Here is a 57,546-nt window from a genome sequence, read left to right as displayed (position 1 = left end):
GGGGCCGCGGGGGGGGGGGGGGGGGGGGTGTTTGGGGGGGTTGGGGGGGGGGGGGGGGGGGGGGCCGCGCCCCCCCCCAGGGCCGGGGTGACCTGTTCGATCTGCCACGGGCGGGCGCCGTAGCCCGCGAGGGCCTGTGCCACCGCGTCCGCTTCGAGCCGCTGGGGCGGCTCCCAGCACAGCCGGCGGACCGTGTCCGGGGTGATCAGGTTCTCCTGGGGCAGGTTCAGCCGCTCCGCGAGCGCCGAGACCGCGGTCCGCGCCGCCGCCAGCCGCGCCGCGGCCGCCGGGTCCTTGTCCGCCCAGGAACGCGGCGGCGGCGGACCCGCCGGAGTCGCCCCCGGCTGCGGCAGCTCGTTCTCGGGCAGGGCCTTCGCCCGGTCCACGGCGGCCATCCACTGGTCCAGCTGGCGCCGGCCCATCCGCTGCCCGAATCCCGGCAGGGCCGACAGCGCGTGCACGTTCGCCGGCAGCGCGAGCGCGGCCTCGACGATCGCGGCATCCCCCAGCACCTTGCCGGGCGACACGTCACGCCGCTGCGCGATCCGGTCCCGGGACTCCCACAACTCCCGTACGACGGCCATCTGCCGGCGCCGGCGCACCTTGTGCATGCCGGACGTGCGGCGCCACGGGTCCTTGCGCGGCGGCGCGGGCGGTGCGGCGGCGATGGCGTCGAACTCCTGCCGGGCCCATTCCAGCTTGCCCTGCCGGTCCAGTTCCTTCTCCAGCGCGTCCCGCAGGTCCACCAGCAGCTCCACGTCGAGCGCGGCGTAGCGCAGCCACGGCTCGGGGAGCGGGCGGGTGGACCAGTCGACCGCGGAGTGGCCCTTCTCCAGTGCGTAGCCGAGCACGCTCTCGACCATCGCGCCCAGTCCGACCCGGGGGAACCCGGCCAGGCGGCCGGCCAGCTCGGTGTCGAACAAGGAGGTGGGAACCATGCCTATTTCGCGCAGGCACGGCAGGTCCTGGGTGGCGGCGTGCAGGATCCACTCGGCGGAGGACAGGGCCTCGCCCAGCGCGGACAGGTCGGGGCAGCCGACCGGGTCGATCAGCGCGGATCCTGCGCCCTCGCGGCGCAGCTGCACCAGATAGGCGCGCTGGCCGTAGCGGTATCCGGAGGCGCGCTCGGCATCGACGGCCACGGGCCCGGTGCCCGCGGCGAAGGCCGCGACCACCCGGGCGAGTGCGTCCTCGTCGGCGACCACCGGAGGGATCCCCTCGCGGGGCTCGAGCAACGGAATCGGCGCCTTTTCGACGTCGTCCGGGGGGCCGCCCCCGGTGGTGGTGCGCAGGTCTGCTGCGGTCTCTTGGGCGTCGGTCACCGCTCAAGGGTATCCGCGGATACGGCGCGCCCGTCGCCGGAACGTTCCGTCGACGGGCGCGGGGCGCAGGCACGGGCGTTTCCCCGGCTTCCCCGGCAGTTCGCCCGGGAGTCGCCGGGCGGGTGTCAGTGGATGATCCCGGTCCGCAGTGCGACGGCGACCATCCCGGCCCGGTCGCCGGTGCCCAGCTTGCGTGCGATCCGGGCGAGGTGGGACTTGACGGTCAGGGCGGACAGGCCCATCGAGACGCCGATGGCCTTGTTGGACTGGCCCTCCGCGACGAGGCGCAGGACCTCGACCTCGCGGCCGGAGAGCTCGCGGTAGCCGCCCGGGTGGCTCGGGGCACCCGGGGGGCGGCGGTGCATACGGGCGGCGGCGGCACCGATGGGGGCGGCGCCGGGCCGGGTGGGAAGCCCGATGTTGGTCCGCGTGCCGGTGACGACGTAGCCCTTCACTCCGCCCGCGAGGGCGTTGCGTACGGCGCCGATGTCGTCGGCGGCGGACAGGGCCAGGCCGTTCGGCCAGCCCGCGGCCCGCGTCTCGGAGAGCAGGGTGAGACCCGAACCGTCGGGCAGGTGTACGTCGGCCACGCAGATGTCGCGCGGGCTGCCGACGCGGGGGCGGGCCTCCGCGATGGACGACGCCTCGATCACGTCACGTACTCCGAGGGCCCACAGATGGCGGGTCACGGTGGAACGCACGCGCGGGTCGGCCACGACGACCATGGCCGTCGGCTTGTTCGGGCGGTAGGCGACCAGGCTTGCGGGCTGCTCGAGAAGAACGGACACCTAGGCCTCCTGGGGGAGTGGCGGGACGGCCGGCTCGGGGAAGGAAGCCGGCGTGAACCGTGCGGATGGTCACTGACTCCTTCGGCACGTCACCCGCCCGGCTTTAGAGAATGATCACGATTTGGTGAGTAACAATTCGGGCAATTCGGACGCACGATCGATCATCGGGTGATCAGAAGCCCACAACGGGCGCCCGGTTCCGACACACCGCCGCCGGCCCTCGATCGGCCGTTCTACGGGGCCCGGTGCATTCGGAGGAGGGGGAGCGCCCGGGTGCCGCCGGACGGCGCCACGGCTACGGGTGGTGCGGACCGCGCCGCTGTGGCAGGGAGACGACACCGGTATCCGAGTCCGTCGGCCCGACCGGCGGCAGCCCCGCGATCTGGCACAGCAGCTCGCACCACGCCGACAGGTGCGCCGAGGTGTCCGGTACCCCGCCCACGCCCTCGCGCGGCGTCCACGAGGCCCTGATCTCGATCTGCGTGGCCGGCCGCCGTTCCGACAGCCCGCCGAAGTAGTGCGAGCTCGCCATCGTCACGGTCCCGCTCGCCTCCCCGTACGCCAGGCCGCGCGCCTCGAGCGCCCCGGTCAGCCAGGACCAGCACACCTCGGGGAGGAGGGGGTCGGCGGCCATCTCGGGCTCCAGCTCGGCGCGTACGAGCGTCACCAGCCGGAAGGTCCCGTGCCAGGCGTCGTGCCCGGACGGATCATGGAGCAGGATGAGCCGCCCGTCGGCCAGGTCGTCCTCACCGTCCACGACCGCGGCTTCGAGGGCGTAGGTGTGCGGGGCCAGGCGCTGGGGCGGTCTCGCCGGGTCGATCTCGATCCCCGGACGCAGGCGCGCCTTCTTCAAGCCGTCGACCGCCCGCCGGAACGGGAGCGGGACGGAGCTCTCCTTCGCGCTGTCCATGCCGTCAGCGCCATCTGAAAATCGTCCCTGAGCCGCAGCCATGCGGGGAAGACTAGGCGGAACGAGGGTCCGTGCGGCGCAGGGACACCCAGACCGGGCCGGGCACTTCTTCATACGTGCGAAGATTTGGCGCGTGAGCGCCAATGACCGCCCCCAGGGCCAGCCGAGTCAGACGTACGATTCCGCCTTCCTGAAGGCGTGCCGGCGGGAGCCGGTGCCGCACACCCCGGTGTGGTTCATGCGGCAGGCAGGGCGCTCGCTCCCCGAGTACCGCAAGGTGCGCGAGGGGACGCAGATGCTGGAGTCGTGCATGCGGCCCGACCTGGTCACGGAGATCACGCTCCAGCCGGTCCGCCGCCACAACGTGGACGCCGCGATCTTCTTCTCCGACATCGTGGTCCCGCTGAAGGCCATCGGCATCGACCTGGACATCAAGCCGGGCGTCGGCCCGGTCGTCGCCCAGCCGATCCGCCGCCGCGAGGACCTCGCACAGCTGCGCGACCTCACCCCGGAGGACGTCCCGTACGTCACCGAGGCGATCGGCATGCTCACGGGTGAACTGGGCGCCACGCCGTTGATCGGTTTCGCCGGTGCGCCTTTCACCCTCGCGAGCTACCTCGTCGAGGGCGGCCCGTCGAAGAACCACGAGCACACCAAGGCGCTCATGTACGGCGACCCGGAGCTCTGGGCCGACTTGCTGGACCGCCTCGCGGAGATCACCTCCGCCTTCCTGAAGGTCCAGATCGAGGCGGGCGCCTCCGCGGTGCAGCTCTTCGACTCCTGGGTCGGCGCGCTCGCCCCGGCGGACTATCGGCGCTCGGTGATGCCGGCATCGGCGAAGGTCTTGGAGTCCGTCGCCTCGTACGGAGTCCCGCGCATCCACTTCGGCGTGGGTACGGGCGAGCTCCTCGGCCTCATGAGTGAGGCCGGCGCGGACGTCATGGGCGTCGACTACCGGGTCCCGCTGGACGAAGCCGTGCGCCGGGTCGGCCCCGGCAAGGCGCTCCAGGGCAACCTGGACCCGGCGGTGCTCTTCTCCACCGAGGAGGCCGTGCGGGCGAAGACGGACGAGGTCCTCGCGGCGGCGTCCGGCCTGGAGGGCCACGTCTTCAACCTGGGCCACGGCGTCCTCCCGACGACGGACCCGGACGCCCTGACCCGCCTGGTGGACTACGTCCACACCAAGACGGCCCGCTGACGCCGGGGCCGGGCCCTAGGAGGACGCCGCCCGCACTGCCGAGACGGCCTTGCGGGCCGCCACCAGGACCGGGTCCCAGACCGGGGAGAACGGCGGGGCGTAGCCCAGGTCCAGGGAGACGATCTGCTCCACGGTCATGCCCGCCGTCAGGGCGACCGCCGCGATGTCCACCCGCTTCGCGGAGCCCGCACCGCCGACGATCTGGACACCGAGCAGGCGGCCCGTGCGGTGTTCCGCCAGCATCTTGACCGTCATGTCCGCGGCCGTGGGGTAGTAGCCCGCCGTCGTCGTCGAGCCGATCGTCGCCGTCACGAAGCGGAGGCCGGCGGCCAGGGCGTCGCGCTCGCGCAGGCCCGTACGGGCGATCTCCAGGTCGCAGACCTTGCTGACCGCCGTGCCCACCACGCCCGGGAACGTGGCGTAGCCGCCGCCCACGCCGGAGCCGATCACCTGGCCGTGCTTGTTGGCGTGCGTGCCCAGCGGGATGTGCCGCGTGCGGCCCGCCACCAGGTCCAGGACCTCCACGCAGTCGCCGCCCGACCAGATGTTCTCCTGCCCCCGGACGCGCATGGAGAGGTCCGTGAGGATGCCGCCGGACTCGCCGAGCGGCAGCCCCGCCGCGCGGGCCAGCGCCGTGCGGGGCTCCACGCCGATGCCGAGGACGACCACGTCCGCCGGGTACTCGTCCCCCGCGGCCGTGGCCACCGCGCACGCCCGGCCGTCCTCGTCCGTGCGGATCTTCGTGACCTCCGCCCCGGACACCGTACGGATCCCCATCCGGTTCATCGCGCCGTGCACCAGGGCGCCCATGTCCGGGTCCAGGGTCGCCATCGGCTGCTGCCCGCGGTGCAGGACCGTCACCTCGTACCCGCGCGCGACCAGCGCCTCCGCCATCTCCACGCCGATGTACCCCGCGCCGACGACGACCGCCCTGCGGCCTTCCGTACGCTGCAGGGTGTCCATCAGGCGCTGGCCGTCGTCCAGGGTCTGGACGCCGTGCACCCCGTGCGCGCCGATTCCGGGCAGCCGGGGCCGGACCGGCCGGGCACCCGTGGCCAGGACGAGCTTGTCGTAGCCCGTCCAGGCCTCGGATCCGGAATCCAGGTCGCGGGTACGGACCCGGCCACCGGCGAGGTCGAGCTCCACCACCTCCGTGCGCATGCGCAGGTCGATGTCCCGGGCCCGGTGCTCCTCGGGCGTCCGGGCGATCAGCGCGTCCCGCCCGCCGACCTGGCCGCCGATCCAGTACGGGATCCCGCACGCGGAGTACGAGGTGAAGTGCCCGCGCTCGAAGGCCGTGATCTCCAGTTCCGCCGGACCCTTGAGCCGCCGGGCCTGTGACGCGGCGGACATCCCCGCCGCGTCGCCGCCGACCACCACCAGTCGTTCCGTCGCCATCGCCCGCCCCGCCCTCCGCGCCGCCGTCTCTTACCGAACACGCTACGGCCGAATGCGTGTTCAGTCCGGGACGTCGGTCTTTTCCGTCGGGTCCGCGGACCGCGCCCCCGGAACCACCGGGACCTTCGGCGCAGTCCCCGCTTTCGGCCCCGCTTTCGGCCCCGCCTTCGGCCCCGCCTTCGGCTTCGCCGGGCGCAGCCGCCGGTACACGCGGAAGCACAGCAGCGCCAGCGCCGCCGTCACCGCGAACGGCAGCAGGACCGCGACCACCAGGGCCAGGTACCGCACGATCGCCGTGAAGACGTTCCAACCGCCGCTCAGGGCGCCCGTGAAGGACGGCTCCTCGTCCTTCTTCTCCGACACCGCCTTCGGGGCCGGCTCCGAGACCTCCATCGTGATCGTGCCCATCGAGGTCTGGTCCTTCAGCGCCGTCTGCTGCGCGAGCAGCGACTCCAGGTCCGACTGGCGTTTGCTCAGCTCGCTCTCCAGCATGACCACGTCACTCAGCGCCGAGGCCTTGTCCATCATCTCCCGCACCCTGGCCACGCTCGCCCGCTGCGATGCGACACGGCTGTCGACGTCGGCCGCCTTCTGCGTCACGTCCTGCGCCTCGACCTTGCGGCTGAGCAGCTTCCCGCTGCCCTCCATGGCGCCGAGCACGGCGTCGAAGCGGTCGCCCGGCACCCGCAGGGTCAGCGTCGAGGTCACCCGGCCGTCCTCGCCGCGCCGCGTGGACTCGCTGCCCACGTACCCGCCCGCGCCCTCCGCGGTCGTCCGGGCAGCCGACAGGGCCTTCTGCGCGTCCGCCGTCTCGATGCCGAGCGACGCCGTACGGATGACGTTCGGGCGTACGGCGGCCGGCTGCGAGGGGTTCTTCGCCGCGTCGGCCCCCGAGGCCGCCGGGGGAGCCGCCGCGGCCGCCCCCGGCTTGCCCTGGGCCGCGGCCTCCGGGGCGCCGGCCGCGGCCTTGTCGGCCGAGGCCCGGCCGCCGCTGTCCTGGGCCGCGCCGCAACCGGTGAGCGCGAGCGCTCCGGCCAGGGACAGGGCGGCCACGGCGGCCGCGCCGCGGTGCCTTGCCGCGGTGGCTCTCGTGCTGGTGTGCATCGGTGGTACCCCCCGGGGATCGGCTGATGTCGCCGTTGTGACGTACAGGGTCCCGTCGCGGGTTTCGCCCCGGCGGTCCCGGGCCGGTCCCGATGCGGTCACGGTCCGGCCTCGGTGATCGGCCGCCGAACGGTCTGAGACGATGTGTCCATGCACGAAGCGGACATGCGTACGGACGGTGCGGCGGGCGCGGGCGGTACGACCGGCGGGAACGGCCGGCCGGCTCCGGCCGGCCATGCGGTCGTGATCGGCGGCGGCATTGCGGGCCTCGCCGCCGCCCACCGGCTCCTCGCCGACGGCCTGCGCGTCACGCTCCTGGAGGCCGGGCCCCGCCTCGGCGGCAAGCTCCGCTCCGGCGAGCTCGCCGGAGCCCCCGTCGACCTCGGCGCCGAATCCGTGCTCGCCCGCCGCCCCGAAGCGCTGGAGCTGGCCCGGGCCGTGGGCCTGGCCGACGCCCTCCAGCCGCCCGCCACGGCCACCGCCCACCTCTGGACCCGCGGCGCGCTGCGGCCCATGCCACGCGGCCACGTCATGGGCGTCCCCGGCGACCTGGCGACGCTCGCCGCCTCCGGGGTGCTCTCCGCCGCGGGCCTGGCCCGGATCGAGGCCGAACGCGGGCTGCCGCCCACCGAGATCGGCGAGGACGTCGCAGTCGGCGAGTACGTCGCCGCCCGCCTCGGACCGGAGGTCGTCGACCGCCTGGTGGAGCCCCTCCTCGGCGGGGTCTACGCCGGCAACGCCTACCGCATCTCCATGCGCGCCGCCGTCCCGCAGCTCTTCGAGGCAGCCCGTACGCACCGCTCGCTGGGCGAAGGCGTACGCGAACTCCAGCAGCGGGCCGCGCAACAGCCCCGGCAGGCCGGGCCCGTCTTCTCCGGCATCGACGGCGGCATCGGACGGCTTCCGCAGGCCGTGGCCGAGGCGTGCCGGGCGGCCGGGGCACGGATCAGCACCGGTACCGCCGTGCGCGAGGTCCTGCGTACGCCGGGAGGCTGGAGGGTCGTCACCGCCGCGGAGACGATCGATGCCGACGCCGTGGTCCTGGCCGTCCCCGCCGGGCCCGCCGCCCGGCTGCTGGACGGTCTCGCGCCGGCCGCGGCCGCCGAGCTGCGGGCCGTCGAGTACGCCTCGATGGCCCTGGTCACGATGGCCTTCCGGCGCTCCGAGCTGCCCGCCGCGGTCACCGGGGGTGGCGCCAGCGGATTCCTCGTACCGCCCGTCGACGGCCGGACCATCAAGGCCTCCACCTTCTCCAGCAACAAGTGGGCCTGGGCCGGCGCCGACCCCGAGCTCTTCCTGCTGCGCACCTCGGTCGGCCGGTTCGGCGACGAGGGCGACCTGGTCCGCGAGGACTCCGAGCTGGTCGAGGTCTCGCTGCGCGACCTCGGCGAGGCCGTGGGCCTCGCAGCCCGGCCGGTCGCCTCCACCGTCACCCGCTGGGACGGCGGCCTGCCCCAGTACCCGGTCGGCCACCTCGCCCGTGTGGCCCGGATCCGCGGCGCCGTCGCGGCCCTGCCCGGCCTCGCGGTGTGCGGAGCGCTGTACGACGGCGTGGGCATCCCGGCGTGCATCGCGAGCGCGGGCAAGGCCGCGGACGTGGTGATGGCCACGTTGGGCACCCCTGGCACCGACCACTGATCAGCGCACGGGACAATGGACACATGACTGCACCAGAGAAGATTCCCAACGCGGGGAAGAAGGCGAAGGACCTCAACGAGGTCATCCGCTACACCCTGTGGTCCGTCTTCAAGCTGAAGGACGTTCTGCCCGAAGACCGCGCCGGTTATGCCGACGAGGTCCAGGAGCTGTTCGACCAGCTGGCCGCCAAGGACATCACCGTCCGCGGCACCTATGACGTCTCCGGCCTGCGCGCCGATGCGGACATCATGATCTGGTGGCACGCCGAGACCTCGGACGAGCTGCAGACCGCGTACAACCTGTTCCGCCGGACCAGGCTCGGCCGCGCGCTGGAGCCGGTGTGGTCGAACATGGCCCTGCACCGCCCGGCCGAGTTCAACAAGTCGCACATCCCGGCCTTCCTGGCCGACGAGGTCGCGCGCGACTACGTCAGCGTCTACCCCTTCGTGCGCTCGTACGACTGGTACCTGCTGCCCGACGAGGACCGCCGGCGCATGCTCGCGGACCACGGCAAGATGGCCCGCGGCTACCCCGACGTGCGTGCCAACACCGTCGCGTCGTTCTCGCTGGGCGACTACGAGTGGATGCTGGCCTTCGAGGCCGACGAGCTGTACCGCATCGTCGACCTCATGCGTCACCTGCGTGCCTCCGAGGCGCGTATGCACGTCCGTGAAGAGGTGCCCTTCTACACCGGGCGCCGCAAGTCCGTCGCCGACCTGGTGGCCGGGCTCGCCTGATACCTCCCCTGGGGGGAAGGAACCGGAGGACTGCTCTCTTGACTGGGGAGCGGCCTCCGGTGGATCGGGAGGCCCAGCCCCCGAAACGACGCAGCCGGAGATCCCGCCCGGAAGTTCAGACGACTGGCGGCAGCAGAGCCCCGGGTACCAACCCGCGGGCCTTCGCCGCCGGGTCGTCCAGCGACACCGGTGCGGGCTCCGGATGCGGCGCACAGGTGACACGCCACCCCGAGGTGTCACCCGTCAGCAGATACCGCTCCACGTGACGGTCCACGCAGTCATTGCGTCCGCCGGCCACCCCGTGGGTGCCGGCCCCCGTCTCCGTGACCAGCGCGGCCCCGGCGCCGAGCCGCCGCTGGAGCTCCAGCGCCCCCGGGTACGGGGTCGCCCCGTCCCGCTCCGCCGCGACGATCAGCGTCGGCGGGACCGGCGCCGGCTGCGCGCCCACCGCCACCGGCTGCTGCCGCTCGCGGACCGGCCAGTACGCGCAGGGCAGGTTCAGGAAGACGTTGGCCCACGTCTCGAAGGGCGCCCGGCGCGCCAGTTCGGTGTTGTCGCGGTCCCAGGTCTCCCACTCCGCGGGCCAGGCGGCGTCGTTGCACAGCACCGCCGTGTACACCGCGCGCGCGTTCTCGCGCGCGGCCGCCGACTCCGGGTCCGCGCGGGCCTGTTCGGTCAGCGGGCCCGGATCGCCGGCCAGGAAGGCGCTGAGCGCGGCCGCCCGCTCCGGCCACACATCGTCGTAGTACGCGGCCTGGAGGAAGGCGGCCTGGAGCTCGCCGGTCCCGACGGCCCCGCCCGCCGGAGTGCGCGCCACCGCGTCCCGGACGCGCTCGTAACTCGCCTGCACCGCCGCCGGGGTGGCGCCGAGCCGGTACGCGGCGTGGTGCCGGGCCGCCCAGGCGCGGAAGTCGTACCAGCGGCGCTCGAACCCCGGTGCCTGGCCGAGGTTGTCGGCGTACCAGATGCGGCGCGGGTCGGGATCGACCGCGGAGTCGAAGACCATCCGGCGGACGCGGCCGGGGTGGAGCGTGGCGTAGACGGCCCCCAGGTACGTGCCGTACGAGGCGCCCATGAAGGTCAGCTTCTGCTCGCCGAGCGCGGCGCGGAGCACGTGCAGGTCACGCACGTTGTCGAGGGTCGTGTAGTACGGCAGGGCCCCGCCGGCCCGCTCCGCGCAGCCGCGGGCATAGGCCCGGGCGGCGGCGACGCGCTGCCGTTTGTACGCGGCGGAGGGCTCCGCCGGGACCTGGATGGGCCCCTGGACGCGGGCGGGGTCCTCACAGGACAGCGGGGCGGAGCGGCCGACCCCGCGCGGGGCGTAGCCGACGAGGTCGTAGGCGGCGCCGATGCGCTGCCACTCCGGGAGGCCGGCGACGAGCGGGAAGAACATGCCCGAGGCGCCGGGGCCGCCGGGGTTGTAGACGAGCGCGCCCTGGCGGGCGGCGCCCCCGCGGCCGGTGGCGGTGACGCGGCTGACGGTGAGGGAGATCTGCGGGCCGTCGGGCCGGGCGTAGTCGAGCGGGACCCGGAGGGTCGCGCAGCGCACGGGCGGGGGCAGTTCCCCGGCGGCGGCACAGTCCCGGAAAACGAGCCCGCTGCCCCCGGCGGATCCGGGCGGAGCACCCCGCGCCCCGCCGGTGTCCCCGGCGGCGGCCCCGGCCGCGCGCCGGGCGACGAGCTCGGCCCCGGCGTCCGCGACGGCCGCCCCCGGGGCGGGGCCGGGGGCCGTTGTCCGGGTCTGTGGGGCCGCGGCGGAGCCCGCTACGGGGGGTGCGGTGGACAGGGTGAGGGACAGGAACGCCGCGGCGACTGCGCGGCGTGCGAGCGGAGTCCGCATCATGGGCCGCCTTCATCTCTTCGGTTGAGCCGATGAGATGCGCCGGGCGGCTCCCTTGTACAGGACCACCACCGGGTGTCGGCCGTAATCCCCCCGTTGCCCGGGCCAGTGCCGCCCGTAGGGCGGGATCCGTGAGCACGCGGACTCCGCGCAGCGCCACGGCCGTGAGGGAGTCCCCGTGCCCCTGCTCCCGGTCCAGCGCGACGAGCCGCAGCGGGAGCGCGAACCAGCACAGGCTCACCAGGGCGGCCGTCCCGTTCGCCGGAACGCACAGCGCGGCCGCGGCCGTCGCGGCCGCCGGCACCGCGGGGCCCGCCGCGCCGTTCGTGGCGGCGTCCGGCGCCCGCACCCCCGTCGGGTGCTGGCACGGGCACCGAGGCTGCGGCGGCGGCCCTCAGCAGGAGGGTGCACGACGCCGGCACCCCTGCCCAGGCCGTCAGGAGGAGCCGGACCCAGCACATGGCTGATTCCCACGAGGTGGAGAAGTGCCGGGTCAGGAACTGCTGCCGCAGCTCGAACCCGACGAACTGCCGCAGCTCGAACTGCTGGAACAGCTGGAACCGCTGGAACCGCTGGAACAACCGGAACCGCTGCTCGCGCAGCTGCCGGAGGACGAGCCGCAGCCGGAGCCGGAGGAACAGCTCGACCCCGAGGACCCGCAGCCGCCTCCGGAGCCTCCCCCGACGTCGCTGCCCGCGCACCATACGGCGGGCAGGATCGCGGCGGAAGACCCGCAGGAGTCACCCGAGGACGAGGACGAGGACGAGGACGAGGAGTGCGACGACGAGCTGCGCGGCGCGGAGCGCGACTGGGCGGCCGCCAGCCGGGTGCTTCGGGCCGCCGGCACCAACTGCTCGCGCAGGTACGGGTCCCGCAGCCCGCGCAGCGCGTACAGGGCGGTCTGCACGTGCGGGGTCCGGTCGTTGACGTATTGCGTGCGGATCTCGCGCAGCGCCGCCCGCCCCGCCGGGGTGAGCCGCTGCCCGGCCCGCACGGCGACGGCGCCGCCCACCACGATCCCGCCCAGCAGCACGGGGAACACCTTGATGATGAACGGCAGCTCCGACGCCTCGGGACGGAGCGCCAGAGCGACGAACGTCAACGGCAGGGAGAGCACGAGCAGCACCCCGCACACCACGGCCTGGGCCACCGCCCGGCGCCGCCGTCTGCGCCCGGACCCGGGCGGGACGAGCAGCCCGCGGGCGGCCAGCGCGTCGCCGGTCTCCTGGACGGCGGGGGCCAGCATGGCGGCGTACCGCACCTGGTAGAGCCAGCCGGACGGGGCCTGCCGATGGGCTTCGAGCACGGCCCGCTCGGCGATGTCGCCGGCCCGCGCCCCGGGGCTCACCCGGACGATTCCGGGACCGCCGACCACCAGCCGGCCGTCGCCGAGCATCGAGACGAGCGCGGCGTCCACGACCGTGCCGGGTCCGCCGGCCATGAACGCGGCCTCGGACAGGTCGTGCAGCCGCGGGGCCGGGCCGGCCCCGCGCGGCCGGGAGCGCCGTACACCGCGCAGCAGCAGGACGGTGGAGCCGAGGACGGCGATCCAGATCGCGATGGCGAGAGCGTTCATGCCGCACGCCCCACGAAGGTCCGGGCCCAGCGCACGATCCGCCGCGGCGGCCGCGCACCGACCCGGTCCTGCCACCACGAGGTGAGCCGGCGCCGGGCGGCGGGGTCGGCGGGCAGGTCCTGGATCAGCAGGTGCTCGGCGAAGTCGAGGGCGTCGCGCCGGTACCCGGCGGTCATGGGCCGGTTGCGGGCGTACGCGAGGAAGGCCTCGCGGAACGGATCCTCGCCGCCGAGGATCCCGGGCAGCTCGGGCGCGAGCTTCGCGACGACCCCGGCCCGCTTGGCGGCCAGCGCCCGGGCCTGCACCCGTACGCGCTGCCGGTCGAACCCCTCGGGCACGGGAGTGCCCGCGACCAGCGCGGACAACAGCACCGCCTGCTCCAGCCCGACCCGCACCCGCGCCCGCTCCGGCTCCTCCGGTCGCTCCTCCGGTCGCTCCTCCGGTCGCTCCGGGTGCGCCTGCGCCTGCGCCTCGGGAGCGGGCTCCGGAGCGCAGGCGGGGGCGGGGGCGGCGGCCGGTCCCGGGGCGCCGACCGCCTTCCGGATCGCGGCCAGCTCCCCGGCCAGCTCCGCCTCCGCGGGGAAGTCGTCGTCCCGCTCCAGCAGCACACCGGGCGGGTCGACCCGCCGGCGCAGCTCCGCCAGGATGTCCAGTACCACCGCCGGAACCGGATGCGCATGCGTGTCGTGCCACACCCCGCCGCGCTCGATGCCGCCCGCGACGTGCACGTACGCGAGCGCCTCCAGCGGGATCGCGTCCAGCACCGCGGCGGGGTCCTCTCCGCGGTTGATCCGGTTCGTGTGGAGGTTGGCCACGTCGATCAGCAGCCGGACCTCGGTCCGCTCCACCAGCTCCGTCAGGAACTGCGCCTCCGTCAGCTCCTCGCCGGGCCACGAGATCAGCGCGGCGATGTTCTCCAGCGCGAGCGGCACCGGCAGGGCGTCCTGCGCGATCCGGACGTTCTCGCACAGCACGTCCAGCGCGTCCCGGGTCCGCTGCACCGGCAGCAGGTGCCCCGCCTCCAGCGCCGGCGAGGCCGCCCGTACGAACGCGATGTGCTCGGTGACGAGCGGCGCCCCCAGCGCCACCGCCCGCTCCCCGAGTGCGGCCAGCTTCGCGGCGTCGGGCCGGTCGGCGCCGCCGAGGCCCAGCGAGACGCCGTGCGGGACGACGCGTACGCCTCGGTCGAGCAGCCGCCGCAGCGGGTCCGGCAAGTGGCCGGGGCAGATGTTCTCGGCCACCACCTCGACCCAGTCCAGGCCGGGCAGCCGCTCCACCGCGTCGGCGATCTCCGGCCGCCAACCTATGCCCACCCCCAGGTGTGCCATGGGCTTCATGTCCCCTTGCCCCCTCTCAGCGGTCCCGTGTGCCGGTCCGTGTGCCGGTGTCATGACCCCGCCGGAGCCGGGCCAACCACAGGAAGGGGACGTTCAGAGCAACATCTGAGGTTCCGGGAGCCCGAGCCGGGTGCGATCCCGCCGGCTCCCGGTGCAACACAGCGATTGCAGGGGGAGCGGCGGGCCCGGGCCCGGCCGTGTCGTCGGAAGCGTACCCAGTACGGACGGTGCTCGCCGGGGCGGGATCGCATGAGCGACTGTCCCTTCCAGGCTGTATGCCCGGAAGGGACAGTCCTCTCGGGATCAGCAACGGGGAGTGGCAGGACTCCGGCTTCCCCAGTCGTCGGGGTGGCAACAACGGCCGACGACGCAGCATTCGGTGGGGTTGATGGTGGTGGGGTCTTCAGCGGTGTGCGTGGTGCTGTCGCCGCCTCCGGTGACGGTGGCGGTGTTCGTGCCGTAGGAAGGGGCATCGCAGGAGACGTTGACCCGCAGGGTGATGGGCGGGTAGCTGTCCCCGTCGGCCAGGACGTCGCTGCGAGTGCACGTGAGGGTCGCCCAGGTGCAGTGCCACCCCGGACCGGTGATGCTGAGGGTGGTGAGTCCCGCCGGCAGGGTGTCTTGCACAGTGACCGTGCTGCCGTTGGTGGAGGCGGGCCCGCTGTTGCCGACCGTGATGGTGTAGACGCCCTGGTCCCCCTGAGTGAAGTCCCCGGTGTGGCTCTTGTCGATGGTCAAGGAGGGGGTGCCGTCCATGTAGCGGGCCAGCGCGAAGTCGCTGGTGCCGCTGGAGTCGCTGCTTCCGGCGGCGACGATCTTGCCGTCGGCCTGCAGCGCCACAGCGAAGGCCGCATCGAAGCCGCCGAAGTCGGTGGTCACCTTGCCGCCGGTGCCGAAGGTCGGATCCAGGCTGCCGTTGGTGTTGTAGCGGGCCAGCGCGAAATCGAAGGTGCCGCCCGAGTCGCTGTAGCCGGCGACGACGATCTGGCCGTTGGTCTGCACTGCCACACCGAAGGCAATGTCGAAGCCGCCGAAGTCGGTGGTCACCGTGCCGCCGGTGCCGAAGGTCGGATCCAGGCTGCCGTTGGTGTTGTAGCGGGCCAGCGCGAAATCGAAGCTGCCGCTGGAGTTGCTGAAGCCGGCGGCGACGATCTTGCCGTCGGACTGCACCTTCACCCCGAAAGCCCAGTTGTTGGTGCCGCCGAAGCTGGTGGTCACCGTGCCGCCGGTGCCGAAGGTCGGATCCAGGCTGCCGTTGGTGTTGTAGCGGGCCAGCGCGAAATCGAAGGTGCCGCTCGAGTTGCTCAAGCCGGCGGCGACGATCTGGCCGTTGGTCTGCAGCGCCACGGCGGAGGCGATGTCGCCGTCGCCGCCGAAGTCGGTGATGACCTTGCCGCCGGTGCCGAAGGCCGTATCCAGGCTGCCGTTGGTGTTGTAGCGGGCCAGCGCGAAGTCGTTGGCGGTGCCCAAGGCACTGGAGCCCACGGCGACGATCTTGCCGTTGGTCTGCAGCGCCACCCCGTTGGCCACGTCGTTGCGGCCGGTGCCGAAGTCGGTGGTCACCTTGCCGCCGGTGCCGAAGGTCGTATCCAGGCTGCCGTCGGTGTTGTAGCGGGCCAGCGCGAAGTCGCTGGCGGTGCCGCCCGCGTCGCTGTAGCCGGCGGTGACGATCTTGCCGTTGGGTTGTACCACCACTCCGAAGGCCGCGTCGGTGCCGCCGAAGTCGGTGGTCACCTTGCCGCCGGTGCCGAACGTCGTATCCAGGCTGCCGTTGGTGTTGTAGCGGGCCAGCGCGAAGTCGCTGCCGAGGCCCGTGTCGCTGCCTCCGACGGCGATGATCTTGCCGTCGGTCTGCACCACAACCGCGTTGGCGAACTCGTTGAGGCCGCCGCCGAAGTCGGTGGTCACCTTGCCGCCGGTGCCGAAGGTGGGATCCAGGTCCCCCGGCGCCGCCAGGGCGAGCCCGGGGCAGAACAGCACGAGCGCCGCGGTCAGGGCCGCTACTGCCCCGACCCGGTTGGTCCCCGGACGGCGCCGACCTGCGGCACGTCGAATGCTTCGCCTGAAAGCGAAGAGCAAATCAGGGAAGATGTGAACGTATCCCTTCAGGTCGTCTTTTGTGTTCATGTTGCCGCTCGCCGCTGCCGTCTGTTCAATCTCGCGACTGACCACCAGCACCTCCACCTCGAGAGAAAGGCGGCCGCCGCCCTGGATACAACTGACGGCAATGGGCCGCAGATCGCTACCTGACGGCACGCCAACTTATGCCCTGACGGGCTATGTGCGGAGAATGGACACGATTTTGTGCTTCGCGTTTTCAATGCCAGTAATTGCCGGTCCGGTACCCCGGCTTGCCGTTGAGGTGGAATCGGCGGCTGCATGAGGACCGCGAGGGCGTAACGGGCTCCATTCTGAACGTCAGCTATTCAGAACGGTGCGGGCCGGTTGGTGTGTTGGACATGGCGATCTCGGCGGCCCCCGCCAGAACTCTTGCACTGATTCCTGCAAGATCCCGGAGACAGCAGCGCATCACCCGGGTTCTTGTATCGACCGGGTCCGTGCATGGGACCGGGCCCCGGCGATGATCTGCCGGGGGCCGGCCAGAAGTGCGGTGGGGTGCTCGCCGACGTGCTCGGGGTCCCGCTCGCGCACCTCGTACGCGGGTAGCCCCGGCCGGAATACGACTCCGGCCGGGGCTACGCGCTCAAATCAGCCTTCAGGCCGGGACGCACTCCGAGCACTCGACGTTCCGGGGCGCACCCGTCTGCAGGTCGACCACGAAGGTCACCCCGGCTCCGTGAGGGCAGATCCTTCGGCGGGAGGGGTGCCGACCGGGGCGGTCCTTACACGGCAGGCTCGCGCAGCGCGGCCAGCCGCTCCTTGTACAACACCCCCGCGGCGTAGCCGGCGGCCTCGACCGACGGTGCGTATGACTCGATCAGGTGGTGCGAACGCGCCTTCAACTCTGCCGCCCACGCCAGCGCATGCTGCTGCGCCGACCGCCCACACTGCTGAGGCTCTCCGAGCATGCACAGCGGGAGCGGCTGGCCGAGCTTGTTCGCGGCGTGCCGGACCTGCCCGGCAATGGCCGCCCACTGCTCCTCGGTGCGCTCCTGCCCGGGAGGGGCTGGCCAGCTGAGGATGTGGTCACCGTGCGGGTCCATCACGTGTTCCTCCGGGGTGGGCCGGGTCGGTCAGGTGGTGGCGATCGTAGCGGCGCCGAGGGCCGCCTCCTCCGGGTCGCAGTGGCCCACCGAGGGCGTGCAGGGACCGCATGGGCCGCACATCGGGAGGAACTGCGGCCGGGTGCAGGCGGCCGCGCCCGGGCCGTGGACGGCCGCAATGTCGGCACGGGCCCGGGCGAGACGCTCGCCGGTCCAGATGTCGGCGAGGGGCTCGTCGCGCACGTTGCCGACATCGATGAACCGGCCGAGGACACACGGCCACACCGCGCCTTCCGGACCCACCGCGCACTTCTCGTGCGCGCAGTGCCCACACAGATCCTTGATCTGCGGGCGGGCACCCTGAGATGCCCGGCCGAACGCTCGGATGCGGTCACCTCCGACCTGCTGAACCCCGATGCCCTGGAGGTCGGCCGCAGCCTCCAGCGCGCGCTGTCCTTCCCGCAGGCTGACGACGCCGCCGCGGATGGGGATGCCGAGGTCGACGGCGCGCTGGATGTTGGCGCGGGTCTTGCGGTGCGCGCCCCGGAGCTGGGTGATCGAGTCGTGTTCGGTGGCATCGTCGCTGTAGTACGACGTGGCCAGCTTGGCGCCGTACACGGTGATGGCTTCCCAGACCTCGGGCCGGATGTGCGTCATGTTCGAGAAGATCTCGACGCCGAGACCGCGGCCGGCGGCGTGCGCGATCAGCTCGGGCAGGTGTGGGTAGAGGGTGGGCTCCCCGCCGATGAACTGCACGTCCAACCCGCCCATCGCGGCGAACTGGTTGATCACGTCCACCCAATCGGCCACGGTCATGGTGCCGTGGCCGCGGTCGGGCCCGGAGCCCGCGTAGCAGTGATCGCACTGCTCGTTGCAGAAGCCGGTGACTTCCAGCCACGCAAATTTGAGCGTGGAGGTGGTACTCATGGTGGTGCCTCCTCGATGTGTTGGGAGGTGCGACCCGCCCAGCCGTGCCATCCCTGGCAGGAACACGGCTGGGCGGGGGGCAGTGGGTACCGACGACGATTGCGGCCAGGACGCTGAGCACGACCGCGACGTACGCGACCTGCCGGCCGAGCTCGGTCACGAGGCGCTCGCGGTCGTGTGGGCATGCGCCATGTGCATCAAGCGCTTGATGATGCGGGCCAGGGCGCGGCAGTGGTTCCAGTTCGCATGCGGGCCCGACCCGAGAGGCCCCACCCGGGAGAAGTACTCCCATTCGTAAAGGGCGTCGCTGGCCCCGGCCGTCAGATCCTGCCTGGGGCGCGCGGCAACGATGTCGTGGATGTCCTGCCCGCGGGTCAGGAGCATGTCGACAAGCCGCGCCACGTCCTCCGGTGACGGGCGCTTCGCGTACTCAGCGAGGGCATGGGCGACCAGCTCGGTCGTACCGTCATCGTCGTCCTGCGGCTGGCTCATACCAGGGGGCTCCCTACCGTCGTCAGCGGGTGGTGAACTCCCGCTCGATCACTGCTCGGTATGAAGAGATAACCCCACCACCCCTGCCCGCGAGTACCGTTGAAGCGTCGGAGAAGTATGCAAGCCATGCACCAGTCGGGAGCTGCACATGGCGCACCACTCACGCACACCAAATGTCGGCCTGTCGGCCCTGCTTGAACAGGCCAGATGGTCTCGCAGCCAGCTCGCATCGATCATCAACCGCATTGGTGCCGAGGCTGGGATCGCACTCAAGTACAGCCAGCCCGCCGTATCCCAATGGATCGCAGGCCACCAGCCTCGCGCGCAGGTCAGAGCACTGATCATCGAAGCGTTCGAGCGGAAGCTCGCCCGCCCGGTCACCTACGCCGAAGCCGGTCTCACACCGCCGCCCGGCGGCGAGGCGCCGGACACTGTTCGGGACCTCGTAGATCTCGGAAGGGCCGACATGGATCCATCCCGACGCCGCGTCATCGCGGCGGGCGTCTTCTCCGCCGCGCTTGCCATCCCGCTGTTCCCCTCGCTCGCTCGGGCCGACAGCCCGGACCCGATCGGGCCGGGCAAGGGGACTACCCGCGTGGGTCAGGGTCAGGTGGCCGCCGTACAGACGATGACCGACCGGATCGCGGACATCCTCGACGAACTCGGCGCCGGCCACGCCCGTCCGATGGCCGCGGCTTTCCTCGTCAACACGGTGGGCCCCTGGTTGAAGGCCGAGGCCGCGGCGCCCGTACGCCGCAGCCTGCTGGCTGCTGCGTCTGACCTCGTCTACCTCACCGGGTGGATGGCGATGTACGAGCGGCAGCACAGGCTTGGCCAGGAGTACTACGTGAGCGCCCTGAAGCTGGCTGGGGAGGCCGAGGACCATGTCACGTACTGCCGGACGCTGCGCGGGATGAGCCTCCAGGCATCAAATTTGGGCTACGGACGTCGTGCCCTGGAGCTGGCGGACTCGGCCGCCGAGGCGGCTCCGGTGGCTGGTCCCCGGCTGGTTGCGTTCCTGCGGGGTCAGCAGGCACACGGGGCCGCGATGGTCGGCGACAAGCGCGGCGCGTTCGCCCGGCTGCGCGAGGCAGAGCAGGCACTCACGCAGGCAGACGACCGCCGTGAGTCAATCGGCGGCTACGACCGGACGGCGTACCTCTTCCACGTCGCGCACGTCCTCAACGAGACGAAGGACATGCCGGGGTCGGTCCGGACGCTGAAGGAGTCCATCCGCGTCCAGCCCGCCAACGAACATCAGGGGCGTCTGCACGCGTACGGGGTGCTAGCCCAACGGCAACTTGCCATCGGTCACGTTGAGGCTGCGTGCGAGTCGTGGGGCCGGTTCCTCGACGAGTACGAGGGCCTTTCCTCGGCGCGAGGCGATGAGCACTTCGAGGTGATGACGCTGCGTCTCCAGCCTTACGCCACCGTGCGGGCAGTCCGCGAACTGCGCGAGCGCGCACAGCTCGTTGGCTCGCTGAAGGGATGAGAGGGGCCGCCGACTGTCGGGAGTTGGCGGCCCACCGGAGAGGGGGCGCGGTCGTGTGAGGGCTGCGGTGCCGGCCGTGGCACTGGTTGCTCTTACCTCGCCACCAGGGTGTACAGGGCGACGGCCAGGGATCCGATGCCGGTGGCCGCTGCGAGGGAAGGCAGGGGCCACCGGTCGCGTTCCAGTGCGCCGGCCAGGGCGCGCCGTCCACATGTGAGGTTCTGCGTCAGCCCGGAACTCCGCCGGAGAGACGCGCCCGCAGTGCCGGGTGGTCCGCGACCACCGTCGCCGAGCCGGGGGCGATCTCCGTGAAACCGGCGTCCCGGACCACCGGCAGCCCGCTCCCGCTCAGTTCCGGCCACTGCTCGTGCGTTGCGGTCCGTACCTCCAGCCGGAAACCGGAGTCCTGCCAGGCGGTGCGCTCCCGGCCGGTCAGCTCCCACCAGGCGAGCTGCGCCGCGTGCCCGGCCTGGGCCATCGCCTTGCCTGCGGACATCTCCAGGTCCGGGTTGAGCCACAGCACCGGAATCCCGGGCGTGGCCGGAGCAACCGGCTCCGGGTCGTCCAGGTCGGTCCCCGAGACCTGGAGCTTGGCGAGCTCCTTGGGCCAGCCGTCCAACGGCACCGGCGGGAAGACCCGTACCTCCGCCATGTGACCGTGCACCGTGACACCGGGCAGGGCTGCGGCCTTGCGCCACTCCGCCCCGCGCGCCCGCCGCACCACCTTCCGGATCCGCGCGTCCTGCCAGTCCCGGACCGCCTCGGCCCACTCGCCTTCGCCGTGCGCCCGCTCGTCCGTCAGCAGGACCAGCACGGCCCGGGCCGCCGTCTCCAGCGCGTCCGTCCGGGCCGGCGGTTCCGCCTTCTCGATCCGCACCACCAAGGGCAGGACGAACTGCGGTGCCTCGTCGCGGGCGATGCGTTCCTGCCGGAAAGGGCTGTCCGCCCCGACCGCAGGTACGTCTGAAGTGTGGTTCCGGTGCCGGCTGCTCATCCCGCCAAGGATGCCAGGCTCCGACTTCGGGATGATGCCGCAGGGTCCCGCCCCGGGCGAGGATCATGTCCATGAAGAGCGATCTATTCGCGGCCGAGAACATGGCCCAGCCGTCTCCCACGCCCGGCATGACCCTGCAGAACCCCAAGTCGGTGAAATACACCGTCAACGGTGACATGCTGGCCCGCCAGGGCTCGATGGTCGCCTTCCGCGGAAACCTCCGGTTCGAACGCAAGGGCCAGGGCATAGGCGGCATGCTCAAGCGCGCCGTCACCGGCGAGGGCCTGGCGCTGATGTCCGTGACCGGCCAGGGCGAGGCCTGGTTCGCGCACCAGGCCGAGCACTGCTTCATCATCGACTTCGAGCCCGGCGACTCGCTGACCGTCAACGGGCGCAACGTGCTCTGCTTCGACTCCACGCTCTCGTACGAGATCAAGATGCTGAAGGGCGGCGGCATGACCGGCGGCGGCCTCTTCAACAGCCTCTTCACCGGCACCGGCAAGCTCGCCGTGGTCTGCGACGGCAACCCGATCATCATCCCGGTCACCGCCCAGAACCCCGTGTACGTGGACACCGACGCGGTGGTCGGCTGGAGCGCACAGCTGGAGACCGGCCTGCACCGCTCCCAGTCGGTCGGCTCGATGATCCGCGGCGGTTCCGGTGAGGCCATCCAGCTGATGCTGCGCGGGGACGGCTTCGTCATCGTCCGCCCCAGCGAGGTGACCGAGACGGCGGCGGCCCACTGAAGCTCACCGGCGTGGGCCGCCGTTACGGACTGCGGCGGCCCTGGGTGCTGCGCGGAGTCGAACTCGACCTGCCGGCCGGCGCCCTCGTCCGCATCGAAGGCCGCAACGGCGGCGGCAAGTCCACCCTGCTTCGGATCGTCGCCGGGATCGACACCCCCTCCGAGGGGCGGATCGCCGGTCGCCCGCGCCGCACGGCGTACGTCCCCGAGCGCTTCCCGGCGGCGCTGCCGCTCACGGCGACGGCCTACCTGACCCACATGGGCCGGGTGCACGGGCTCGCGCGCGCGGAGGCGGCGCACCGGGCGGCCGGCTGGCTGGAGCGCTTCGGCGCCGCCGCGTACGCGCACACCCCGCTGGCCGAACTCTCCAAGGGCTCCAGCCAGAAGGTGGCCGTCGCCCAGGCGCTGCTCGCCGAGCCCGGACTGCTCGTCCTCGACGAAGCCTGGACCGGCCTGGATGCGCCCGCCCGCGCCGAGCTGGACCGGGCCGTCGCCGAGCGGACCGCCGCCGGAGGCACCGTGGTCTTCGTGGACCACGACCCGGCGCGGCTCGCGGGCGCGGCCGACGCGCACCACCGGGTCGAGGGGGTCGCGCTGGTCCCCGTACGGGAGACCGCGGACGCGGGGCCGTACGTACGGATCGAGGCCGCCGGACCGCCCGGTTCCGAGCCGCCCCCGGGCCTGGCCGCGGAGCCCGCGCCCGGCGGGGGCCTGCTGCTGACGGTGCCCGCCGCCCGCTCGGACGCGGTGCTGCGCGAACTGCTCACCGCGCAGTCGCCCTGGCACATCCGAACCGTGGAGGAGCTGCCGTGACCGGCCTGCTGCGATACCAGAGCGTCCTGCTGCTGCGCTCCCACCGCTGGATCGGCCCGCTGCTCCTGTACGCGGCGTTCCTGGCCGCCGGGGTCCGCCCGGGCGACCCGCTGCTGGATTCACTCGGCTTCACGGCTGCCGGACTGGTACCGATCACGGCCTGGCTGGTCCGGATCTGCGTGACCAACGAGCCCGACGCCGCCCGCGACTGCGCGGCCGCCGCGGCCGGTCCCGTACGGGTCCACGCGGCCGCCCTGCTGACCGCGCTGGGCGGGGCGCTGCTTGCCGGGACCGTGGGCACGGCGGTGGTGCTGCTGATCGGCGACCCCCGCACGGTGGAACACGTGGAACCGGAGGAGGCCGCCCTGGCCGGGGTGCTGGCGCTCCTCGCGTGCACGCTCACCGGCGCGGCCGTGGGGGCGCTGTGCAGCCGGCCGCTGCTGCGCTCGACGGGGGTCGCGGTCCTGGCGGGCGGCCTGGGCTCCCTGCTGGCCTGGGGCATCGCCGGCTCCCCGGCGCGCAGTGCGGTGACCGCGCTGGTGGAGGGTTCCCGGGCGCACACCGTGACGCTGCCGGTGACGGCCTGCGCGGGGGCGCTGGTGCTGGCGTGCGCAGCGGGTGCGGTGGCCTGCCTCGTCAGCGCGCGCCGGGGCTGAGTACGCTCGTGGGCATGGACGAAGTGGACCGGCCGGCCGAGACCGAGTCGTACTGCCTCCCCCGGCCACCGCTGGGGGGACCCCCGGCCCCGGAGGCGCCGGCCGGGAGGGTGGCCGGACCGCCGTACGCCGACTGCCTGGAGTGCGGAAAGCCCACCGAGTACGGGGTCGCGACCCCGGGCGTGGTGCTGTGCCCGGTGTGCGAGTGGCAGGACGCCCAGCGCACGGCCTGCTCCGGCTGAGGCCCCTGGCCCCGGCCTACTTCCCGATGAGTTCGGACACCTTCACGAAGCGGTAGCCGCGCTTGCGCAGCTCCGGGACGATCGCCCGGAGGGCCTCCTCGGTGACCGGGGCGGCGCTGCGCGTGCAGTGCATGACCACCACCGAGCCGGGCTTCACCCCGGTGAGGACCTGCTCGGCCACCGCGTTCGGGTCCTTCGCGAAGGCGTCCCCGCTGACCACGTCCCACTGGACGGCCGTGACCTTGGCCGTGGAGATGGCGCGCAGCGCCTGGTCGTCGTAGCAGCCGCCGGGGAAGCGGAAGTACGGGACCGTGTTGACGGCGCCGGCCTTGCGGAAGGCCTCGAAGGCCCGGTCGACGTCGGCGCGGGCGGCGGCCTCGTCGAGTGCGGGGAGTCCGTAGCAGGGCGACTTGAAGGCGTAGTGGCTGTACGAGTGGTTCGCGATCTCGAAGTTCGGATCGGTGCCGATGGACTTGGCCTGGTCCGGGTACTCCTCGGCCCAGCGGCCCGTCATGAAGATCGTGGACGGCACCTTGAGCTGCCGCAGGGTCGCGATCAGCCGGGGGTTGTCGAAGTGCTCCCCGCCCGCCGCGCGCGGCCCCTGGTCGGAGGTCATGTCGGCGTCGAAGGTCAGCGCGACGGTCTTGTCGGTCTGCTGCCTGGCCCGCTCGAAGACCGGGGTCAGGCCGTTCGGCCCGGGCGCGAGGGTCGGGGCCTTGGCGGGCGACGGGGCGGCGGCGGGGGAGGAGCCGGCGGCCTGCGGCGCGGCGGAGGAGGACGGCGCCGCCGAGGCGCCGGGGGTGCCCGTACGGGCCTGGCTGCCGGAACCGGAATGGGAACCGGAGCCGGACGTGCCGCCGCCGCATCCGGCGAGGGCGGTGCAGAGGACGGCACCGAGCGCGGCCGCGACCGCTGCATTGCGCACAGAAAGGGTCACGGATGCAAAATATATGACGATCTGCCAATAGGACTGTAGCGGCGCCGGGGCGGGCCTTCGCGTCGCGCGCCTGCACCGTCGCAGGTCTGCTGCAGACGGGCGCGGCACGCCTCGACGTCGAAACCGGCTTCGGGATAGCGCGGACCGATCTCCTCCGGATGCTCCGGCAGCAGCGTGCCGGCCGCCCGGTTGCGGTACCACTTGCGGTCCGCGGGGACGACGTACCAGGGCGCGGCGTCGCTGGAGCAGCGCTCCGGGGCCGGCTCGTACGCGTGCTGGTATGCGGGCCACACGCTGCGGTCGTCGGTGCCGGCCGCGTACAGCCGTTCCCGGAGGGAGGCAGCGGCGCGGCGAGCCGTGCGGTGGCGGCCAGGCCGGCGGCCTTGCCGGAGGGGCCGCCGGGCGTCGCGGCGGGGTCGAAGGCGCCGAGGCCGACGCTTGCGCGGGCGCGGCCGGGGGGGGCTGCCCCCGCACCGGTGGGGACGCGGAGCAGCCGGCGCAGTGAGGCGTCCCCGCCGTACCGCCCGGGGTCAGCGCCAGGGGCCCGTCACGGCGAAGGTGGTCCCGGGCGTGTAGGCGTTGACGTACATCGTCCGCCCGTCCGGGGAGAAGGTGACCCCGGCGAACTCCCCCCACTCCGGGGCCCCGGGACGGCCGATGTCGTCGGCGTTGCGGGCCAACGGGTAGACCTCGCCGCCCGGGGTGACGCCGAAGACGTACTGTGCGCCGCCGCCGTCCTCGCACACCATCAGGCCGCCGTCGGGGGCCAGGCAGATGTTGTCGGGTGAGTCCCCGGGCAGCTGGATGTCGGCGGCCGGGCCGAAGAGCACGTCCAGGCGGATCGTGGAGCGGCGCGGGTCGTGGAACCACACCTGTCCGTGGTGGTCGGCGGCCGCGCCTTCCTTCCGGCGGGCGTAGCTGGAGACGAAGTGGACGCCGCTGTCGCCCCAGTAGCAGCCTTCCAGCTTCTGCGCGTGGGTGACGCCGCCCGGCCCGAAGTCCTGGAACCGGATCGCGGTGCCGGCCGCCGAAGGGTCCGGTACGGGGACCCATTCGACGGGGAACTCGGCGCCGGGCTCGTCGACCACCGACAGGTCCGCCAGCCCGGGTACGCGCAGGGCCTGGAGGGCGCCGCCGGCGCGCAGGGAGCCGGGGCCGCCGAGGGGCCGCGCGGGCAGGAACCGGTAGAAGAGCCCGAACGGCTCGATGAACGCGTCCTCGGTCTCGTAGACGGTCCCGCGGTACGGGTCCACGGCGACGGCCTCGTGCGCGAAGCGGCCCATCGCGGAGAGGGGGACGGCGCCGCTGCGGTGCGGGTCCGCGGGGTCGACCTCGAAGACGTAGCCGTGGTCCCTGGTGTACCCGGAGGTTCCGGCCCGGTCCTCGGTCTCCTCGCAGCTGAGCCAGGTGTTCCAGGGTGTGCGCCCGCCCGCGCAGTTGACGGCGGTGCCGGCGAGGGCGACGCGTTCGGCGGTGACGCGGCCGCCCGGGTCGAGTTCGAGGAGGGTGCACCCGCCGAGGGCATGGGGGTCGTAGGCGAGGCCTTCGACGGCGGGGACGCGGAGGGCGGCGGTGGTGCGGTTCTCGTGGTTGCGGACGAGGCGGACGCGGCCGGAGCCCGCGTCGAAGGCGGCCATGCCGTCGCAGTTGGCCGGTACCGTGCCCTCGCCGGAGCGGAGGGGGTCGCCGGCGCGGGAGAGCACCCGGTAGCCGAACCCGGCGGGCAGGTCGAGCAGCCCGCCGGGGTCGGGCAGCAGCGGCCCGTACCCCTGCCGGGGCGGGGCCGCGTGGGAACTCCCGGCGAAGAGGACGCCGAGGGCCCCGGTGAAGGCGATGCCGGTGCCGGCGGCGAGCAGGGTGCGGCGGGTGACGGACATCGGCGGCTCCCGGGCGAGGGCGAGGGGTGAGGGGGCCGTGTTACCACGCGGGCCCGCTGCCCGCGGCCTGACGCGTACGAGGCCCCGCCCCCCTCACCCCACCGGACCCGCCCCGGCCCGGCACCTCGCGGAGCGCCGGCCGGGGATCCAGGGTCCCCGGCCCTGGGCGGGCGTCAGATCAGCTCGGCGCTGAGGGTGATCGTCGTGCCCGTCAGCGCCTGGCTGACCGGGCAGTTCTTCTTCGCGTCCTCGGCGGCCGCGGCGAAGCCCTCCGCGTCCAGGCCGGGAACCTCGGCGCGCACCGTCAGGTGGATGCCGGTGATGCCCTCACCGGGCTGGAACGTCACGTCGGCCTTGGTCTCCACCCGGGTGGGCGGGGTGCCGGCGCCGTCCAGGCCGTGCGAGAGGGCCATCGAGTAGCAGCTGGAGTGCGCGGCGGCGATCAGCTCTTCCGGGCTGGTCTTGCCGTTCGCGGCCTCGGCGCGCGAAGGCCAGGAGACGTCGAACGAACCCCGGCCCGAGGAGTCGAGGGTGACGACACCGGCACCCTTGAGCAGGTTGCCTTCCCATTCGGTGTGCGCGGTACGCGTGGTGGCCATGGTGGATCCCTTCGCAGAAGTGGGGAACGGCCGGCCCGTACGGAACGGGTCGGCGCCCCAAACCTACTGGGACACCAGGGGTTTCGCGTCGCGTGCCAGTGCGGTGAGCCGTGAGATGGCGCGGAAGTATTTCTTCCGGTAGCCGCCGTTCAGCATGTCTTCACTGAACAGGCGGTCGAAGGGCACTCCGGACGCGAGGACCGGTATCTCGCGGTCGTACAGGCGGTCCGCCAGGACCACGAGCCGCAGCGCCGTCGACTGGTCCGGGACCGGGCCGACATCGGTCAGGCAGACCGCCGATATCCCGTCCGTGAGGGCGCCGTACCGGCTCGGGTGCACCCGGGCCAGGTGTTCCAGCAGGCCCGGGAAGTCGTCCAGGCTCGCGCCCTCGGTCGCGTACGCGGCCTTCGTGACCTGCTCGTCCGAGAACGGCGCGGGAGCCTCCGGCAGACCGCGGTGGCGGTAGTCCTGGCCGTCGATGCGCAGCGGGCGGAAGTGTGCCGAGAGCCCCTGGATCTCACGCAGGAAGTCCACCGCGGCGAACCGGCCCTCGCCGAGCTTGCCGGGCAGGGTGTTGGAGGTGGCGGCGAGCGCCACGCCCTGCTCGACGAGGCGGCTGAGCAGCGAGGAGACGAGGACGGTGTCGCCCGGGTCGTCCAGCTCGAACTCGTCGATGCACAGCAGCCGGTGGCCGCCCAGGGTCTGGACCGTCTGCTGGAAGCCGAGCGCGCCGACCAGGTTGGTCAGCTCCACGAAGGTGCCGAAGGCCTTGAGCGCGGGCTCGGCCGGGGTGGCGTGCCAGAGGGAGGCCAGCAGGTGCGTCTTGCCGACGCCGTAGCCGCCGTCGAGGTAGACCCCGCGCGGGGCCGTCGGGGCCGCAGGCTTCTTCGCGAACCAGCGGCGCTTGCCGCTGCCGCTCGCATGGGATCCGCCCAGGCCGGCGGCGAAGCCGCTGAGCACGGTGACGGCCTCGGCCTGGCTCGGCTGGGTGGGGTCCGGGTTGTAGGTGTCGAAGCGCACCGAGTCGAAACGCGGCGGGGGCACCATCTCGGCCACGAGCCGTTCGGCGGGGACCCGCGGCTCGCGGGCGCACAGCGCCTGCGGGCCGACGTCGGCCGGGCCGGCTATCGGGGGTCGCCCGTAGGTGGATCCGGAGGTGGAGAGTGATGTCGACACAGCTCTTCACTCTACGGGGCGTGGCACACTGCATCGATGCGACGCCTGTTCCCTGTGACCGATCAGACATCAGCCCCCGCCGACCGCGGTGACCGGGAGTGGTCGCTGGACGAGCTGGCGGAGGCGTACGCGTACCCCGAGCTCGGCCCCGAGGACCACTGGCTGCGGGCCAACATGGTCTCCACCCTGGACGGCGCGGCCCAGCACGAAGGGCGCTCGCAGCCGATCTCCGGCGAGACCGACATGCGGATCTTCGGCACCCTGCGGGCGCTGGCCGATGTGGTGGTCGTCGGCGCCGAAACGGTTCGCCAGGAGGGTTACCGCCCGGCCCGGGCCCGGGAGGCGTTCGCGGCCCGGCGCGCGGCCGCCGGGCAGGGCCCCGCGGCCGCCATCGCGGTGGTCACGGCCTCCCTGGACCTGGACTTCTCCCTGCCCCTGTTCACCTCCCCACTGGTTCCGACACTCGTGGTGACCGGCGCGGCCGCGCCCGCCGAACGGGTGGCCGCGGCTGCGAAGGCCGGGGTGGAGGTCGTGGTGGCCGGCGACGGGGCGGGTGCGGATCCGGCCAGGGTGGTACGGGAACTCGCGGACCGGGGGCTGCGCCGCCAGCTCACCGAGGGCGGGCCCCGGCTGCTGGGGCAGTTCGTGGCCGCGGACGCGCTGGACGAGCTGTGCCTGACCATCTCGCCGATGCTCGTGGCGGGTGACGCCCAGCGCATCTCCGGAGGGCCCTCGGTCGCCGTGCCGCACCGGCTGGCGCCCGCCTGTGTACTGGAGGAGGCCGGGTTCCTCTTCACGAGCTACCGTCGGATCTGACGAGGGGCGGAATTTGCCGTTCCGCTTGGCTTCCGCCGGGCACATACCTGGGCAGACATATCCGCGCAAGGCCCCGTGCGAGAGCGGGGCAGGATGGTTTCCGCAGGGGCCGGCCGACCGGCCCGGGCCCATGAAGGAGAGGGTGTCCGTGTTCACGAGCGTATTGATGATCGAGCAGCCGCTGACCGGCTTCGACGTGGACTTCGTCACCAGCCTGCACGGGGACGACCCGGTCTCCTTCCTCGTCCTGATGCAGCCCCGGGGCGACCAGGACCGGCTGCTGCGCGCGATCGACGACGTGGCGCTCGGCGAGCTCCCCGAGGCGCTCCGCGAGGCCGACGTGCCCGAGGGCCACGCCGCCCGCGGCCCGGCCGAGCAGGCCCTCGTGCTCTCCCTGGAGGCCTTGCGCAAGAAGGGCGCCAAGGCCAGCGGGCAGATCATCGAGGACCACCCGCTCGACAAGCTCAAGAGCGTCGTGGAGGAGTCGAACGCCGACGAGGTGATCGTTCTGACCGCCCCGCACTTCGTCGAGGAGTTCTTCCACCGGGACTGGGCCTCCCGCGCGCGCCACAAGGTCGGGGTTCCCGTGCTCAAGCTCTTCGCCCACAACGAATAGGCTGGCGTCCGACACACGCGCCGGGACGGTCCGCACCGCCGAGACCCCCGACGTACCGACCCGCACCTTGGGGAGATCCCGTATGACGCCGCCCGGCCTGCCGAACGCCATGGAACGCCCGCACTTCATCGGCATCGGCGGCGCCGGGATGTCCGGCATCGCGAAGATCCTCGCCCAGCGCGGCGCGCAGGTCGCCGGCAGCGACGCAAAGGACTCCGAGACCGCCCAGGCGCTGCGCGCCCACGGCGCCACGGTCCACATCGGGCATGCGGCCGGCCACCTCGCCGACGACGCCACCTGCGTCGTCGTCTCCAGCGCCATCCGCGCCGACAACCCGGAGCTGGCGCGCGCCGCCGAGCTCGGCATCCCCGTCGTGCACCGCTCCGACGCCCTGGCCGGCCTGATGGACGGACTGCGGCCGATCGCGGTCGCCGGTACGCACGGCAAGACCACCACCACCTCGATGCTGGCCGTGTCCCTGTCGGCCCTGGGCCTGGACCCCTCGTACGCCATCGGCGGAGACCTGGACGCCCCCGGCTCCAACGCCCACCACGGCGAGGGCGACATCTTCGTGGCCGAGGCGGACGAGAGCGACCGCAGCTTCCACAAGTACACCCCGCAGGTCGCGATCATCCTCAACGCGGAGCTCGACCACCACGCGAACTACGCGTCGATGGACGAGATCTACGAGTCCTTCGAGACCTTCGTCGGCAAGATCGTGCCCGGCGGCACCCTGGTCGTCGCCCACGGCCAGGCGGGCGCCGCCGTGATCGCCGGCCGGGTCCGCGCCGCCGAGGGCCTGAACGTCGTCACGTACGGCGAGGACGAGGGCGCCGACGTCCGGATCACGAAGATCACCCCGCGCGGTCTGACCAGCGAGGTCACCGTGGTCATCGACGGCCGGATGCTCACCTTCACCGTCTCCGTGCCCGGCCGCCACTACGCGCACAACGCCGTCGCGGCCCTGGCCGCCGGTGTCGCCCTCGGCATCCCGGCGCACAACCTGGCCTCCGCCCTCGGCAAGTACACCGGCGTCAAGCGCCGCCTCCAGCTCAAGGGCGAGGCCGCGGGCGTGCAGGTTATCGACTCCTACGCGCACCACCCGACCGAGATGACCGCCGACCTGGAGGCGATCCGGGGCGCCGCCGGGGACTCCCGGATCCTGGTCGTCTTCCAGCCGCACCTCTTCTCCCGCACCCAGGAGCTGGGCAAGGAGATGGGCCAGGCCCTCTCCCTCGCCGACTCCGCCGTGGTCCTGGACATCTACCCGGCCCGCGAGGACCCGATCCCCGGCGTCACCAGCGAGATCATCATCGCGGCGGCCCGCACCGCGGGCGCCGACGTCACCGCCGAGCACGACAAGGCCGCCGTCGCCGACGTCATCGCGGGAATGGCGAAGCCCGGTGATCTCGTTCTCACCATGGGCGCGGGCGACGTCACGGACCTCGGTCCGGCGATCCTCGCCCGGCTGACCGACTGAGCAACGAGGGAGCGGGAGAGTCATGCCGTACGAGGTCGAGAAGACGGACGAGCAGTGGCAGGCGGAGCTGACGCCGTCCGAGTACCAGGTGCTGCGCCTGGCCGGCACCGAGCCGGCGTTCCGCGGTGAGTACACCGACACCAAGACCGCCGGCGTCTACTCCTGTCGCGCCTGCGGCGCCGAGCTCTTCCGCTCCACGGAGAAGTTCGAGTCGCACTGCGGCTGGCCGTCCTTCTTCGACCCGAAGGACTCCGACGCCGTCGAGCTGAAGGCGGACGTCTCGCACGGGATGGTCCGCACCGAGGTGCTCTGCGCGAAGTGCGGCTCCCACCTGGGCCACGTCTTCGAGGGGGAGGGCTACCCCACGCCCACCGACCAGCGCTACTGCATCAACTCGATCTCGCTGCGGCTGACCCCCGACGAGGGCTGAGGAAGCCTGCTGCTCGTGCCGTCGCCCCGCCGGGCCGTTGCCCGGCGGGGCGACGGCGTGCGGCGGGGTGATCCGGTGGAAACCCTGCGGGGTGATCTTCCTCGGCCCGGAGGACAGCGGCGGCCCGCTGCGCCGTGACCCCGCCCGCCGGCAGCGCGGACCGTGCAGGGTCATCGGCGGCCGCGCGGGAGCATCCGGTCAGACCCCCACGCGGTCCAGGGCCGGGAGGAACTGGTCGTAGAAGACGGTCTTGAGCTGCACCGAGCGTTCCTCCAGCTCCTTGAAGCAGTCGCTCGATTCCTCCCGGGCCAGGAGTTCGGTCACCCGCGCGGCCAGGCGGTCGGAGTGGGAGCCGGAGAGCAGGGACACCCTCGCGAGGGGCTGGGTCTTCGCGTCGTGGACGTGGTGCGGGTGGTAGAAGCGCGAGCGGCTCTCGCCCGCAGGGGAGAACAGGGGGCCCATCCGCTCCCACAGCCGTCCGTACTCGACCGAGACCAGGACCTCGCCCCAGAACCGCAGGACCGTCAGCAGCCGCAGGTCGCAGTTGTCGTGGGCGCCCGATTCGGCGATCAGCTCGAAGGCGTCGCCGATGGCGCGCCGCGTCGCGGCCGTCGGTCTCGACGCCACCAGGGCCTGCCTGGAGACCCCGAGCCGGCGCAGGTCGTGCGTCATGTCCTCGCGGTGCGAGGGCGTGTGCCCGTCCCCGCCCGGGTACTCCTCGCGCAGGATGACACGGGCGATCCGCCGCCCCGCCTCGTCGCGCAGCAGGTCGATCGCCAGATCGTAGGACGGGGTGAAGGCGAGGGAGACGAAGCGCCGCTGGAGCAGCAGGGCGGCGAAGTCCTCGTCCGGCAGCAGCGCGATGTTCGCCAGGACCGGGTGCTCCCTGAACCGCTCGACCAGTGTGTCCTCGAACGCGTCCAGCTCGTGCATGGGCATGGGCATGGGTCGTACCTTTCCGTGGTTCACAGGCTGATGTCCCCGATGGAGTTGCGCCAGTCGCCCAGGTCCACGTCGTGGCCGATGCGCCACAGGGTGTCGAGCTCCTTGCGGACCTCCGTGCCCATGACGGTGTCGTCGCCGTCGATCTCGGTCTGGGTGGAATCGATGGCGAGCTGGCCGTGCAGGAACGAACTCACCAGGAAATGACCGTCGGCCTTGAACACGGCGATGGACGGCAGGGAGTTGTACACGCGCACCCGGAGCAGTGACCGGCTCTCCTGCCGGATTTCCAGGCAGAGCTCGGCGAGGCCGGCCAGGCACCGTTCCACGCTCGCCTTCACGTCCACCGCGAGGGCGCGATCGCGTACGGCCGTCAACGCCTCGTCCCGCAGGCCCGCCACGGGCGACGCCGGGTGCAGCAGCATGATGCGCACCGGGACCTGCCGGTCGACGATCGCCTTCCGTAATGCGGGCTCGATGTGCTCCAGATTGGGGATCCAGGTCTGCAGGATGACGACCTCCTGCGCGGCGCCGTTCACGAACCCCGTGAACTCGTCCTCGGGGAAGCGCCGGTGCACCCTGACCACGCCGCTGTAGTGCTCCTGCTTGAGCCGCTGCGCGACCGAGTCGATGTCCAGCTTGGAGAGGTGTGCCTCGATGTTGGCGTCCAGCGCGCCGACCTGCGCCTGGACGTCGTCGAGCTTTCTCAGGCGGTCGATCTCCAGCAGGAGGAACACCGTGACCGTGCTCAGGATGAGCAGCGTGACCTTCGGGAGCGCACCCCCGGGCGCCAACGCGTCGAGCCAGCCGAAGAGATCCGCGAGCAGCACCACGACACCCGATGTGGCCATCAGGCCCAACGCGATCCGTTCCGCCCGATAGCGAAAATCACCGCTCATGCCACACCAGCCCCCCCGGCCCGCCGTCATGGGCGACGACCGTACACCGCGCCGCTGCCCTGGAGGCGTGTTCCGGGGAACAACGATCTCAGATGAGGCTGTGGCGGACCGCGCAGGCCACGGCGTGGGCCCGGTTGCGGGCCTGGAGGCGGGACATCAGCTCGTAGATCACGTTCTTGATCGTGTGCTCCGAGCAGGACAGGGTGCGGGCGATCACCGCGTTGCCGTGGCCCTCCGCCATCAGCGTGAGCACCGCGGTCTGGCGGGCCGTGAGCCGGGGCGCGTCCGCCGGGGCCGCGGACCGGGGCGCCGGTACGGCGGCACCGGCGGCCGTGGTGCCCGCGGTGGCGGGGGCGCGGCCGGCGCCGCCCGCGGTGGCCCCGCCGAGCAGGCGGACCAGGGCCGGGTAGGGCATCCGGCCGTCCCCGGCCTGGCGCAGCAGGCTCAGCCGGTCCGCCGGTGCGGGAACCCGTACGGCCACGGTCTCGCGCGTGAGTTCGGCGACGGCGGTCACAGCAGGCCCACCCGGAGGGCGTAGGCGACCGCGTGTGCCCGGTTGCGCAGCCGGAACCGCTGGGTGATGTCGTGGACGACGCTCGTCACGGTCCGCGGCGAGTAGCACAGCTGCTTGGCGATCTCGTTCGTCTCGTGGCCGTCGGCGACCAGGCGCAGCACGCTGCGCTCCCGGTCGCTCAGGCCGGCCGCCCACGGGCCGGCGTCCCCGTCGGACCGCCCGCCCGCCCGGCCGCCCGCGCCGGAGCGCTCCAGCAGCCGGTCCAGGAGGTCCGGCGGCAGCGTGCAGTCGCCGCGGGAGGCGGCCAGTACGGCGCGCGAGAGCCGCGTGACGTCCGCCTCGCGGCGGCGCAGCAGCCCGCGGGCTCCGGCGGCTATGGCGTGCAGGGCGCCGTCGGGCGCCAACTCGCCCGCCACCAGCACCACATCGGGGCGGGCCGTGGTGTCGCGGACGGTGCGCAGGACGTCGAGCTCCGGCCGGCCGACCTGGTCCACGGTCATGACCACGACCCGCGGTGCGGCGCCCGGGGCCGTCAGGGACACTTCCGGGCAGGCGAACAGGGTGCTCTTGGTTCCCGCTTCCAGCACGGGGTCGAATGCGACGACGTCGACAGGGACGGGTTCTCCCACCAGGTCCTCCGATGATCATCCGCCGGCCGGGGTGCCGGACGGGCGGAAGGGGCACTGGACACAGGCTGCGGGGCGGGGGCCGGGTGCGGCATCGGGCCCCGGCCCCCACATTTGTGAAGGCGCGCCTCCGCACGGGGGAAGGCGTGCCTCCGCAGGCACGGATCCCGCGGAGGAGACCTGGGGGCAGGCCCGCGACCTGCCCGGACCGGTCTGCCGCGGCCCCGGCCGACGGCCGCCGCCCCGCCCCGTACGGCAGGCCCGCGGAGCCCATGGGGGCGGGTCCGCGGAATATGGGGGATCGGCCCCCATGTGCGCGGCCCCGCACTCTGCGAGTTTTCTCCTGTGACTGACACCGCCACCACCGCCGAAGAAACCCAGGTCGGCGGCCTGGCCCCCTTCTGGTGGGCCCGGGCCCTGAACCTGCGGGAGCGGCTCGCCGCCCCGGGTACCCCGGTACCCGCACCGGCCGCCGCCCCCCACAGCCGACCGGCATCGTGGTCCCTGGGGGACACGGAGGGCTTCGCGGCCCGGCTGGCGGGCCTGGGAGTCGCGGAAGACGTGGCGTACGCCCTCGCGGCGGAGACCCCCGGCCGGCTGGCCGCCCGTACGGCCGAACCGCAATGGGCCCGGTACATCGGGCAGACGGTGGCCGCGGCCCCCGCACGGGCCGGCCTGCCGGCCCCCACGGCGCCCGACGCGGACGGCGCCGCGGTGTTCCTGCCCGCGCTGCGCCCCCTGATCGGGTCCGCCTGGGCGGAGGCGGCCGCACGCATCGACCTCGCCGACGGCGAACTCGCCGCCGTCCGCACCGCGTTCGAGGAACGGCTCGGCGACCGGCTGATCCGGCAGTCCGCCCGCACCCTGGTCCGCGAACTCCACCGGGCCCGCACGGAGGGCCTGTTGGCGGGGGAGACCCCGCGCGAGCGGTTCGCGGCCTTCCTGGCCCTGCTCGCCGCCCGGCAGGGCCTCGCGGAACTGTTCACCCGCTACCCGGTGCTGGCACGCATGCTCGGCCAGTCCTGCGGCCACGCGGCCTCGGCCACCGTGGAGCTGTTCGACCGCTTCGCCGCCGACCGCCCGGAGATCGTTGCGGGGCTGCTGCACGGCCGTGACCCGGGCCCCCTCGTCCGGGTGGACCTCGGCCGGGGCGACCTCCACCAGGGCAACCGGTCCGTGGCCCTGCTGCGCTTCGCCGACGGTTCGACCGTCGTGTACAAGCCCCGGCCGCTGGACCAGCACGCCCTGCTGGACCAGGCCGTCGCCTGGGCCAACGGCAAGGTGCCGGGACTGGGCCTGCGGACCCCGCGGTCGGTGCGCGGCGACGGATACGGCTGGCTGGAGTTCATCGAGCACGGCTGGTGCGCCTCGCCCACCGAACTGGACCGGTTCTACCGGCGCCAGGGCGCGCTGCTCGCCCTGCTCTACGCGATCGACGGCGTGGACATGCACTACGAGAACGTCATCGCCTGCGGTGACCAGCCGGTGCTCGTGGACGCCGAGACCCTGCTCCACTCCGGTCTGCCGGCGGCCGTGACCTGCGGGCCCGACCCGGCGGCGGACGCCCTGGCCTCCTCGGTGTACCGCACCTGCCTGCTGCCGAGCCTGCTGATCGGCGAGAACGGGGCCATGGACATCTCGGCACTGGGCGGCGGGGACGGCGGCTCGTACCCCAGCGACGGGCTGCGCTGGGAGGCCGCCGGGACGGACGGGATGCGGCTGCTGCGCGGACCGGTGGCCAGCCCGGCCGGGCAGAACCGGCCGGCCCCGCAGGGCCGGGCGGCCGGCCACGCCGACCACCGGGCGGCGCTGCTGGAGGGATTCCGGGCCGGATACGACGCGATCACCGAGCACCGGGCCGAACTCCTGGGCGACGCGGGTGCCGACGGCGGGCTGCTGGACCGCTGGGCCACCAGCCCGGGGCGCCTGATCGCCCGCTCGACCCGTCTCTACACGACGCTGCTGGACGAGTCCACCCACCCCGACCTGCTGCGCGACGCCCTGACCCGCGACGCGGTGCTCTCCGTGCTCTGGTCCGAGTCCGAGCACGACCCGGCCCGCCGGCGGCTGATCGAGGACGAGATAGCCGACCTGTGGTCGGGGGACGTGCCGCTGTTCTTCCACCACCCCGCGGACACCGCGCTGCGGACCTCCCGGGGCACCCGGCTCGACGGGGTGCTGACGGCCCCGAGCCTGCGCACCGCACACGACAAGATCGCCGCGATGGGGGAGGTGGACCGCCACGACCAGGAGTGGATCATCTCGGCGACGCTCGCCGTCACCGGGGCCAACCTCAGTGTCGGCGGCCCGCGTTCGACCCTGGCCGGGCCCGCCGCGCCGGCCGCCGTGCCCGAGCCGTCCCGGCTGCTGGCCGCGGCCTGCGGGATCGCCGACGAGATCGCGGCCCGGGCGGTGCACGGCGGGGGCCGCGTCAACTGGCTCGGCCTGGAGCAGGTGGCCGGCGAGCACTGGGCCGTCCTGCCGATGGGCGGTGGGCTCGCCCAGGGCTACTGCGGCGTGGCGCTCTTCCTGGCCCAGCTCGGCGCCCTGACCGGGGCCGAGCGGTACACGACGCTGGCCCGGCAGGCCGTACGGCCGCTGCCCGAGCTGCTGGCCGCAATGGCCGCGGACCCCGGCCTGGCCGCCGCGGTGGGACCCGGCGCCCTGCACGGAATCGGCGGCATCGTCTACACGGCGGCCCGGCTGGCACCCCTGCTCGGCGAGGGCCTGGCCGACTGCCTGCCCGACGCGCTCGCCGCCCTGGAACGCGCTGCCGGGGCCGAAGCCGAGGACGGCGCCGAAGGCCCGGCCGATCTGGCCGACGGCCTCGCCGGAGCCCTGGCCGCGGCGGTCGCGGCGCAGCGCACGTACGGAGCGCAGGTGTCGGGCGTCGCCCAGCGGCTCGCCGACCGGCTGCTGGTCCGGGCCGGGAAGAGGCTCGCCGAACAGCGTCCGGCGGCCCCCGGCTTCGCCCACGGCGACGCCGGCATCGGCTGGGCCCTGCTGCGCCACGCCGCCGCCCTGGAGGAGGCGGGGCAGCCGGGGGCTGCGTACGCCCGCACGGGTGCCGCGCTGCTGCGCCCGGCGCTGGACGAGGCCCTGCTCCGGCCCGCAGACCTCGGCTGGCACACGGGCCTCGCAGGAACCGCGCTGGCCGCCGCCGACGTCCTCGGGACCGCCGCAGACCCGGTCCCCGTGGCGGAACTCGACCGGTGCGCCGCCCTGCTGGGCGCGCCCTTCGAATCCCCCGACCTCAGCCTGCACCGCGGCGCCCTCGGATCCCTGGAGCTGCTGGGCGTCCTCGCCGGCCAGGGCCACGACGGGGCCCGGACCGCACTCGGCCACCGCGCCGGGGACATCCTCGGCCGGCTGGCGGACCACGGCCACCGCTGCGGCACCCCCGACCACGTACCGTCCCCCGGGTTCCTCACCGGGCTCTCCGGCATCGGATACGCCCTGCTCAGGCTGGGCTTCCCGGAGGCCGTCCCGTCCGTCCTGCTGCTCGAAGGCGCCGCAGCGGCGCCGAGCGGCCCCCACACCACCGCCTGACCGGCGGCACCGAGCACCCCGGCACCTCAGCACCGCAGCACTGAGCACCACTCCCATCAGGTAACGAGAAAGGTACTCACCACCATGCAGAAGCCCCAGGTCAACGCCCAGTCCGTCACCGCCGCCGACGAGGCCGCCGCCGCGGCCGCCGCAGAGGCGCGGACCGAGGACCCGGCCGGCGGGATCACCCTGTCGGGACGGAACAAGGCGTGCGCCCGGGCCCGTGCTCTGGCCGGTGTGGTGCTCACCAGCGGCATCGTGATCACCCTGAGCACGATCGACACCAGCGTCTCGGCCCCGAACGTCACCTGGTAGTCCGTGTCCGATCTTCCCGGGATCTTTCCCGGATCTCCACTCCGCCCTTGTTCGGAACGGCCAACTTTCGCCGCACAATGAGCCGTTCGCATGAACTAGATTGCGGACATGCGTTCCCGTTCGCGTTACATCGTCGGCCGTGACTCGCAACTGCGTGAGATCAAGCAGGCACTGACCGACGCGGACGAAGGGCGCGGCGGGGTCGTCTTCCTGGCCGGCGAGGCCGGAATCGGAAAGTCCAGGCTCGCCGCCGAAGCCGTCGGCATGGCCCTCGGCATGGGCATGCGGGCCCTGCGGGGCCGGAGCAGCACCACCGGCCCCACCATCCCTTTCCGGCCACTCACCGAAGCGCTGATGTCGCTCTTCCGCAGCGGCGAACCCCTGGACGACCTGCCGCTGGGCCCCTACCGGCCCGCCCTCGGCAGGATCATCCCGGACTGGAGCAGCGACGCCCAGAACAACAGCTCCATGGTCATCCTCGGCGAAGCCGTGCTGCGGCTGCTCATCGCCACCGGCAAGGAGCACGGCCAGCTCCTCCTGCTGGAGGACCTGCACGACGCCGACCCCGAGACGCTCGCGGTCGTCGAATACCTCGTGGACAACCTGGAGTACACCAACGTGGTGCTCCTGGCCACGATCCGTACGGAACCCTGCGACGCGCTCGACATGGCCGACTCGGCCCGTCGGCGCGGCGTGGGGACCGTACTGGAACTCGCCCCGCTCACCCGCCCCGAGGTCCGCGCGGTGATCGCCGCCCAGCTGGACACCGAGCCCGAACTGGTGCCGACGGCGGCCCTGGAGCGGCTCTGGGACGACAGCGCCGGCAGCCCGTTCCTCGTCGAGGAGCTGCTCCAGGGCATGATCGGCAGCGGCGCCCTCGTCCGCTTCGAGGACGGCTGGCGGGTGGTCGGCGACCTGCGCAGCGACGTGTCCACCGCCCTTGCCCGGGGCATCCTGCGCCGCATCGACCGGCTCGGCCCGCAGGGGCTCACCCTGCTCTCCGCGGCCGCCGTGATCGGCCGCCGCTTCCCGCTCACCGTGCTCCAGCGGATGACCGGCATCGACGACCGCGGGCTGCTCAGCCACCTGCACGCCGGCGTCGCGGCCCAGCTCGTCGTCCCCGACGAACCCGCCCCCGACTGGTACGCGTTCCGCCACTCGCTCACCGCCGAGGCCCTGCTCACCCAGCTCACCCCGGGCAACCGGGCGACCATGTCCGGCCGGGCCGCGGACGCCGTGCATTCCCTCTACCCGGACCTCGAAGGCGACTGGTGCCCCCTGGTGGCCGAGCTGCGCTCCCAGGCGGGCGACGAGGCCGAGGCAGGCCGCCTGTTCACCGACGCCGGCCTGCGCGCCCTCGGAGCCGGCGCGATCGGCTCCGCGATCACCCTGCTCAGCCGCGCCGAACGGCTGCTCGCCGCCAGCCAGGACGCGGCCGGCCGCACCGACGCCCTGGAGGCCCTGCTCCCCGCGCTCGCCGAAGCCGGCGACTTCGCCCGGGCCTTCGGGTTCGCGGAGAACCTGCACACCCTCGGCGGAAGCGGCCTGAGCGCCACCCGGCTCGCCGCGCTGCACACCCGGCTCGCCAAGGTGGCCCACACCGCGGGCCGCTGGGAGGACGGCAATAGACAGGTGGCCCAGGCCAGAACCCTCCTGGGCGCCCATCCCGACGAGCGCTGCACCGCCTCGGTCGATGTGACCGCCGCCTACCTCGCGCTCGACACCCCCGGCCCGGACCGCACCCAACTGGCCGAGAAACTCGCCCACTCCGCGCTCCAGGCGGCGCAGCGCCACGGCCTGGCCACCGTCGCCTGCCAGGCCCTGGAACTCCTCGCCACCCTGGCCCGCGAACGGGACTTCGACGAGGCCACCGCCCTGCTGGAATCGGCCCTCCAGACCGCCGAACAGCACCAGCTCCCGCTGCAGCGCATGTACGCGCTCACCCGGATCGGCGGCAACAACTGGCTCACCGAGGGAGCCACCGCCCCGCTGCTGGCGGCCCGGAGCGAGGCCCAGCGGCTCGGCTCGGCCACCATCGTCCACACCATCGACGGCATCATGACCCTGGACGCGGTCCTGCGGGCCGAGTTCACCGCCGCCCAGCAGTCGGCCGAGGAGTGCCTGGCCGTCGTACAGCGGCTCAGGCTGGCCCCCGCCACCCGCTACGTCCTGATGGCCCGCGCGGCACTGGCCGCCCACCGGGGCGACCGGCCCGCGATGGAGAGCGCACTTGCCGCCTTCGCCGACTGGGACGGGGCCGGCTCCCAGGAGGAACCGCTGACCCGCGGCCTCGCCCGGGCCTTCTGCGCGCTGACGGAGGAGGACCGGCCCGGCGCCGTCCGCGAACTGCGCGCCGTCGCCGACCTGGAGGACACCAATCCCAGTACGTACTACCTCAGCGGGCGGTACGGCATCGGAGTCCTGCTGGACGTGCTGTCGGGAGAGGCCGGCCGCGCAGCGTACGAGGAGATCGCCGCCACCGCACCCGGGCGGATGCGCTGGAACCGGCAGTTCGTCCTCTTCGCCGGAGCCGTCCTGCTGGGCCGCGAACGCCGCCCCGAGGAGGCCGCGGCCGCTGTCGCCGAGGCGCTGCGCGCCGCCGCCCCGTACGCCACCGCGCTCCACCTGGGGCTGCGGCTGATCGCCGAGGCGGCGTACGAGGACGGCTGGGGCGAGCCGGTGGCCTGGCTGCGCCGGGCCGAAGAGCACTTCCACCAGGGCGGCGTGGCCGCGGTCGCGGGCGCCTGCCGCGCGGCCCTGCGCCGGATGGGCGCCCCGGTGCAGCAGCGCCGCTCCGGTTCGGGCACGATCCCGGAGGTGCTGCGCGCCCAGGGCGTCACCGTCCGCGAGTACGAGGTCTTCCGGCTCCTCGCGGAACGCCTGGGCAACAAGGACATCGCCGAACGCCTCTACATCTCGCCGCGCACGGTCGAGAAGCACATCGCGGCCCTCGGCACCAAGACGGGCCGCACCAATCGCGCCGCCCTCTGCGAACTCTCCGCGTCCCTGGCCCCGTCGGGGTCCTGACCCGCAGGCCCCCGCGCCGGGAGGACGCGGGGGCGAGGCCGGGTCAGCGCATTGCGCGGACCGTTCTCGAGCTCAGGATTCCCAGCGCCGTCACCACGAGGATCACCGCGGAGAGGGCGAACATCGGGCCGGTGCCCGATCCGGCCACGGCTCCGCACGCGATCAGCGAGAGCGGGGCGACGGCGTAGCCGATGACCATGTCCACCGCGATGACGCGGCTCAGTACGGAGCCGGGGATGTTGTGCTGGATCCAGCTGAGGCCGAAGACCCCCTGGAAGCCCATGCCGAAGCCCATCGCCAGGACCGTGGCGAGCGCCGCCGCGGTGTTGCCGGCCAGGGCGAGCGCCGCAGTGCCGACAGCGAGCCAGCCGGCCAGCGCGGCGATCAGCAGACCGACCCGCGGGCGGCTGCCCAGGGCGCCGCCGACGAGCGTGCCCAGCATTGCCCCGCCGGCCAGCGCGCCGTTGAGCAGTCCGAGGGTGGCCGAGCCCCCGTGCAGGTCGACCTTGGCCAGAGTGGCGAAGCCGACGGTGAACGGACCCGATTGGCAGAAGGTGACCGCCGCGTCGACGACCAGGATCGTCCGGATACGAGGGTCCTCCAGGGCGTACCGCAGCCCCGCGCGCATCCGGGTGGCCAGCGAGTCCCCGGCCGCGGGGGCCGGCGCGGGCCGTTCACCGTCCGCGTGCGGTGCGTCCGGCTCCGGCTCCGGCGCGGGCCGCGCCAGGGGCCGAATCCCCGCGATGCACAGTCCGCACAGCGCGAAGCACACCCCGTCGACGAGGAAGGCGACGGAGGCGTTGCTGAACGCCACCACCATGCCACCGACGGCCGGGCCCAGCACCGCTGCGACCTTGGCGGCGACCGTGAGCAGGGCGTTGGCCGGCGCCAGCAGCTCCTTGTCCACCACCGACGGCAGGATCGATGCCCTGGCGGGCTGGAAGAACGCGTCGACGGCGCCGAAGGCCGCGGCGGCACAGCACAGCATCCAGAGCGTCAGCGCCCCGCCCGTCCCGGTCAGTCCCACGGCCGCCATCAGGGCGGCCCGGGCCCAGCTGGAGAACTTCATCAACGTCCGCGAGGACCACGTGTCGCTGAGGGAGCCGCCGACCAGGGTCAGCAGGGCCCGCGGCACCGCCTGGCAGGCGAGTACATAGCCCAGGGCCAGGGTGGACCCGGTCAGGCCGAGCGTGATCCAGGCGAAGGCGATGTAGCTGAACCCGTCGCCGAGCAGCGACAGGGACTGCCCGAGCCACAGCAGGCGGAACGACGGCAGCCGGGCAGGGGCGCGCAGCCGTGATCCCGCGTCCGCCAGAGTGGTAGCCATGGGGAAAACCCTTCGAGGAGCCGGAAGAGAAGCAGGAGCAGGAGGCGGAGCCGCCGGGCGGCGGCTCCGCCTGTCAGTAGCGGACGGGCAGGGCGGTCAGGGCGCGGTTGAGCAGCGAGAGCTGCCAGGTGTGCCGCTGTTCGATCAGCTGCAGGCCCGGGTACTCGCAGACGAGTACGCCGACCGCGGCACCCGCCACCAGCCGCGCCAGCGCCGCCCCGATGCAGAAGTGCGCCCCGAAGCCGAAGCCCAGATGGGAGGCACTGCCGCGCAGGACGCTGAACCGGTCCGGTTCGGCGAAGCGCTCCGGATCGCGGTTGGCCGCGGCGGTCACCAGGAACATCCGGTCACCCGAGCGGACCGGACGGCCGTCGAGGTCGAAGTCCCGTGCGGCGGTGCGGATCGACATCTTCGACGGGCCGTCCCAGCGCAGCGCCTCCTCCACCGCCATGGGCACCCGGTGCGGGTCCTCGCGTACGGCCGCCAGCTCGTCCGGGTGCTCCAGCAGGGCGAGTACGGCATTGACGATGAGGTTGCTGGTGGTCTCGCCGCCGGCGAAGGCCATCTGGGTCAGCATCCCGACGAACTCCTCCTCGCTGACCGACTTCCCGATCTGGCCGCCCGCCAGCACGGAGCTGATCAGGTCGTCCTTGGGGTCGGCGCGGCGCTGTTTCACCAGGTCGGCGAGGTAGTCGTCCAGGTTGACCAGGGACTGGAGCGAGGTGCGGTACTCGCGCTCCTCCTGGGCCGCGCCCAGGACGAGGTCGCCCACCCGGGCGTTCCAGTACCAGAAGGACGGGCCGTGCGCCTGCGGGACGCCCAGCCAGCGGGCGAAGACCAGGGCGGGCAGCGGCCGGGCGATGTCGGCGACCAGGTCCCCGATCCGGCCGGGGACGGCGCGGCGGGCGAGCATGGCCCGGGTGGCGCGTTCGACGAAGGCCCGGTAGCGGCCGATGGAGCGGGCCGCGAACTGCTCCTGGAACACCTGGCGCAGCCGCCGGTGCTGCGGCGGGTCGTTGAACACCATCCAGCGGGACAGGATCGCGAAGGCCCGCTCGGCGTCCTCGCGGGCGCCCTCCGGCACGGCGTCCATCAGCGGGCGCACCCGCTCGGCGGAGACCGCCGGTTCGCGCAGGCAGTGCATCAGCTGGGCGTGGCCGGTGACCAGCCAGGCCCGGTGCATCGCGGACCAGTACACGGGGTCGTGGTCGCGCAGGGAGCCCAGGTACCCGTACGGATCGGCGTTGACGACGGGGTCGAGCAGGTACCGCTCGGTGAATCCGGCCGGTGCACGGACGAGTGCCGGCGCCGTGCCGGTCGCGGTCGCAGTCATCGGCGGGCCTCCGTCCGGATGGAGTGCAGCAGGGCTGCGGTCGTGCCGATCAGGGGTTCGGACATCAGCGACATGTGGTCTCCCTCGGTCACGTGGACGGTCAGCCCGCCCAGGGCCAGCTCGCGCCAGCATTCGACGTACTCCCGGAAGCCCACGTCCAGGCCTGGCATCGGCTCTCCGTCGGGCAGCCCGGCGGCCTGCGAGCCCACCACGAGGTGGATGTGGCCGGGGTAGGGCCGGAGCTCGTAGCCGGCCAGGGCGGTGAGCAGCGAGTGCCACACCTCGATCGGGGCGTTCTCCACCAGGGCCGCCTCACCGGGGCTCATGCCCGCACCCAGCAGCAGCGCGGTGAGCTCGGCGGTCGTCGCCTCCCGTTCGGCCGACGGCGGCAGGGCGCGCACCCGGTCGCGCAGCCGCAGCCCCTCCTCCATGTGCCGGCCGACGGCGGCGAGCTGCTCCCGGGAAGCGGGGCAGGGCAGGTACGGCTCGATCAGTGTCAGGGGTGCCACGGTGTGGCCGGCCCCGTGCAGCTGTGTGGCCATCTCCAGGGCAAGATTGGCGCCCATGGACCAGCCGAACAGGGCGTGCGGGCCGGTTCCCCCATGGGCGGTGATCTCGGCCGCGTAGTTCGCCGCGATGCCGGTCACCGTGGTCGGGTCGACCCCGCCGAGCAGCCCGCGGGCCTGGAAGGCCCGTACCGGCACTCCGGCGGGCAGGGCCCGGGCGAGCCCGACGTACCAGGCAGCGCTGCCGCCCGTGGGGTGGACGCACCACAGAGGATCGCCCGCGCCCTCCCGAAGCCGGACCTCGGACCTGACCTCCTGCGCCTCGTCCTGCGCCCCGTCCCCCGCCTTGTCCGCAGACTGCCCGGCACGGGTGGCGAGCTGGGCGATCGTGGGCGCCTCGATCAGGTCCCGGACCGAGACCGCCAGGCCCCGGGCCGCGGCCCGGGCGGCCACCCGGACCGTCGACAGGGAGCTGCCGCCGATACGGAAGAAGTCGTCGTGGACGCCGACCCGCGGCAGGCCGAGCACCGTACGCCACACCTCCGCCAGCGTCTTCTCGGCCGACGTGCGCGGCGCGACGTAGGCGGTGTCGAGGTCGGAGCGCTCCTGCGGCAGCGGCAGCGCGCCCCGGTCCACCTTCCGGCTGGTGTTCAGCGGCAGCTCGTCCAGGAACACGAACCGCGTCGGCACCATGTACTGGGGCAGCCGGGAGCGCAGCTCCAGTCGCAGGGCCTCCGCGTCCCGGGCGCAGTCCGGCGCGGGGACCACGTACGCGACCAGAGCCGGGTCGCCCGGCAGGTCGCGGCGGAGCAGGACCACCGCCTTGTGCACCGCGGGCAGCTCCCGCAGCGCGTGTTCGAGCTCGCCCAGTTCGATGCGGAAGCCGCGCAGTTTGACCTGGGTGTCCCGGCGGCCCAGGCATTCGATGCTGCCGTCGGCGTGGTAGCGGCCGAGGTCGCCGGTGCGGAACAGCCGTCCGCCGGGGGGGCCGTAGGGGTCGGGCACGAAGGTGGCGGCGGTGAGCTCGGGCCGGTTCAGGTAGTACAGGCCGACGGCGTCGCCGCCGAGGCAGATCTCGCCGGGTACCCCGATCGGCACCGGCTGGAGCGCGTCGTCGAGCACGTACACCTGCGTATTGCGGATCGGCGGGCCGATCGGCGGCAGGCCGCCGCCCACCCGGCAGATCTCACCGCAGGACCACACCGAGGTCTCCGTCAGACCGTAGGAGTTGACGAAGCGCCGGCCGCGGGACCACACGTCGGCCATCTCCGCCGTGGGCGCCTCGCCGCCGGTCACGATGGTGCGCAGCGTGGGCAGCTCCTCCCGTTCCTCCGCCAGAACCGCGAGCGAGCTCGGCGGCAGCGCGGCGGCGGTGATCCCCTGGGCATTGATCGTGGCCGCCAGGTCGGGGCCGGGCAGCAGCGCCTCCTTCGGCGCCGTGCACAGGCGCGCCCCGTTCGCGAGGGCCCAGGTCAGTTCGCTGACGAACACGTCGAAGCTGAACGAGGCGAACTGCAGTACGCGGTCGGTCCCGGTGGGCCGGCACACGTCCCGCTGGCCGTGGATCAGGTTCGTCAGCCCGCGGTGGGGTACCGCGGCGCCCTTGGGCCTGCCGGTCGACCCGGAGGTGTACAGCACGTACGCGGTGTTGCCGGCACCGGCACCGGTCCCGGCAGCGGGCGCCGGTCCTGCCGGGTGCGCAAGGGGCGCGTCCAGCAGCACCGTCTCCCCTGCGAACGGTACGGTTCCCGCCAGCGCGGACTGGGTGAGCAGCACCCGCATCCCGCTGTCGCCCGCCACGAACGCGAGGCGCTCGGCGGGGTGCTGGGGATCGAGGGGGAGGAACGCGCCGCCCGCCTTGAGTACGGCGACCACCGCCCGCACCATGTCGGGGCCCCGGTCGGCGCAGATCCCGACGATCACCTCGGGTCCCACGCCGAGCTCCCGCAGCCGGGCGGCCAGCGCCCGTGCCGACGTGTCGAGTTCGGCGTACGTCACCTCCTGCGTGCCGTGGGCGACGGCCACCGAGTCCGGGCTGCGCCGGGCGTGCTCGCCGATCCACTCGTGGAACAGCTGCGGCGGGTTCGCCACCACCGGGCCCTGCGCCCAGTCCACCAGGGCGCGCCGACGCGCGTCCGTCGCCAGCAGTGGTGCCGTGACCGGCCCCCCGGGGTCGGCGACCATCGTCTCCAGCAGCTTGCACACCACGTCGGAGAGCTGTTCGGCGGCGGCCGGATCCACGCGTGTGGTGTCGACGTCGACGCTGAACCCCTCCACGCTCACATTGATGTTGAGGGGGAACATGGTCTGCGCGATTTCCTCGGACTCGTCCCAGCTGTCCCCGGCGAGCCGGTGGAAGTTGACGTAGTTGAAGAGGACGTCGACCAGGCCCGGCTCGTTCGGCCGCAGCCGGCCGATCCGCGCCAGCGGCACCCTGCGGTGCGGCATGAGATCCTGCTCGGCCGCGAAGACGGTGCGCAGCAGATCCAGCCAGCCGTGCCCCGGGCCGGGCCTCCTGATGCCGAACGGGACGCTGTTGAGGAACAGCCCGCGCATCCGGTCGGCGTCCGGCAGCTCCGGACGGCCGTTGGTGACCAGGCCGATCGAGTGGCCTGCGGCCGGATGGCCGGTGTCCAGGTCGGCGAAGAGGCCCATCGCATGGTGGAAGGCGGCGAGCAGGACGGTCCGCCGCGGTACCCCGGCGAGCCGGGCGAGGCGGCCGATCGGCTCGGCGAGCGCCGCGTACGAGCGCCGGACCTCCACGATGTCCGAACTGCCCGCGCAGGAGGACCCGCTGCCGCGCCGCGGGAACCGTACGGGCCGCAGCTCGGCCAGCCTGCCGCTCCAGAAGGCCAGCCCCTCCTCGGACTCGGCCGCCGACCGCTCCAGCGCCACGTATTCGGCGAACCGGGGGGACGGGGGCAGGCTCGGCTCCCGCCCGAGGGCCACGGCCTGGCGGTGCAGGTCGAGCAGGTCCGCGATGAGCGAGGTCAGGCTCCAGCCGTCCAGGACCACATGGCAATCCGTGATCGTGAACCGCAGCTCGTGGTCGGTGAGCTGGTGCAGGTGGAGGCGCACCAGCGGCGCGGCGGCCAGGTCGAACCGGCGGGAGAACTCCTCCTTGACGTACGCCTTCACGGCCGCGCGCTGCTCCTCGCGGCTCAGAGCGCGCAGATCGCCGTAGCCGACGGGGAGTTCGGCGGTGCGGTGCACCAGCTGCAGCGGCTCGCCGTACGAGACGAGGTCGATGGAGGAGCGCAGGATGTCCTGGCTGCGCACGACGGTGTCCACCGCGGTCTGGAACGCGGCGAGGTCGAAGCCCTCGGGCACGGTGATCTTGAGGTCGGTGACGTTGTGGTAGGCGCCGCGGTGCGGGTCGGCCAGCATCTCGTGCAGCATGCCTGCCTGGAGCATCGTCAGCGGGTACGCGTCGTCGAGCCCCTCCGGCAGCCGGGCCGCGTCGGCCGGGTCGAGCTGGGAGAACGGCTCCACGGGCGCGGGCTCGGCGTCATCGGCCGCCTCGGCCGCCAGCGCCGCCAGGTCGCCCAGGGTGCGGGCCCGGAACAGGTCCGGGACGCTCAGGCCCAGTCCGGCGGAGCGGGCCTGCCCGATCACGCGCAGGGCCAGCATCGAGTCGCCGCCCAGGTCGAAGAAGTTCGCCGTACGGCTGATCCGCTCGGCGCCCAGCACGTCCGACCAGATGCGGGCCAGTGCCACCTCGGTCGCACCGGACGGCGGGACGTGGCCGGCGGGCGCGGCGGCCCCCTCGGCGGCCACCGCCACCAGTGCCTTGCGGTCCACCTTGCCGTTGGCGGTGATGGGCAGCTTCGGGTGCCGGACGAACAGCGCGGGGACCATGTACTCGGGCAGCGTGAGCCGCAGCCGGTCGCGCAGGTCCGGCGCGTCCAGCGGCCGGCCCTCGGCCAGCACCACGTGGGCGACCAGGCGGGCCCCGCCGTGCGCATCGGGCCGGGCCACCACCGCGGCGTCCCGTACGCCGGGCAGAGCGCGCAGCGCGGTCTCGATCTCACCGGGCTCGATGCGGAAGCCGCGGATCTTCACCTGGTGGTCGGCCCGCCCGGCGTACGCCAGCTGCCCGTCGGGCAGCACCCGTACCAGGTCGCCGGTGCGGTACATGCGGGTCCCGCCCGGACCGAAGGGGTCGAGGGGGAAGCGCTCGGCGGACAGCTCCGGCCTGTTGCGGTAGCCGCGGGCGACGCCCCCGCCGGCCACGTACAGCTCGCCCACGGTGCCGTGCGGAACCAGCCGGCCCGCCCGGTCCAGGACGTAGCCGTGCTGGCCCGCCAGGGGGCGGCCGATCGGCGAGTAGACCGGGGAGACGGTGTCCGCCTCGGTGATCGGCCGGTGGGTGACGTGCACGGTGGTCTCGGTGATCCCGTACATGTTCACCAGCGCGGGCCGCTCGCCCTCGGGCACGGCGAACCAGTCGCGGTAGTCGCGGGCGTCGAAGGCGTCACCGCCGAAGATCACGGTGCGCAGCGCGAGACCCGCGAAGACCTCGCCCTGCTGCGCCAGATGGGCCCGCAGCCCCTTGAACGCCGCCGGGGTCTGGTTGAGCACGGTGACGCGCTCGTCGCGCAGTACGGCGTGCACCGCGGCGGGGTCGCGGACCTCGTCCTCGGTCAGCACCACCACCCGGCCGCCGGAGGTCAGCGGGGCCCACAGCTCCCAGACGGAGAAGTCGAACGCGGGGGAGTGCAGCAGCGTCCACACGTCGCCGGCGCCGAAGTCGAAGTGGCGGTCGGCGGCGCCGAGCAGCCAGGCGAGGTTGCCGTGGGTGACCTCGACGCCCTTGGGCTGCCCGGTCGATCCCGAGGTGTAGATGACGTAGGCGAGGGTGTCCGGACCGGGGAGCACGCCGGCGAGCGGGTCCGACGCCCCCGTGCCGTCGGCGGTGTAGTCGGCGGCGCCGTCGAGCGGGATCACGCCCACCGGCAGTCCTTCCACCGCCGTGCGGCCGACGGAGTCGGCGACCACCCACTCCACCCCGGCGTCGCCGACCGTGAACTCCCGCCGGGCCCGCGGGTGGGCGGGGTCCAGCGGCAGGTACGCCGCGCCGGCCCGCCATACGCCGAGCAGCGCGACGGCCAGGTCGACCGAGCGGCCGAGGCAGACGCCCACCAGGGATTCCGGGCCGATGCCCGCGGCCCGCAGCCGCCGGGCCAGGGCGAGGGAGGCCGCGTCGAGTTCGGCGTACGTCAGGCTGCGGCCGCCGCCGGAGACGGCCACGGCGGTGGGGGCCAGCCGGATCCGTTCGGCCAGCCGCTCCAGCGCCGGCCGCGGGGCCGGCTCGGGGACGCGGCCCGCCTGCGGGCGGTTCGCCGGGCCGTCGGGGCCGAGCAGGGCGGCCCGCTCGTCCGCGGTGAGCAGGTCGGCCATGGCGAGCGGGACGTCCGGGGCCCCGGCGAACGCCCGCAGCACGGCGACGGTGTGCTCGGCCAGCCGGGCCACCGATGGCGCGTCGAACAGGTCGGGGCGGTAGACGAACTGCAGCCGGATGCGGTCCGCGTCCTCGCTGACGTCCAGCGTCAGGTCGAACTTCGCGGTGGTCAGGTCGATGGGGAACGCCGAACCCGTCGCGTCCCCGAGGACGTACGCGCCCCGCCGCATGGCGGAGGAGTGCGAGAACAGCACCTGGAACAGCGGGTTGCGCGACAGGTCCCGCTCGGGGCTCAGCTCGTCGACGACGCGCTCGAAGGGCAGGCTCTGGTGCGAGAGGGCGCCCAGGACGCTGTCCCGGGTGCGGGCGAGGAGCTGCACCGCGGTCGGGTCGCCCGACAGATCGGTGCGGATCACCAGGGTGTTCACGAAGAACCCGACCAGGTGCTCGATCTCGGGGCGCTCCCGGTTGGCGACGACGGTGCCGATCGCGATGTCGTCGTGGCCGCTGTGGAAGGCCAGGGCTGCCTGGAACGCCGCCATCAGGGTCATGTACGAGGTGGTGTCGGCCCGTCGGCCGAGCTCGGCCAGGGCCGCCGTCAGCGGCCGGGGGAGCTCGACGGTGTGCACGGCCCCGGCGGAGGTGCGGACTGCGGGCCGCGGGTGGTCGGTGGGCAGTTCGAGCGGGGTCAGGCCGGAGAGGGCCGTGCGCCAGTAGTCCAGTTCCGTGCTCTCGTCGGCCCCGCGCTGCCAGTGCGCGTAGTCGGTGTACTCGACCGGTGGCGCCGCGATGCGCGGGGGCCGGCCCTCGCTTCTGGCCAGGTAGAACGTGCTCAGGTCCGCGGTCAGGAGGTCCAGCGACCAGCCGTCCGAGACGATGTGGTGCATGGCCAGTACCAGCACGTGGTCGTCGGGCGCGATCCGCAGCAGGGTGGCCCGGAACGGGGGCGCGGCGGCCAGGTCGAACGGGCGCAGCGCCACCTCCCGTACGGCCTCGGGCAGCGCTCCGGGCCCGCCGTCGCGCACCGCCGCGGACAGGTCGACCACGTCCAGGCCGGCCGCCTCGGCGGCGGGGAGCACCCGCTGGGCCGGCACCCCGTCCTCGTGGGAGAACACCACCCGCAGCTGCTCGTGGCGGGTGACGAGGTCCCCGATCGCCGCGCTCAGCGCGGCCGTGTCCAGCGGCCCGGTGAACCGCCAGGCCGTCGGCATCAGGTACTCGACGCCGCCGGGGTCGAGCTGGTCGAGGAAGTACAGGCGCTGCTGGGCGGCCGACAGCGGGGCCTGCGCGGGGCGCGGGTCGAGCCGGGAGATGCCCGCGGGCGCGGCGGCGGCCGCCTTGCCGCGCAGGCGCAGTTCGAGGAGCCGGCGGGCCGCCGGGGTGAGGCCGCCCGGCGTCGCGGAGGCCGTGGTGGAAGGCGTGGTGGAAGGCGTGGTGGAAGGCGTGGCGGAGTTTTCGACCTGTGCAGTGGTCATAGGAAGTGCCGTCCAATCAAGGGCTGGGATCGTCGCGGCGATCAGAAGTCGGAGGTCAGGGACAGGTCGATCTCGTCGTCGCTCATCGTGGAGATCTGGTCGATGAGCTGTCGTTCCACTTCCATGGCGAGCAGTTCGACCGTCGGGTGGTCGAAAAGGTCGCGTACCTGGATCGGGCAGTCGAAGGCGGTGCGCAGACGGGAGGCGGCCGCCACGGCGCGCAGCGAGTGGCCGCCGAGGGCGAAGAAGTCCTCCCGGATCCCGACTTCGGGCAGGCCCAGGACCTCGGCCCAGATCTGGGCCGTCACGACCTCGGTGGGGGTGCGCGGAGCCACGGACGCGGCGGGCGCGGGCAGGGCAGGGTCGGGCAGGACGGCGGTGTCCACCTTGCCCTGCACGGTGCGGGGCAGGGCGTCGAGCAGGACGAACGCGGCGGGGACCATGTACCCGGGCAGCAGGGTCCGGCACCAGGCGGCCAGCACCTCGGCGTCGAGCCCCCGGCCGGCCGCGTAGCCGACGAGGGCGCGCTCGCCGCGCAGTTCCCGGACCAGTACGGCCGCGCCGTGCACGCCCGGGTGCTGTTCCAGGACGGCTTCGATCTCGGCCGGTTCGATGCGGAAGCCGCGGATCTTGACCTGGTCGTCGGTGCGGCCGAGGAACTCCAGTTCCCCGGAGGGCAGCCGGCGGACCAGGTCGCCGGTGCGGTAGAGCCGCCCGCCGTCGCCGCCGAACGGGTCGGGTACGAACCTCTGTGCGGTGAGCGCCGGTTGGCCGAGGTAGCCGCGGGCCAGCTCCGGCCCGCCGATCAGCAGCTCGCCGGGCACCCCGACGGGTACGAGCCGGCCGTGGGCGTCCACGACGTACGCCCGGCGGGAGCCCAGCGGCCTGCCGATCGCCACCCGGCCCTCGACCGGCTCGGTGACCGTGTGCGCGGTGGCCGAGATGACCGCCTCGGTCGGCCCGTACGTGTTGACGACGGGCACGTCGGGGAGATGGGCGAACCAGCGGGCCAGGGGCGCCGAGGGCAGGGCCTCGCCGCCGGTCACCAGCAGCCGCAGGCTCTTGAGGTCCCCGGCGACCGTGTCGAGCCGGGCGACGATCTCCTCCCAGTAGGCGGGAGTGGCCTCCATGACCGTGACGCCCCGAGTGCGGACGGCCTCGGCGAGCTCCTCCACCGACCACACCTCGTCCGGGCGGACCACCACCGAGGCTCCCGCGCCGAGGGCGGGCAGCACCTGCTCCAGGGACGCGTCGAAGGAGAAGGAGGCGAAGGCGAGGATGCGGTCGTCCGCGGTGATGCCGAACAGCTCGCGGGCCGCGGCGCCGTGCGCGCCGAGCGCATGGTGTTCGACGCCGACGGCCTTGGGGCGGCCGGTGGAGCCCGAGGTGAAGATGACGTAGGCGAGGTCGTCGGGGGCCGGGGTGTGGTGCGGTGCGTCCGGGTCGGGCACGACGGAGTCGACGGGGACGGTCCGCGGCCCGAGCGCGGTGGCCAGCTCGTGGGTCGAGGCGTCGCTGAAGACGCTGTGCACGCCCGCTTCGGCGCACATGAACCGCAGCCGGTCCTCGGGCAGCCGGGGGTCGAGCGGCACGTACACCCCGCCCGCCCGCCAGACGGCGGCCATGGAGGCCACGGAGCGGATGCCGCGCCGGAGGCAGACGCCGACCGCAGTGCCCGGCCGTACGCCGGCGGCGGCGAGGGCACGGGCCAGCCCGCCGGTCAGACCGTCCAGCTCGGCGTAGGTCAGCGTTTCGTCCCCGCAGAGCAGCGCCACCGCGTCCGGCGCGCCCGACACGGTGACCGGGGCCGCCACCGGGGTGGCCGCCCCCGAGCCCGCGGCCCCGGCCAGCTCCGCGTACTCCGCGGGCGACAGCAGCTCCACCCGTCCGACGGCCTGCTCCGGATCGGCCAGGACCGACTCCAGCACCCGGCCCACGTGCCCGGCGAACCGGGTGACCGTCGCGGCGTCGAAGAGGTCGCTCGCGTACTCCACGTTCAGCGCGAAGCGGTCGGGATAGAGCAGGAAGGTGGCGGTCAGGTCGAACTTGGCCGAACCCCACGGCAGGACGAAGTGCTCCACGTCGAGGCCCTCGACCCGCGGACCGCCGGCGGCGCTCTCCTGTACGTCGAACATCACCTGGAACAAGGGGTTGCGGGACGGGTCCCGCTCCGGCCGCAGCTGCTCCACCAGCCGCTCGAAGGGCACCTCCTGGTGGTCGAAGGCCCCGAGCACCGACTCCCGGACCCGGCCCAGGAACTCCGTGAAGGAGGGTTCGCCGGACAGGTCCCCGCGCAGCACCACCGTGTTCACCAGCAGCCCCACCAGCCGCTCCAGCTCCACCTGGCCGCGGCCCGCGACCGGTGTGCCCACCGCCACGTCCTGCTGCCCGGACCAGCGGCCCAGCACGATCTGCACCACGGCCAGCAGCACCGTGAACCGGGTCACCCCGTGCCGGCCGGCCAGCTCGCCGAGCGAGGCCTCCAGCTCCTTCGGCAGGTCGATCTCGACCGCACCGCCCCGGCCCGACCACCCCGCCGGGCGCGGCCGGTCCGTCGGCAGCTCCAGTACGGGCACGCCCGCCAGGGCCCGCTCCCAGTACGCCAGCTGCCGCTCCAGCACCTCGCCGGCCATCCGGTCGCGCTGCCAGACCGCGAAGTCCCCGTACTGGATCGGGACGGGGAGCAGTTCGGCCGGACGCCCCGCCACCCGGGCGGCGTACGACGCGGCCAGCTCGCCGATGATCACATCCTTGGACCAGCCGTCGGTCGCCACGTGGTGGAAGGCGATGACGGCGACGTGGTCCTCGGGGTCCAGCTCCCACACCCCCGCCCGCAGCAGCGGCGGGCCGGCCAGGTCGAAGCGGCGGGTGGCGTACGAGACGGCGACCGTCCGCAGCTGCTCCAGCCGCGCGGCCTCGTCGTCCCCCGGCGGGGCCGACTGCCACACCAGCGGTACGCGGACCCCGTCGGCCACCCGCTGCGCCGGCCGGCCGTCCACCTCGACCAGGGCGGTCCGCAGCGCCTCGTGCCGGGACACGACCTCGTCGAGGGCGCCCTGCCAGGCGTCCCGGTCCAGCCCGCCGCGCATCCGCCAGGAGAACCAGAGCACGTACTCGTCGCCGGTGTCGGACATCCGGTCCAGGAACCACATCCGCTCCTGGGCGAAGGACAGCGGCAGCGGACCCGAGCGGTCCACGGGGACGACGGCGGCGGCGCCCGCCTGCCGGGCCGCGGCCACCAGCGGCCCGAACTCGCGGACGCGGGGGTTCTCGAACAGGGTGCGCAGCTCGACCTCGCGGCCGAGCCGCTCCGCGATCCGGGACACGGCCATCGTGGCGAGCAGGGAGTGGCCGCCCAGGTCGAAGAACCCGTCGTCGATGCCGACCCGGTCGACGCCCAGGACCTCCGCCCAGATCTCGGCGACCACCCGCTCGCCGGCGTCGCGCGGCGCGACGAACTCGGCGCCGCCCGCGGCCCGGTCCCGGTCCGCCCGTTCCCCGTCCGGGCGCGCGGCGGGCAGGGCGGCCCGGTCGAGCTTGCCCGAGGCGTTCACGGGCAGCGCGTCGAGCGCCACGAAGTCCGCGGGCACGGCGTGGTGCGGCAGCCGGCCGGCGCAGAAGGACCGCAGTGCGGCGGGTTCCACCGGGCCGCCGGGTCCGGCCACCACGTAGCCGGTCAGGCTCTTGCCGCCCTGGGCGTCCGAGCCGACGGCCACCGCGGCGGCCACCACCCCGGGGCACGCGGCTAGGGCTGCCTCGACCTCGCCGAGTTCGATGCGGAAGCCGCGGATCTTGACCTGGTCGTCGGTGCGGCCGAGGAACTCCAGTTCCCCGGAGGGCAGCCGGCGGACCAGGTCGCCGGTGCGGTAGAGCCGCCCGCCGTCGCCGCCGAACGGGTCGGGTACGAACTTCTTTGCGGTGAGCGCCGGTTGGCCGAGGTAGCCGCGGGCCAGCTCCGGCCCGCCGATCAGCAGCTCGCCGGGCTCGCCGACCGGCACGAGCTCGTCGTGCGCGTCGACCACGTACACGCGGCGGGAGCCCAGCGGCCGCCCGATCGGTACCCGTGCCGGGTCGCCGGCCGCGTCGATGCCGTGCGTGGTGGCGGTGACGGTGGTCTCGGTGGGGCCGTACGCGTTGAGCACCCGCACCTGCGGGACCCGCGCCAGCCATGCGGCCAGCGCCGCGGCCGGGACGGACTCGCCGCCCAGGATCAGCAGGCGCAGCGGGGCCAGCGCGGCCGCGGTCCGGTCGGTCAGTGAGAAGGCCAGCTCGGCCCAGTACGTGGGCGGCAGGTTCAAGGCCGTGATCCCGTGCCGTTCGACCACCGAGGGGATCTGCGCGGGCAGCCACTGCTCGTCCGGCCGCAGGACCAGGGTGGCCCCGCAGCCCAGGGCGGTCAGCAGCTGGTCCAGCGAGGCGTCGAACGAGAAGGACGAGAACGCCAGCACCCGGTCCCGGGCGGTGATCCCGAACTCCTCGCGGGCGGCGGCGACATGCGCGGCGATGGCACCGTGCTCGATCCCGACGGCCTTCGGACGCCCGGTGGAGCCCGAGGTGAAGATGACGTACGCGAGGTCCTGCGGGTCGGGCGTGTGGTGCGGGGCATCCGCATCGGGTCGGGCGTCCTCCACCCGGAGCACCCGCGGGCCGAGCGCGGCTGCCCGCGAAGCGGTCAGGGCATCGGCGAGCACGCAGTGCAGACCGGCCTCGGCCGCCATGAACCGCAGCCGCTCCTCGGGGAGCGCCGCGTCCAGCGGTACGTAGACACCGCCCGCCCGCCAGATCGCGGTCATGGCTGCCACCGACCGGATCCCGCGCTCCAGGCACACGCCCACCGGGGTCCCCGGGATGACGCCCGCCGCCCGCAGCGCCGTGGCCAGGCCGCCGCCGAGGGCGTCCAGCTCGCCGTAGCGCAGGGTCTCCTCCCCGCACACCAGGGCCGGCGCGCCGGGCTCGCCCGCCACGGTGAACGGCGCCGCGGCCGGCGCGGCGCGCCCCGAGCCCGCCATGCCGACGAGGCGCCGGAGCTCCTTGCCGGGCAGCGGCTCCAGCCGCCCGGCGAGTTCGGCCAACGGGGTGTCCGGCGACGCCGTCACCGCGCGCAGCAGCTCGACGTAGCCCTCGGTGAAGCGGACCATCGTGCTCTGGTCGAACAGGGCCGTGGAGTACTGGAGCCGTGCCGCGATGTCCCCGTTGGCACGCAGGCTCAGGTCGAGGAACACGTCCAGCGGGGTGCCCGTCAGCGGGGTCCGCACCAGCGCCACGTCCAGGTCGTCCAGCCGGGCCGCCGAGGGAACGGTGTTGAGCAGGGTGAAGGAGGCCTGCGCGAGGGGGTGGCGGGACAGGTCGCGCTCGGTGACCACCTCGCCGACCACCCGGTCGAACGGCGCTTCGGCGTGGGAGAAGTCCCGCAGGGCCCCCGACCGGACCCGGCTCAGCAGGGCGGCGAAGGTCGGATCGCCGGACAGGTCGGTGCGCAGCACGATGGTGTTGACGAACGGGCCGATCAGACCGGCTACTTCGGCGCGCCCGCGGTCGGCCAGGGTGGTGCACACGGCGATGTCGGAGCGGCCGGAGTAGCGCCCCAGCAGGGCCTGGTACACGGCGAGCAGCAGCATGTAGCGGGTCGCGCGCTGCGCGCGGGCCACCCGGTCGACCTCGGAGACCAGTTCGGCCGGCAGCTCGAAGCGGACCACGTCCCCGGAACCGTCCCAGAACGCCGGCCGGGGCCGGTCCGCGGGCAGTGCGAGCGGGGCGACCCCGGCCAGCCGCTCGCGCCAGTAGCCGAGCAGCCGCTCCATCCGCGGCCCGCTCAGCCGGTCCGCCTCGGTGCGGGCGACATCGGTGTACTGCAGCGCGGGCGCGTCCACCGCCTCGCCCCGGTAGCCGGCGTCCAGTTCGCGCAGCAGCACGTCCCAGGACCAGCCGTCCACGGCGATGTGGTGGACCACCAGGAGCAGCACGTGGTCGTCGGGCCCGAGGCGGGCGAGCGTGGCGCGCAGCGGGTGCTCCTTCGCCAGGTCGAGTGGGCGCGCCAGCTCCCGGTCGAACAGCTCGTCGGTGCTGCCCGCCGCCACCCGCGCCAGCCGGGTGCGTCCCGGCGGGTCCACCCGCGGTACGGGCTCCCCGTCGACGGCCGTGAACCGGGTGCGCAGCACCTCGTGCCGGTCCACGACGCCCGCCAGCGACCGCTCCAGGGCCGGAACGTCGAGGGCGCCGCGGATGCGCAGGGCCAACGGGAGCAGGGACTCGGCGGAGCCTCCGGTGAGCTGGTCGAGGAACCACAGCCTCCGCTGCGCGAACGACACTCCGGCACCGTCGCGGACGA

At 73.7% G+C, this 57,546-nt stretch carries 41 protein-coding genes (1 of these 41 running past the window's edge); 15 read left to right on the top strand and 26 right to left on the bottom strand.

Annotated features, from left to right (window positions below; all coding sequences use genetic code 11):
- From ABTY04_RS27295 to ABTY04_RS27285, 3 genes are all read right to left on the bottom strand, one after another.
- Positions 1–1,322, bottom strand: a 1,322-nt coding sequence (locus ABTY04_RS27295) for an HRDC domain-containing protein (RefSeq protein ID WP_352216038.1), incomplete at its 3' end; no start/stop codon positions are given.
- A 125-nt stretch (positions 1,323–1,447) separates the two neighbouring features.
- On the bottom strand, positions 1,448–2,110 hold the full coding sequence (locus ABTY04_RS27290; RefSeq protein ID WP_007267191.1) for a helix-turn-helix transcriptional regulator: 663 nt from the start codon (positions 2,108–2,110) through the stop codon (positions 1,448–1,450).
- Positions 2,111–2,405: 295 nt separating this feature from the next.
- The gene (locus ABTY04_RS27285; protein ID WP_352216037.1) at positions 2,406–3,062 is read right to left on the bottom strand and encodes a DUF3000 domain-containing protein; all 657 of its coding nucleotides are present in this window, start codon (positions 3,060–3,062) and stop codon (positions 2,406–2,408) included.
- Positions 3,063–3,153: 91 nt separating this feature from the next.
- Between ABTY04_RS27285 and hemE the strand changes: the two genes are divergently transcribed.
- Positions 3,154–4,218, top strand: a complete 1,065-nt coding sequence (gene hemE, locus ABTY04_RS27280; protein WP_352216036.1) for a uroporphyrinogen decarboxylase — start codon at positions 3,154–3,156, stop codon at positions 4,216–4,218.
- Positions 4,219–4,233: 15 nt separating this feature from the next.
- Here hemE and ABTY04_RS27275 read toward each other — a convergent pair whose 3' ends face one another.
- Together ABTY04_RS27275 and ABTY04_RS27270 are read right to left on the bottom strand one after the other, a co-directional pair.
- Positions 4,234–5,616 carry an FAD-dependent oxidoreductase gene (locus ABTY04_RS27275; protein ID WP_352216035.1) on the bottom strand — a complete coding sequence of 461 codons (1,383 nt, stop codon included), beginning with the start codon at positions 5,614–5,616 and terminating at the stop codon, positions 4,234–4,236.
- A gap of 60 nt (positions 5,617–5,676) precedes the next feature.
- Entirely contained in the window at positions 5,677–6,720 is a 1,044-nt protein-coding gene (locus ABTY04_RS27270; protein ID WP_352216034.1) for a DUF4349 domain-containing protein, read from the bottom strand.
- A gap of 150 nt (positions 6,721–6,870) precedes the next feature.
- On the opposite strand from ABTY04_RS27270, the gene hemG reads away from it, so the two are divergent.
- Both hemG and hemQ read left to right on the top strand, forming a co-directional pair.
- Complete coding sequence (gene hemG / locus ABTY04_RS27265) at positions 6,871–8,358, top strand: protoporphyrinogen oxidase (RefSeq protein WP_502996725.1); 1,488 nt, start codon at positions 6,871–6,873, stop codon at positions 8,356–8,358.
- A gap of 23 nt (positions 8,359–8,381) precedes the next feature.
- Positions 8,382–9,095: a hydrogen peroxide-dependent heme synthase gene (hemQ, locus tag ABTY04_RS27260; protein ID WP_352216033.1), complete on the top strand. Its 714-nt coding sequence runs from the start codon at positions 8,382–8,384 to the stop codon at positions 9,093–9,095.
- A gap of 115 nt (positions 9,096–9,210) precedes the next feature.
- Here hemQ and ABTY04_RS27255 read toward each other — a convergent pair whose 3' ends face one another.
- The 7 genes from ABTY04_RS27255 to ABTY04_RS27225 all read right to left on the bottom strand — a co-directional run bounded on the left by ABTY04_RS27255 (position 9,211) and on the right by ABTY04_RS27225 (position 18,431).
- Positions 9,211–10,935, bottom strand: coding sequence for an alpha/beta hydrolase (locus ABTY04_RS27255; RefSeq protein WP_502996728.1), 1,725 nt, complete (start codon positions 10,933–10,935; stop codon positions 9,211–9,213).
- A 493-nt stretch (positions 10,936–11,428) separates the two neighbouring features.
- Positions 11,429–12,511 carry a TIGR04222 domain-containing membrane protein gene (locus tag ABTY04_RS27250; RefSeq protein WP_352216031.1) on the bottom strand — a complete coding sequence of 361 codons (1,083 nt, stop codon included), beginning with the start codon at positions 12,509–12,511 and terminating at the stop codon, positions 11,429–11,431.
- Positions 12,508–13,848 carry an MbnB/TglH/ChrH family RiPP precursor modification enzyme gene (locus ABTY04_RS27245; protein ID WP_352216030.1) on the bottom strand — a complete coding sequence of 447 codons (1,341 nt, stop codon included), beginning with the start codon at positions 13,846–13,848 and terminating at the stop codon, positions 12,508–12,510. The genes ABTY04_RS27250 and ABTY04_RS27245 overlap by 4 nt, the downstream gene beginning before the upstream one ends.
- A 303-nt stretch (positions 13,849–14,151) precedes the next feature.
- On the bottom strand, positions 14,152–16,032 hold the full coding sequence (locus tag ABTY04_RS27240) for a calcium-binding protein (protein WP_352216029.1): 1,881 nt from the start codon (positions 16,030–16,032) through the stop codon (positions 14,152–14,154).
- Between the two features lie 659 nt (positions 16,033–16,691).
- The gene (locus ABTY04_RS27235; RefSeq protein WP_352216028.1) at positions 16,692–17,012 is read right to left on the bottom strand and encodes a hypothetical protein; all 321 of its coding nucleotides are present in this window, start codon (positions 17,010–17,012) and stop codon (positions 16,692–16,694) included.
- A 30-nt stretch (positions 17,013–17,042) separates the two neighbouring features.
- Entirely contained in the window at positions 17,043–17,939 is an 897-nt protein-coding gene (locus ABTY04_RS27230; protein WP_352216027.1) for a radical SAM/SPASM domain-containing protein, read from the bottom strand.
- Between the two features lie 156 nt (positions 17,940–18,095).
- On the bottom strand, positions 18,096–18,431 hold the full coding sequence (locus tag ABTY04_RS27225; RefSeq protein WP_352216026.1) for a DUF6415 family natural product biosynthesis protein: 336 nt from the start codon (positions 18,429–18,431) through the stop codon (positions 18,096–18,098).
- A 148-nt stretch (positions 18,432–18,579) separates the two neighbouring features.
- Here ABTY04_RS27225 and ABTY04_RS27220 point away from each other — a divergent pair, with 148 nt between their 5' ends.
- Entirely contained in the window at positions 18,580–19,923 is a 1,344-nt protein-coding gene (locus ABTY04_RS27220) for an NsdA family TPR-like regulatory protein (RefSeq protein WP_352216025.1), read from the top strand.
- A gap of 226 nt (positions 19,924–20,149) precedes the next feature.
- Here the strand turns inward: ABTY04_RS27220 and ABTY04_RS27215 are convergent, their stop codons facing one another.
- A complete protein-coding gene (locus tag ABTY04_RS27215; protein WP_352216024.1) occupies positions 20,150–20,917 on the bottom strand; it encodes an aminoacyl-tRNA hydrolase in 768 nt (255 codons plus the stop codon).
- Between the two features lie 71 nt (positions 20,918–20,988).
- Between ABTY04_RS27215 and ABTY04_RS27210 the strand changes: the two genes are divergently transcribed.
- The 4 genes from ABTY04_RS27210 to ABTY04_RS27195 are packed head-to-tail and all read left to right on the top strand — an operon-like array spanning position 20,989 to position 23,373.
- Entirely contained in the window at positions 20,989–21,663 is a 675-nt protein-coding gene (locus tag ABTY04_RS27210) for an AIM24 family protein (RefSeq protein WP_352216023.1), read from the top strand.
- Complete coding sequence (locus tag ABTY04_RS27205) at positions 21,660–22,475, top strand: ABC transporter ATP-binding protein (protein WP_352216040.1); 816 nt, start codon at positions 21,660–21,662, stop codon at positions 22,473–22,475. The genes ABTY04_RS27210 and ABTY04_RS27205 overlap by 4 nt, the downstream gene beginning before the upstream one ends.
- Positions 22,472–23,131: an ABC transporter gene (locus ABTY04_RS27200; protein WP_352216022.1), complete on the top strand. Its 660-nt coding sequence runs from the start codon at positions 22,472–22,474 to the stop codon at positions 23,129–23,131. The genes ABTY04_RS27205 and ABTY04_RS27200 overlap by 4 nt, the downstream gene beginning before the upstream one ends.
- Before the next feature lie 14 nt (positions 23,132–23,145).
- Positions 23,146–23,373 carry a hypothetical protein gene (locus ABTY04_RS27195; protein ID WP_352216021.1) on the top strand — a complete coding sequence of 76 codons (228 nt, stop codon included), beginning with the start codon at positions 23,146–23,148 and terminating at the stop codon, positions 23,371–23,373.
- Between the two features lie 16 nt (positions 23,374–23,389).
- Here ABTY04_RS27195 and ABTY04_RS27190 read toward each other — a convergent pair whose 3' ends face one another.
- From ABTY04_RS27190 to zapE, 5 genes are all read right to left on the bottom strand, one after another.
- Entirely contained in the window at positions 23,390–24,310 is a 921-nt protein-coding gene (locus tag ABTY04_RS27190) for a polysaccharide deacetylase family protein (protein ID WP_352216020.1), read from the bottom strand.
- The gene (locus ABTY04_RS27185; protein ID WP_502996727.1) at positions 24,307–24,633 is read right to left on the bottom strand and encodes a hypothetical protein; all 327 of its coding nucleotides are present in this window, start codon (positions 24,631–24,633) and stop codon (positions 24,307–24,309) included. The genes ABTY04_RS27190 and ABTY04_RS27185 overlap by 4 nt, the downstream gene beginning before the upstream one ends.
- Positions 24,634–24,840: 207 nt before the next feature.
- On the bottom strand, positions 24,841–26,187 hold the full coding sequence (locus tag ABTY04_RS27180) for an alkaline phosphatase PhoX (protein ID WP_352216018.1): 1,347 nt from the start codon (positions 26,185–26,187) through the stop codon (positions 24,841–24,843).
- 173 nt (positions 26,188–26,360) lie between these two features.
- On the bottom strand, positions 26,361–26,786 hold the full coding sequence (locus ABTY04_RS27175) for an OsmC family protein (protein WP_352216017.1): 426 nt from the start codon (positions 26,784–26,786) through the stop codon (positions 26,361–26,363).
- A 63-nt stretch (positions 26,787–26,849) separates the two neighbouring features.
- Positions 26,850–27,914, bottom strand: coding sequence for a cell division protein ZapE (zapE, locus tag ABTY04_RS27170; RefSeq protein ID WP_502996726.1), 1,065 nt, complete (start codon positions 27,912–27,914; stop codon positions 26,850–26,852).
- An 84-nt stretch (positions 27,915–27,998) separates the two neighbouring features.
- Between zapE and ABTY04_RS27165 the strand changes: the two genes are divergently transcribed.
- The 4 genes from ABTY04_RS27165 (at position 27,999) to msrB (ending at position 31,304) form a co-directional block, all read left to right on the top strand.
- Complete coding sequence (locus tag ABTY04_RS27165; protein ID WP_352216015.1) at positions 27,999–28,778, top strand: pyrimidine reductase family protein; 780 nt, start codon at positions 27,999–28,001, stop codon at positions 28,776–28,778.
- Between the two features lie 148 nt (positions 28,779–28,926).
- A complete protein-coding gene (locus ABTY04_RS27160; protein WP_352216014.1) occupies positions 28,927–29,394 on the top strand; it encodes an indole-3-glycerol phosphate synthase in 468 nt (155 codons plus the stop codon).
- Between the two features lie 82 nt (positions 29,395–29,476).
- On the top strand, positions 29,477–30,874 hold the full coding sequence (murC, locus tag ABTY04_RS27155; protein ID WP_352216013.1) for a UDP-N-acetylmuramate--L-alanine ligase: 1,398 nt from the start codon (positions 29,477–29,479) through the stop codon (positions 30,872–30,874).
- Between the two features lie 22 nt (positions 30,875–30,896).
- Positions 30,897–31,304: a peptide-methionine (R)-S-oxide reductase MsrB gene (gene msrB, locus ABTY04_RS27150; protein WP_352216012.1), complete on the top strand. Its 408-nt coding sequence runs from the start codon at positions 30,897–30,899 to the stop codon at positions 31,302–31,304.
- Positions 31,305–31,502: 198 nt separating this feature from the next.
- Here the strand turns inward: msrB and ABTY04_RS27145 are convergent, their stop codons facing one another.
- From ABTY04_RS27145 to ABTY04_RS27130, 4 genes are all read right to left on the bottom strand, one after another.
- A complete protein-coding gene (locus ABTY04_RS27145) occupies positions 31,503–32,249 on the bottom strand; it encodes a hypothetical protein (protein WP_352216011.1) in 747 nt (248 codons plus the stop codon).
- A 20-nt stretch (positions 32,250–32,269) separates the two neighbouring features.
- Positions 32,270–33,145 carry a hypothetical protein gene (locus tag ABTY04_RS27140; RefSeq protein WP_352216010.1) on the bottom strand — a complete coding sequence of 292 codons (876 nt, stop codon included), beginning with the start codon at positions 33,143–33,145 and terminating at the stop codon, positions 32,270–32,272.
- Positions 33,146–33,233: 88 nt separating this feature from the next.
- A complete protein-coding gene (locus ABTY04_RS27135; RefSeq protein ID WP_352216009.1) occupies positions 33,234–33,659 on the bottom strand; it encodes a helix-turn-helix transcriptional regulator in 426 nt (141 codons plus the stop codon).
- On the bottom strand, positions 33,656–34,288 hold the full coding sequence (locus ABTY04_RS27130; protein ID WP_352216008.1) for a helix-turn-helix transcriptional regulator: 633 nt from the start codon (positions 34,286–34,288) through the stop codon (positions 33,656–33,658). The genes ABTY04_RS27135 and ABTY04_RS27130 overlap by 4 nt, the downstream gene beginning before the upstream one ends.
- Before the next feature lie 342 nt (positions 34,289–34,630).
- On the opposite strand from ABTY04_RS27130, the gene ABTY04_RS27125 reads away from it, so the two are divergent.
- The 3 genes from ABTY04_RS27125 to ABTY04_RS27115 all read left to right on the top strand — a co-directional run bounded on the left by ABTY04_RS27125 (position 34,631) and on the right by ABTY04_RS27115 (position 41,176).
- Positions 34,631–37,834 (top strand): type 2 lanthipeptide synthetase LanM family protein, encoded by a 3,204-nt coding sequence (locus ABTY04_RS27125; RefSeq protein ID WP_352216007.1) that lies wholly within the window; start codon positions 34,631–34,633, stop codon positions 37,832–37,834.
- An 84-nt stretch (positions 37,835–37,918) separates the two neighbouring features.
- Complete coding sequence (locus ABTY04_RS27120) at positions 37,919–38,149, top strand: hypothetical protein (RefSeq protein WP_352216006.1); 231 nt, start codon at positions 37,919–37,921, stop codon at positions 38,147–38,149.
- Between the two features lie 108 nt (positions 38,150–38,257).
- Complete coding sequence (locus ABTY04_RS27115; RefSeq protein ID WP_352216005.1) at positions 38,258–41,176, top strand: helix-turn-helix transcriptional regulator; 2,919 nt, start codon at positions 38,258–38,260, stop codon at positions 41,174–41,176.
- Positions 41,177–41,219: 43 nt separating this feature from the next.
- Here the strand turns inward: ABTY04_RS27115 and ABTY04_RS27110 are convergent, their stop codons facing one another.
- The 4 genes from ABTY04_RS27110 to ABTY04_RS27095 all read right to left on the bottom strand — a co-directional run.
- Positions 41,220–42,503: an MFS transporter gene (locus ABTY04_RS27110; RefSeq protein ID WP_352216004.1), complete on the bottom strand. Its 1,284-nt coding sequence runs from the start codon at positions 42,501–42,503 to the stop codon at positions 41,220–41,222.
- 73 nt (positions 42,504–42,576) lie between these two features.
- Positions 42,577–43,836, bottom strand: coding sequence for a cytochrome P450 (locus ABTY04_RS27105; protein WP_352216003.1), 1,260 nt, complete (start codon positions 43,834–43,836; stop codon positions 42,577–42,579).
- Positions 43,833–51,218 carry a non-ribosomal peptide synthetase gene (locus tag ABTY04_RS27100; protein ID WP_352216002.1) on the bottom strand — a complete coding sequence of 2,462 codons (7,386 nt, stop codon included), beginning with the start codon at positions 51,216–51,218 and terminating at the stop codon, positions 43,833–43,835. Before ABTY04_RS27100 ends, ABTY04_RS27105 begins: the two co-directional genes overlap by 4 nt.
- Before the next feature lie 41 nt (positions 51,219–51,259).
- Positions 51,260–57,546, bottom strand: the 3' portion of a protein-coding gene (locus ABTY04_RS27095) for a non-ribosomal peptide synthetase (RefSeq protein WP_352216001.1). 58 nt of this gene lie beyond the right edge of the window; the window shows 6,287 of its 6,345 coding nt (coding positions 59–6,345); its start codon lies beyond the right edge, outside the window; it ends in the stop codon at positions 51,260–51,262.

Origin of the sequence: Streptomyces sp. NPDC097981 (assembly GCF_040302565.1) — a bacterium.
Lineage (GTDB): Bacteria > Actinomycetota > Actinomycetes > Streptomycetales > Streptomycetaceae > Streptomyces.
This window is presented reverse-complemented; position numbering and strand designations above follow the sequence as displayed.

Bases quoted from the DNA above. Each gene is read 5' to 3' on its own strand.
- ABTY04_RS27285 (WP_352216037.1), bottom strand. From the start codon at position 3,062: ATGGCTGCGGCTCAGGGACGATTTTCAGATGGCGCTGACGGCATGGAC.
- ABTY04_RS27275 (WP_352216035.1), bottom strand. From the start codon at position 5,616: ATGGCGACGGAACGACTGGTGGTGGTCGGCGGCGACGCGGCGGGGATG.
- ABTY04_RS27270 (WP_352216034.1), bottom strand. From the start codon at position 6,720: ATGCACACCAGCACGAGAGCCACCGCGGCAAGGCACCGCGGCGCGGCC.
- hemG (WP_502996725.1), top strand. From the start codon at position 6,871: ATGCACGAAGCGGACATGCGTACGGACGGTGCGGCGGGCGCGGGCGGT.
- hemQ (WP_352216033.1), top strand. From the start codon at position 8,382: ATGACTGCACCAGAGAAGATTCCCAACGCGGGGAAGAAGGCGAAGGAC.
- ABTY04_RS27255 (WP_502996728.1), bottom strand. From the start codon at position 10,935: ATGCGGACTCCGCTCGCACGCCGCGCAGTCGCCGCGGCGTTCCTGTCC.
- ABTY04_RS27250 (WP_352216031.1), bottom strand. From the start codon at position 12,511: ATGAACGCTCTCGCCATCGCGATCTGGATCGCCGTCCTCGGCTCCACC.
- ABTY04_RS27245 (WP_352216030.1), bottom strand. From the start codon at position 13,848: ATGAAGCCCATGGCACACCTGGGGGTGGGCATAGGTTGGCGGCCGGAG.
- ABTY04_RS27235 (WP_352216028.1), bottom strand. From the start codon at position 17,012: ATGGACCCGCACGGTGACCACATCCTCAGCTGGCCAGCCCCTCCCGGG.
- ABTY04_RS27230 (WP_352216027.1), bottom strand. From the start codon at position 17,939: ATGAGTACCACCTCCACGCTCAAATTTGCGTGGCTGGAAGTCACCGGC.
- ABTY04_RS27225 (WP_352216026.1), bottom strand. From the start codon at position 18,431: ATGAGCCAGCCGCAGGACGACGATGACGGTACGACCGAGCTGGTCGCC.
- ABTY04_RS27220 (WP_352216025.1), top strand. From the start codon at position 18,580: ATGGCGCACCACTCACGCACACCAAATGTCGGCCTGTCGGCCCTGCTT.
- ABTY04_RS27215 (WP_352216024.1), bottom strand. From the start codon at position 20,917: ATGAGCAGCCGGCACCGGAACCACACTTCAGACGTACCTGCGGTCGGG.
- ABTY04_RS27210 (WP_352216023.1), top strand. From the start codon at position 20,989: ATGAAGAGCGATCTATTCGCGGCCGAGAACATGGCCCAGCCGTCTCCC.
- ABTY04_RS27195 (WP_352216021.1), top strand. From the start codon at position 23,146: ATGGACGAAGTGGACCGGCCGGCCGAGACCGAGTCGTACTGCCTCCCC.
- ABTY04_RS27180 (WP_352216018.1), bottom strand. From the start codon at position 26,187: ATGTCCGTCACCCGCCGCACCCTGCTCGCCGCCGGCACCGGCATCGCC.
- ABTY04_RS27175 (WP_352216017.1), bottom strand. From the start codon at position 26,786: ATGGCCACCACGCGTACCGCGCACACCGAATGGGAAGGCAACCTGCTC.
- ABTY04_RS27165 (WP_352216015.1), top strand. From the start codon at position 27,999: ATGCGACGCCTGTTCCCTGTGACCGATCAGACATCAGCCCCCGCCGAC.
- murC (WP_352216013.1), top strand. From the start codon at position 29,477: ATGACGCCGCCCGGCCTGCCGAACGCCATGGAACGCCCGCACTTCATC.
- msrB (WP_352216012.1), top strand. From the start codon at position 30,897: ATGCCGTACGAGGTCGAGAAGACGGACGAGCAGTGGCAGGCGGAGCTG.
- ABTY04_RS27145 (WP_352216011.1), bottom strand. From the start codon at position 32,249: ATGCCCATGCCCATGCACGAGCTGGACGCGTTCGAGGACACACTGGTC.
- ABTY04_RS27140 (WP_352216010.1), bottom strand. From the start codon at position 33,145: ATGAGCGGTGATTTTCGCTATCGGGCGGAACGGATCGCGTTGGGCCTG.
- ABTY04_RS27120 (WP_352216006.1), top strand. From the start codon at position 37,919: ATGCAGAAGCCCCAGGTCAACGCCCAGTCCGTCACCGCCGCCGACGAG.
- ABTY04_RS27115 (WP_352216005.1), top strand. From the start codon at position 38,258: ATGCGTTCCCGTTCGCGTTACATCGTCGGCCGTGACTCGCAACTGCGT.
- ABTY04_RS27110 (WP_352216004.1), bottom strand. From the start codon at position 42,503: ATGGCTACCACTCTGGCGGACGCGGGATCACGGCTGCGCGCCCCTGCC.
- ABTY04_RS27105 (WP_352216003.1), bottom strand. From the start codon at position 43,836: ATGACTGCGACCGCGACCGGCACGGCGCCGGCACTCGTCCGTGCACCG.
- ABTY04_RS27100 (WP_352216002.1), bottom strand. From the start codon at position 51,218: ATGACCACTGCACAGGTCGAAAACTCCGCCACGCCTTCCACCACGCCT.